Genomic DNA, 55,184 nt, shown 5'->3' with positions numbered 1-55,184 from the left:
CGCTCGATGAGGGTGACCTCCAGGGTGTAGAGGGTGGCGCGGTAGACGTGGGAGCCGTGCTCGACGGCGCGGCCCTGGTCGTCGTAGGTGGTGCGGACCATGGTGAGCAGGGGCGCCCCGCGGCGTTCGCCGAGGAGACGGGCCTCGGCGGCGGTGGCGGCACGGGCGCCGATCCGCTGGTTGGCGACGCGCATCTGCACCCCGGCGCCGCGCAGGAGTTCGTACAGGCCGCGCTCGGCGAGGTTGTCGGCGGTGAGCGGGGCCAGGCCGAGAGGGAGCCAGTTGTGCAGCAGCGCCAGCGGCTCGGCGTCGGCGAAGCGCAGGCGCTCCAGGCGGAGCACGTCCTCGCCGGGGGTGACGCCGAGGACGCGGGCGATCTCCTCGTCGGCGGGGACGGACGCCAGGGACAGCACGCGCGTCGTGGGCTCCTGCCCGGCGCGGCGCAGGTCGTCGTGCAGGCTGGTGAGCTCGACGGAGCGCTTGACCTGCCCGTGCACGACCTGGGTGCCGACGCCGCGCTTGCGCACGAGCAGTCCCTTGTCCACGAGATACTGGATCGCCTGGCGGATCGTGGGCCGGGACAGGCCGAGCTGGTCGGCCAGCAGTATCTCGTTGTCCAGGCGCGCCCCGGGCGCCAGCGCCCCGGTGCGGATGGCCTCGGCGATCTGCTCGGCGACCTGGAAGTACAGCGGCACCGGGCTCGACCGGTCGAGCTCGATCCCCAGCTTCGTGCTCACGTGATCAGCGTAGCGGACATCAAGATGTCCTGACAAACGCGCGGATATGCGAGCCCGGCCCGGCGGCGCGGCGCGACACGTCGCCGCGGTCTCGGCGGTCTCAGCGCCGGCGGCGGATCTTGACGGTGCTCAGGTCGGTGACGGCCACGTCGAGGATCCGGTGCGGGTGGCCGTGGGCGGCCAGGGCCGAGAGGGCCAGCTTCGCCGCGGACTCCTCGTCGTCGTCCGGGCCGGTCGCGGGGGAGCAGCGGAAGGTGAAGGCCGACACGGCCGGGTCGGTGGTGAAGGTCCCCGCCCCGGTGTAGGCGGCCTGGAACGGGTCGGAGCCCTCGCGCAGGGCGGCGCGGGCCTGCGGGGAGAGCTCCCCGAAGACGCCCCGGACGGTCACTCTGAACATGCGGTCTCCTCGCGGGTGGCGTAGGCCAGGACGTGGTCGCCGAGCAGGTCCTCGACGGCGTCGAGCAGGGTGAGGACGTCGGCGGCGATCGCGGCGGGCGGGTCCCCGGCGGTGACGCGCTCGCCGATCTCGGCGTAGACCAGCGTGTGGAACCAGCCGATCTGGGACGCCACCAGGCGCGGCAGCGGGTCGCCCGGGGCCGCCCCGGTCTCCTCGGCCAGGACGGCGGCCAGCTCGGCGGTCATCTGGACGCCCAGGTCGCTGAGGCGGGCGGTGAGCGTGGGGGCGGCCCGCATCATGGCCAGCACGCGGGCGAAGCCGTCGCCCAGGCCGACGGCGCGGTCGTGGCGGCGCGTCTCCTCGCGCAGGCGGGCCAGCACCGCGCGGGCGGCGGACTGGCCGGGGGCGCGCTCGCGCACGATGTCGGCCAGGCGGTGCGGGGACGCCTGGTCCGGTGGGAGGACCAGGTCCTCCTTGGCGTCGAAGTAGTTGTAGACGGTGTTGACGGACACGTCGGCGGCGTCGGCGACCTCGGCGATCGTGACCTGGTCGAAGCCGCGCTCGACGAACAGCCCCATCGCCACGTCGCGGATGTGCTGCCGAGTGCGCCGCTTCTTGCGCTCCCGCAGGCTCTCGTTCACGCCGCGAAGTCTAAGCGTCTGAAATTTTGGAGGCAAATCCAAAATTGCATCTCGCTTCAACGAGGTGCCCCCTCGTCGTGACCGGCCCCGTCCCATGATCGCGCCGGTACGGCCGGCGCGGAGCAGGGCCGGGCCGCGGGCCGTACGGCGGTCGCGGGGCGCGCGGGCGCGGGCCGTACGGGAAAAGGAGGGGGCGGGGTGCGGGGCGCGGGGCCCGGGGGTGAAGAGTGAGGGGAGGGAGACGACACGGGACGGAGGGGTGAGCGTGGCCGGGGACGGGGAGCGGGAGGAACTGGCGCGGACGGCGGCGGACGCGGCGACGGCGGTGGGGGACCTGCTGCGGGAGGCGTTCCGGTCGCGGGGGATGGGGGTGGAGTTCAAGGAGGACCACCACGATCCGGTGACGGAGCACGACCGGGAGGCCGAGCGGGTGATCCGCGCGCTGATCCTGGAGCGGCACCCCGGCAGCCGGATCGTGGGCGAGGAGCAGGGGCCGTCCGGCGACGGGCCGGCGGTCTGGTACGTCGACCCGATCGACGGGACGGCCAACTTCACCCACGGGATGGCGATGTTCTGCACCTCGGTGGGCGTGGAGCTGGACGGCGAACTGGTCGCGGGGGCGATCTACGACCCGGTGCGCGACGAGCTGTTCACCGCCGGGCCGGAGGGCGCGTTCCTGAACGGGACGCCGATCCGCGCGGCGGGGGCGGGCTCGGACGAGCGGGCGCTGCTCCTGACCGGGTACCCCAGCCCGGGGGAGGCGCGCGAGCCGGGGGCGCTGGAGCGGTTCGGCGACCTGGTGACGGGGTTCGGGACGCTGCGGCGGCCGGGGAGCGCGGCGCTGGCGCTGGCGCACGTGGCGTGCGGCTGGGCGGACGTGGCGCTGAGCAACTCGATCAAGCCGTGGGACGTGGCGGCCGGGTACGCCCTGGTGACGCGGGCCGGAGGGCGCTATGTCCCGCTCCGGGCGCGGCCGGGCGAGCCGCCGTGGCTGGCGCCGGGCTACCTGGCGGCGGTGGGGGAGTACCCGCTGGAGACCTCGGCGGCGTGGGCGGCGACCCGGCCGTGGCGGGCCGCGGGGTGAGGCGATCCCGGGCCGGACGGGGCGATCCGGGGCCCGGATGATCTCACCGTCCGCAGCGGCGGGAATACCGGGACGGGAACCGGACGTTGGCGGGGTGTCGCTGGTCACAGCGTCGCTGACGCTGCGCACCGGTGCGGTCACTCAGGCGGACGACGGGAGCAGACTGCACGTGGACAGGCAAGACCCCAACCGTCGAGCGGCGGAGACCGAGGAGGAGCTCGTGCTGACCGCGGTGGAGGACGACGAGGACGGCGCGGACGGCGCGGTCCTCGCCGAGGACGACGACGGCGACGGCGAGCCCGAGGCGGTGATCACCGCGGCCGGGGCGACGGCGGACCCGGTCAAGGACTACCTCAAGCAGATCGGCAAGGTCCCCCTGCTCAACGCCGCGCAGGAGGTCGAACTCGCCAAGCGCATCGAGGCCGGCCTGTTCGCGCAGGAGCGGCTGGACTCCGAGGGCGACTCCCTGTCCCCGGACCTGCGCGCCGAGCTGGAGTGGGTGGCCGAGGACGGCCGCCGGGCCAAGGACCACCTGCTGGCCGCCAACCTGCGCCTGGTCGTCTCGCTGGCCAAGCGGTACACCGGCCGCGGCATGCAGCTCCTGGACCTGATCCAGGAGGGCAACCTGGGCCTGATCAGGACGGTCGAGAAGTTCGACTACACCAAGGGCTTCAAGTTCTCCACCTACGCCACCTGGTGGATCAAGCAGGCGATCACCCGGGCCATGGCGGACCAGGCGCGCACGATCCGCATCCCGGTCCACATGGTCGAGGTGATCAACAAGCTGGCCCGGCTCCAGCGGCAGATGCTCCAGGACCTGGGCCGCGACCCGACGCCGGAGGAACTGGCCGCCGAACTGGACATGACCCCCGAGAAGGTCATGGAGGTGCAGCGGTACGGCCGCGAGCCCATCTCGCTGCAGACCCCGCTGGGCGAGGAGGGCGACAGCGTGTTCGGCGACCTCATCGAGGACTCCGAGGCGATCACCCCCTCCGAGGCGGTGTCGTTCACCCTGCTGCAGGAGCAGCTCCACGGCGTGCTGGACACGCTGAGCGAGCGCGAGGCCGGCGTGGTCTCGATGCGGTTCGGCCTGACCGACGGGCAGCCGAGGACCCTGGACGAGATCGGCAAGGTCTACGGCGTGACGCGCGAGCGCATCCGCCAGATCGAGTCCAAGACGATGTCCAAGCTCCGCCACCCCTCGCGCTCCCTCGTGCTGCGCGACTACCTGGAGTAGGGGGACGCGGCGCTCGGCCGCTGGTCGGCGCCGCGCGTCGCGCGAGACCGGCTTCCTCGCCGCGCTCCTGCCCGGCGCGGCCCTCCGCCAGGCCCGGCGGCGGCGCGAGCGCGTCCTGCGACCCCGCCCCGCCCCGGCCGTACGGCTCGCGAGCCGTACGGCCGGGGGCGGGGACGAGGCGGGGCGGGCGAGGCCGTACAGTACGGGCGGCGGTGCGCCGAGCGGGAGAAGGGGGAGGCCGTGGTCGGGGCGGTGGTGTTCGACGTCGGCGAGACGTTGATCGACGAGACGCGGATCTGGTCGCGATGGGCGGACCGGCTGGGCGTGCCCCGGCTGACCATGCTCGGGGTGCTCGGCGGGATGGCCGCCCTCGACCGGTCCTTCCCCGAGGCGTTCGAGCTGATCAGGCCCGGCATCGACCTGGCGGCCGAGCAGGCGGCCTGGGAGCGCGACGACCCGGGCGGGCTGCGGGAGAACTTCGACGCCGACGACCTGTACCCCGACGTGCGGCCCGCGCTGGCGGCGCTGCGCGAGGCCGGATACCGCGTCATCGTGGCGGGCAACCAGCCGCCGCAGGCCGAGGCGGCGCTGCTGGCGATGGACCTGCCCGTGGACGGGGTCCACACCTCGGCCGCCTGGGGCGTGGAGAAGCCCGCGCCCGGGTTCTTCGCCAAGGTCGCCGCCGTCGCCGGCCGCGAGCCCGCCGAGATCCTGTACGTCGGCGACCGGCTCGACAACGACGTCCTGCCCGCGGCCCGCGCCGGGATGCGCACCGCCCTGCTCCGCCGCGGCCCCTGGGGCTACCTGCACGCCGCCCGCCCCGAGGCCGCCCGCGCCGACCTCGTGCTCGACGACCTGCGCCACCTCGTCACCGCCCTGGCCGGGTCCCGCCTCTGACCCGCCCGCTCCCGGGCCCCCTCCCACCCCCGCGGATCGTCACCCTCCCTGCCCCGGAGCGGGATGGCGGCGCCGTACGGCGTCCCGCCCGCTCAGCGGGGCAGACGGATGACGGCGGCGCCGCCCGGCGGGATGGTGGGGGCGGCGGGGAGGCCGGTGAGCAGGTCCAGGCCCCGGGCCGGGGCGGGGGCGGGGTGGGCGGTGTGGTTGAGCACGAAGAGGTGGCGGCCCCGGCGGACCGCCTCGACGCCGCGCGGGAGGGCCGGGGGCGGGGTGACGCCGGCGGCGGCGCGGACGGTGCGCAGCAGGGCGGCCAGGGGCTCCTCGTCCAGGACGGTGGCGACGTACCAGGCGGTGCCGTGACGGGTGACGGCGGGCAGGCCCGGCAGGGGCCCGTCGGCGTAGCGGGCCACGGCCTCGGCCCCGCGCAGGTGGACGTGCTCGGTCCAGACGCTCGCCCCGCCCAGGCCCTCCACGGTGACGCGCTCGCCCTCCTGCAGCGGGAAGAACTCCTCGGTCCACACGCCGAGCAGGTCGCGGAAGGCGCCGGGGTAGCCACCCAGCCGGACGTGGTCGTTCTCGTCGGCGACGCCGCTGAAGGGGCCGATGACCACGTGCCCGCCGGAGGCAGCGTGCCGGGCGATCCCGGCGGCGGCCTCGTCGGTCACCAGGTACAGGCTCGGCGCCAGGACCAGCCTGCGGCCGGACAGGTCCCCGGCGGGGGAGGCGAAGTCCACCGGCACGCCGTCGCGGTGCAGGGCGGTGTACCAGGCCCGGACGGTCTCGTAGTAGCGCAGGTCCACGGTGGGCCGGGAGTCGAGCTCCAGGGCCCACCAGGCGTCCTGGTCCCACAGGATCGCGACCTCGGCGGGCTCGGCCCGGGCGCCCGCGACCTCGGCCAGGGCGCGCAGGTCCCGGCCGATCCGGCAGACCTCGCGGAAGACCTTGGTGCCGGGCCCGGCGTGGGGGACCATCCCGGAGTGGAACTTCTCCGAGCCGAACGCCGAGGCGCGCCACTGGAAGAAGGAGACGCCGTCCGCGCCCCTGGCGACGTGCCCCAGGACGGCGCGGCGCAGCTCGCCGGGGGCCTTGGCGCGGTTGCGGGGCTGCCAGTTGACGGCCGAGGGGGCGGTCTCCATGAGCATCCAGGGGGCGCCGCCGCGTGAGGAGCGGATCAGGTCGCCGCTCATGGCCAGCTCGACGTACCACTCGGGGTCGTCGGAGCGGATGTAGTGGTCGTTGGCGGCCACGTCCAGCTCCTGGGCCCAGCGCCAGGTGTCCAGGTGCCGGATCCAGGACATCGCCATGAGGTTGGTGGTGATCGGCGTCCCGGGCGCGACGGAGCGGATGAGGTCGCGCTCGGCGCGGAAGTTGGCCAGGTGCGCCTGGTCGGAGAAGCGCTGCCAGTCGAGGAGCTGCGTCGGGTTGGGCAGGGCGGGCACGAGCCGGGGCGGCAGCACCTCGGCCCAGTCGCCGTAGCGCTGGCTCCAGAAGGCGGTGCCCCAGGCGGCGTTGAGGCCGTCGAGGCCGCCGTACCGCTCGCGCAGCCAGGCGCGGAAGGCCTCGGCGCTGGTGTCGCAGTAGCACCAGGTGTTGTGGTTGCCGTACTCGTTGTGCACGTGCCACAGCTTCACGGCCGGGTGCCCGCCGTACCGCCGGGCGAGCTCCCCGGTGACGCGCAGGGCGGCGGCGCGGTAGTCGGGGGAGGAGGGGCAGAACGCCTGCCGCCCGCCGGGCCACAGCGTGTGGCCCTCGCGGGTGACCGGCAGCGCCCGGGGGTGGGCGCGGGCGAACCAGGGCGGCGGGGCGGCGGTGGGGGTGGCCAGGTCCACGCCGACGCCGTTCTCGTGCAGCAGCGCGATCACCCGGTCGAGCCAGCCGAAGTCGTAGCGCCCCTCCGCGGGCTCCAGGACGCCCCAGGCGAAGACGCCCACGTTGACCAGGTTCACCCCCGCCTGGCGCATCAGCCGGACGTCCTCGCGCCAGGTCTCCTCGGGCCACTGCTCGGGGTTGTAGTCGCCACCGTACGTGAGCACGTCCGTTCCCTCCGTCGAAGACCGCGGCGACTCCATGATCCGGCGGACGCCCGCCGGTTCGCCCGTCAGATCGGCCCATTCCATGCACAAACGTCATAATGTCCATACAAACTGTTGACACTTTCAGCGGCGGACGGTTAGAACGCAGACACGATTGATCGCTGCCCACCCGGCGGAGGTAACGATGAGGCGATCCACGTGGCGGCTCCTGGCCGGGGCCGCGCTCGCGTCGCTGGCCCTGACCGCCTGCTCCGGCGGGAGCGGGCCGAAGGAGACCGGCTCCACCGGGGGAGCGGCGGCCCCGCCCGCCCAGGGAGGGACCTTCGCGGTCGTCACCCACGGCGCCCCCGGCGACACCTTCTGGGACGTCGTCAAGAACGGCGCCGAGGCCGCCGGCAAGCGCTACGGCGTGAAGGTCTCCTACCAGGGCAACGGCGATCCGGCCCAGCAGTCCCAGCTCATCGACCAGGCGGTCAGCCAGAAGGCCGACGGCATCGTGGTCTCGATGGCCAACCCCGACGCGCTCAGGGAGTCGATCGGCAAGGCCGTCGCCGCCGGCATCCCGGTGATCACGATCAACTCCGGCGGCGACAAGTCCAAGGAGTTCGGCGCGATCACCCACGTCGGCCAGTCCGAGGACGTGGCCGGGCGCGGCGCGGGCGAGCAGCTCAAGGCCGCCGGGGTCACCAAGCTGCTGTGCGTGATCCACGAGGCCGGCAACGTCGGCCTGGACCAGCGCTGCAACGGCGCCACCCAGGGTCTGGGCGGCGGCGTCGAACGGCTCCAGGTGGACGTCAGCAACGTCGCCGACGCCACCGCCAAGATCAAGGCCAAGGTGCAGACCGACAAGTCGATCAACGGGGTCCTCACCCTCAACCCGGTCATGGCCATCGCCGCGCGCGACGCCGCCAAGGACGCCGGCTCGACCGCCAAGCTGGCCACCTTCGACCTGTCCGGCGAGGTCGTCACCGCGATCCAGGGCGGCGAGCTGCTGTTCGCCGTGGACCAGCAGCAGTACCTCCAGGGGTGGCTGCCGATCTCCTTCCTCTACCTGTACAAGCAGAACCTCAACACCATCGGCGGCGGCCAGCCCGTCCTGACCGGGCCCGGCTTCGTCACCAAGGACAACGCCGCCCAGGTCGCCAAGCTCGCCGCGAGCGGCACCCGATGACCCCGTACGGCCCGCGCCCGGCGGCCCGGCCGTCGCCGGCCGCCCCTCAGGACCCGGGGAGCCGGGGGAACCGCGCGTCCCCGGCGCGGCCGGCGCTCATGCCGTACCCGGCGATGTCGTACCCGGCGTCGCCGTACCCGGCGTCGCCGTACGGCGTGGGCCGGCGGAGGGGCGGGGGCCGATGACGACGGCGGAGGCGGCCCGGCGGGACGAGCGGGTGGCGCGGGTGTCGCCCGTGCGGCGCGTGCTCGTGCGGCCGGAGCTGGGCTCGGTGGTGGGCGCGATCGTGGTGTTCGCGTTCTTCGCGGCGCAGTCGCCGGTGTTCTGGTCGGTGAGCGGCGTCTCGAACTGGCTCGACCCGGCCTCGACCCTGGGCATCATGGCCGTGGCGATCGCGCTGCTGATGATCGGCGGGGAGTTCGACCTGTCGGCGGGCGTGCTCACCGGGTCCACCGGGCTGATCCTGGTCACCCTGGCCACGCGGTACGGCCTGGACGTGTGGTCGGCGATGGCGGCGGGCCTGGTGTTCGCGCTGGCCGTCGGGTTCCTGAACGGGCTGCTCGTGGTCCGCACCCGGCTGCCCAGCTTCATCGTCACGCTCGGCACCTTCCTCATGCTCCAGGGGCTCAACCTGGGCGTGACCAAGCTGCTCACCGGCACCGTGCAGGTCGGCGGGCTGCGGCAGGCGCCCGGCTACGAGGGGGCGCGGCAGGTCTTCGCCGCCTCGGTGCCGCTGGCCGGCGGCGACTTCCGGGTGGCCATCGTGTGGTGGCTGGCCGTGACCGCGCTGGCCACCTGGGTGCTGATGCGCACCCGCGCCGGGAACTGGATCTTCGCCGTCGGCGGGAACGAGCAGGCGGCGCGCGCGGTCGGCGTGCCCGCCGCGCGGGTCAAGGTCGGCCTGTTCATGACGACGGCCGCGGCGGCCTGGCTGGTGGGCACCATCACCGCCCTGCGCTTCTCCTCCGTCCAGGCCAACGCCGGGATCGGGCAGGAGTTCACCTTCATCATCGCCGCCGTGATCGGCGGCTGCCTGCTGACCGGCGGGTACGGCTCGGCGATCGGCGCCTCCATCGGGGCGCTGATCTTCGGCATGGCCGACAAGGGCATCGTGTTCGCCGGATGGGACGCCGACTGGTTCACCTTCTTCCTGGGCGCGATGCTGCTGCTGGCCACCCTGACCAACAGCCTGGTCCGCCGCTACGCCGAGGAGGTGCGCCGATGAGCGGCGCCCCGTTGCTCGCGGTCCGCCAGGTGGAGAAGCGCTTCGGGAGCGTGCTCGCGCTGCGCGGGGTCTCCACCTCGGTCGCCGCCGGCGAGGTGACGTGCGTGCTCGGCGACAACGGCGCGGGCAAGTCCACGCTGATCAAGATCCTGGCCGGGGTGCACCGGCCCGACGCGGGGGAGTACCTCCTCGACGGGGAGCCGGTGCGCCTGTCGGGCCCGCGCGAGGCCCTGGACCGGGGCATCGCCACCGTCTACCAGGATCTGGCGATGATCCCGCTGATGTCGGTGTGGCGGAACTTCTTCCTGGGCTCCGAGCCCGTCCGCGGCCGGGGCCCGTTCCGCCGCTTCGACGTCGCGGCGGCCCGCCGTACGGCCCGGGCGGAGCTGGCGGCGATGGGGATCGACATCCGCGACCCCGACCAGCCGGTGGGCACCCTGTCGGGCGGGGAGCGCCAGTCGGTGGCGATCGCCCGGGCGGTGTACTTCGGGGCGCGGGTGCTCATCCTCGACGAGCCCACCTCGGCGCTCGGCGTCAAACAGGCCGGGGTGGTGCTGCGCTACATCGCCCGCGCCCGCGACCGGGGCCTGGGCGTGGTGTTCATCACGCACAACCCGCACCACGCCCATCCGGTCGGCGACCGCTTCCTGGTCCTGAACCGGGGCGCGGCCGTGGGTGAGTACGCCAAGGGCGAGGTCACCCGCGAGGAGCTGACCACCCTGATGGCCGGCGGCGCCGAACTCGACGCCCTGGCCCGCGAGCTCGCCCGCGGCGAGTGAGCCCTACCCGCGCCGGTCCCGCGCCCACCGCGCCACCGTCCGCATCGCCCCCTCCAGCAGCGGCGGCGCGCCGTACGGCATCGCCTGGCCGCCCTTGCCGTACGGCCCGCCGCCCGCGGGTCCCGCCGGGCCCGGCGGGGGGCCGGCGGCAGCCGTACCGGAGCGGTGCGGGGCGGGGCCCGATCGGGTCTCGGGGGCGAAGGGGACGCCGGTGGCCAGGGCGCGCAGGCCCAGGACGATCGCCTCGCCGAGCAGGCTCACGCCGATCGACAGCGTGAGCGGGCGGGCCTGCTCGGGCGTGCCCGAGGCGGTGGCCAGGGCGCCCACGCCGAAGTTCGCGGCGGCGGAGACGGCCCAGACCAGCAGGGTCCAGGCGGTGTAGCGCTGCCAGAGATGGCCGCGCCGGGCGAACAGGCGGGGCGTCAGGCCGCGCAGCGCGCCGAAGACGAGGCCGACCACGCACCCGATGACGACCCAGAGCAGGTCCACGCCGGACGGGCGCACGTCGGTGACCAGGCCGTGGACACCGATCCCCACGAGCACGACGGGGGGAACGCCAAGGTCGCGGGCGTTGAGGGGTTCGCCCACAAAGCGTTTGACGATCACGCCGATCACGACGACGGCCACGACGACGGCGAGCAGGGGACCGTCCACGACTCCTCCTTTTTTAGCACGACCATGCTGGAAAGAATGTAGCACGGCCGTGCTATAAAGGTGGGGTGCCGAAGATCGTGGATCCGGGGGAGCGGCGGCAGGCCGTGGTCGAGGCCGTGTTCCGGGTGGTGGAGCGCGAGGGCCTGGAGCAGGCGTCGCTGCGCAACGTGGCCGCCGAGGCGGGGCTGGCGATCGGCTCGGTGCGGCACTACTTCGACACGCACGCCGAGCTGATGGTGTTCGCGATGACGGAGATGCGCGACCGGATGGTCTCCCGGCTGATGGTCCACGTCGAGCGGCTGCTCGACCCCGCCGCTGCCTGGACGCCCGGGGGACGCCGCGAGGCCGTCGCGGACCTGCTCGCCGAGGTCCTGCCGCTGGACGAGGCCCGCCGCCGCGAGGCCGTGGTGTGGCTGGCGTTCGTGACCGCCGCCCGCACCCGCCCGGAGCTGCGCCCCCAGGCCGACTCCCTCTACGACGGCCTGCTCACGCTCGCCACCCGGCTGCTGGAGGGCGCCCGGCGCGACGGCCGCCTGCGCCCCGGCGCGGACGTGGCCCTGGAGGCCCGCCGCCTCTGTGCCCTCCTCGACGGCCTCACCCTGGAGGCGGTCCTCCACCCCGCCCGCCTGGACGCGCCCACCCTGCTCGCCACCCTGCGAGCCCACCTGGCCACCCTGACCACCCCCGGCGGGTCTCCCTGACCCGGCCACGCCTCCGGCCGGCGACGGTCCCACCACGAGCGGCGGGCGCCGGCCACGCCGACGCGTCGCACCGCCCCCGCGCGTAGTACGTGGCTCTCCTCACCGAAGCCGCATGGCTCACCCACGCCCTGACCTGGACCGTCGCCGTCCCGGGTTCGGGAGGCCCGGCCCCGCCGGATCCGTCGCGCCGCCCAGTGCTTGCGCCGCGCTTCGCGGGGGGATGCCGTGGGAGAGGGCGGAGGTGTCTGGCATGGAGGGCTGGCCGGGGTTCGCGGGGGCTTTGCATGTGAGCAATGGGGATTGCACCGACCTGGTGGGGACGGGGGTGGTCCGGCGGGTTCTGTACTGGCGGGACGTGTTGCACGAGGGGCCCGTTCCCGCGGTGGGCCGGGAGGAGTTGCGGCGGGTCCGGGGGGAGTTCCTGGGCGGGGCGGAGACGGTGCGGCAGCTCCGGGAGCGGGACGCCGTGCTGGAGGGGAACCGCGACGGGGAGTACGTTCTGTGGTTCGAGGCGGACCTGTACGACCAGTTGCAGATCGTGGAGATCCTCTCCTGTCTGGGAGAGCTGGGGGTGGCGGCGGAGCGCGTCCGGTTGATCTGCGTCGGGGAGCACCCCGGGATCGCCGGCTTCGGCGGCTTGGGGGAGCTGCGGGCGGAGGAGCTGCGTGAGCTGGCCGCGACCCGCGCGTGCGCCGTGCTCACTCCGGACGCGTTCGAGCTGGCCGCGCGGGCGTGGGCGGCCTTCCGGGCGCCGGTGCCGGACGGGCTGGGCGCCGTCGCCGCCGCCCGGCCGGGTGAGCTGCGCTTCCTCGGGGAGGCGTTCGACCGGCTCGGCCGCGAGTACCCCTCCACGCGCGACGGGCTCTCCCTCACCGAGCGGCGCATCCTCGCGGCCACCGAGCGGGAGGCCGCCCGGCGGGAGGCCACCGGGCGGGAGGGGGGCGGGTGGGGCGCGGTCGCCCGGGACGTCTTCGTGCGCGCCTCCGCCCGCGAGGCCCGCCGCTTCCTCGGGGACACCTGGGCCTTCGCCGCGATGGAGCGCCTGGCCCGGGGCGCGCGCCCGCTGCTGGAGCTCCGGCCCGCCGGCGCCCCGGTCGGGCCCGCCACCCGCCTCCGCCTGACCCCCGCCGGGACGCGCGTGCTGGCGGGGGAGGAGGACCACGTGCGGCTCAACGGGATCGACCGCTGGATCGGCGGCGTCCATCTCACCGGCCACGACGTCCCGTGGCGGTGGGACGAGGGCAGAGAGGCCCTGACGCCGGCCCCCTGACCCCGCCCCGCCCGGGCTCCTCGCTACGCCGCGCGGGGACGGCGCTGGGCGGCGATCAGGTCGCGGTACCAGGTGAAGGAGGCCCGCGGCGTGCGCTTCTGGGTCTCGTGGTCCACGTGGACCAGGCCGAACCGCTGGTGGTAGCCCTCGGCCCACTCGAAGTTGTCCGTCAGGGTCCACACCAGGTAGCCGCGCACGTCCGCGCCGCGCTCGATCGCCGCGTGGACCGCGCGCACGTGGGCGTCCAGGTAGGCCACGCGGTCGCCGTCCTCGACGTACGCGTCGCAGGAGCAGCCGTTCTCGGTGATCCACAGGGGCGGCAGGGCCTCGCCGTACAGCTCGGTCAGCTCGACGAGGGTCTGGGTGAGGCCGTCGGGGACCACCGGCCAGCCGAAGGCCGTGCGCGGCACGCCGGGCGGGAACTCGGCGAAGTCGAACGGCAGCGGGCTCCCGGCGGGCGGGGCGGCCAGCAGCGTCGGGTTGTAGTAGTTGACGCCGAGCCCGTCCAGCGGCGCGGAGATCACCGCCAGGTCCCCGTCGCGGACGTACGGCAGGGCGCCGGCGGCCAGGCCGTACGCCGACAGGTCCGGATACCGGCCGAGCAGCACCGGGTCGGTGAACAGGCGGCGGTGCAGGGCGTCGTAGGCGTCGGCGGCGCCGCGGTCGGCGGGGGTGTCGCGGGCCGGCCTGGCGGGGGAGTAGCTGTTGGTGAGCAGCACCTTCGCGCCGTGCTCCTCGCGCAGGAGGCGGGCGGCCAGGCCGTGGCCGAGGAGCTGGTGATGGGCGGCCGGCAGCGCGTCGAGCAGCAGCGTGCGTCCCGGCGCGTGCTCGCCCAGCGCGTAGCCCAGGCTCATGTGCTCGAACGGCTCGTTCAGCGTGATCCAGGCGCCCACCCGGTCGCCCAGCCGTACGGCGACCGCGGAGACGTACTCGGCGAACCGGTGCGCCGTGTCCCGCTCCAGCCAGCCCCCGGCGTCCTCCAGCGCCTGCGGCAGGTCCCAGTGGAACAGCGTGGGCAGCGGCGTGATCCCGCGCTCCAGCAGCCCGTCCACCAGCCGTTCGTAGAAGTCCAGGCCGCGCGGGTTGACGGCCCCGGCCCCGGCGGGCACGACGCGCGGCCAGGCGATGGAGAAACGGTAGACGTCCACCCCCAGCTCGGCCAGCAGCGCGATGTCCTCGCCGTACCGGTGGTAGTGGTCGCACGCCACGTCGGCCGTGTGCCCGTCCCGGATCACCCCCGGCCGGCGCGTGAAGGCGTCCCACACCGACACCCCGCGCCCGTCCTCCTCCAGCGCCCCCTCGACCTGAAACGCCGAGGAGGCCACCCCCCACACGAACCCATCCGGAAACCGCGGCTCATCCATGCCCCAGAGCCTAACGTGAGCCAGCCTCATGTTCCACTGCCCGGCGGGGCGGCGGGTCTCCGCCGCCGGCCGGGGTGGGGTGGGTCAGGAGACCGCCAGGTGGGTGTGGTGGTGGCGGGGGGTCTCGGCCTCGTCCAGGAGGGCTATGGCGAAGTCGGCGTAGGAGACGCGGTCGGCCAGGTCGCCGTGGTGGCGGATCTCGTAGCGGCCGGTGCGCTCCCCCTCGTGGTCGAAGTCGCCGGACGGGCTGACGTACACCCAGTCCAGGGGGCCGCCCTCGGCGCGCAGGACCTCAAGGCCCTCGGCGTGCCGGTGGCAGAAGGGGCGGAACTGGGCGGGGAAGCCGGCGGCGTCCACCAGCCGGATCCCGTCGGGGCCCGGCAGCAGCGCGGAGAGCCCGACCGCGACGAGCCGGTTCACCCCGGCCCGGCCCAGGCCCTTGACCAGCGCCCGGGCGGCGCCGGTGAAGAACTCCGGCGAGTCGATCACGGCCGCCGCGTTGATCGCGGCGTCGTGCCCGGCCGCGAGGGCGGCGACGTCCGCCGCGTCGGTGACGTCCCCGGCGGCGACCCGCACGCCCTCGCCGGCGGGGCCGTCGTAGCGGGACGGGTCGCGGACCACCGCGGTGACCCGGTGTCCGCGCCGGGTCGCCTCGGCGACCGCCTGCCGCCCGGCGCGGCCGCCGGCTCCGAAGACCACGAAGTTGCCCATCGTCGGAATACCTCCCGTTGAGTCGATACGGGGAAAGGTATCCACGGGGGCGGTTACCTCCTGGATACCGCGACTGGAGACCGGGATCCGCCGGCGGGCAGGATGGGGGCATGACGCTTCACCGGCCGCTGCCCCCGGACATGTTCGACGAACTGTGCCCGTCCTCGCTGTTGCCGTTCCGGTTCGGCGACAAGTGGGCGGCGCTGGTCATGCGCTGCCTGGAGGACGGCCCCCGCCGGTTCTCCGAGCTGCGGGTGCCGCTGGCCCGCGTCACCCCGAAGGTGCTCACGCAGTCGCTCCGGGGCCTGGAGCGCGGCGGGCTCGTCTCCCGGACCGTGCACGCCGACCCGAAGGCGGGGGTGGAGTACGCCCTGACGCCGCTGGGCCGCAGCATGCTGGAGCCGATGAACGCCGCGTGCGAGTGGGCCGCCGAGCACTGGGACGAGCTGCTGGACGCGCGGGAGCGGCACATCGCCACCTGACCGCGTGCGGCCGGCGTTCAGGTTGGGAAGATCCTCTGAGCGCCGCCGCTATGAGGCGTCACGCTCGGGTCTCAGAGGGCTCGAAAATTCGGCACGGATGGGGTGATGCGTGCTGGTATGCGGGACACCCCAGCAGTGCGAGGAGAGTCCCATGAGACGAGTGTTCCCCCTCGTCATGATCACTTTGGCCGTCGCGGCGGCGGGTTGCGGCGGGGGTGAGGAGAGCCCCGCCGGCGGTGGCGGCGCGGCGCCGAAGGTGGCCTGCGAGCAGGTCGGCCCGGACCTGATGAACGCCATCGCCGAGGGCCGCGAGAACGGCGTGGCGCTCAAGCCCGCCAAGGCCGGCGCCTACCGCGCGCCCGGCGGCCAGGAGGTCTACCTGGTGGCCATGAGCTTCACCGGCGGCTCCGGCGAGCAGTCCGGCGTCTGGGCCACCAGCTCCCTCACCGGCGACGGCGGCGCGATCATCGCCGTGGACGACATCGCCCAGAAGGCCACCGGCTGGCCCGACATCAAGCCCGGCGCCAAGATCCCCACCGGCCCCGCCGAGATCTCCGCCGCCAAGTCCTGCCTCAAGTGACCGCCCCGGCGCCCCGCCGCACGCCGCCACCCCGGCGCACGCCCCGGACCCGCGCCGCCGTACGCCCCGGACCCGCACCGCCGTACGGCATGCCGGGCCGTACGGCGGTGCGGGTCAGACGGTGACGCAGAGCTTGCCCACCGTGCCGACGGGGAAGGTGGCCAGGGCCTCCAGGGCCTCGGAAAGGGGGTAGGTGCGGGAGATGGGCGTGCGGAGGCGCCCGGCGGCGGCCTCGGCCGCGAGGTGGGCGAGGGTGTCGGGACGCGGGTCGGCCATGATCGTCGTGGTGGTCACGCCCCGCTCCGAGGGCAGCTCCGGCGTGTGGTGGATCGTGGACGCGAAGCGCCCGCCGTCGGCCAGGAGGGCGGCGATCGCGTCGCCGTCGCCCGCCAGGTGCAGGGCCGCGTGGAGGCCGCCGGGGGCCAGGGCGCGGACCTGGGCGGCCAGGTCGCCCGTGTGGTCCACCGTGTGCGCCGCGCCCAGGCCGGTGACGAACGCGGCCTCGGGGCCGGGCTTGGCGGTGGCCAGGACGACGGCCCCGCGCGCCGCGGCGAGCTGGACGGCGTAGCCGCCGACCCCGCCGGTCGCGCCCGACACGAGCACGACCTCCCCGGGGCCGGGGGAGACCGCGTCCACCGCGTTCAGGGCCGTGGTGGCCGCCAGTCCCAGGGCGGCGGCCCGGGGCAGGGACAGCCCGGCCGGGACCGGCGCGACCCCGTGGGCCGCGGGCACCACCACGTACTCGGCGAACGCCCCCTGGCCGAGCGTGGGCCGCATCACCACGCCGAACACCTCCTGGCCCACCGCCGGGGATTCCACGCCCTCGCCGACCGCGGCGACCACCCCGGCGAAGTCCTTGCCGAGCACCACCGGGAACTCGTGCTCCTGGGCCCCCTTCAGGTATCCGCCCAGCACGGCCAGGTCGAACCCGTTCACCGTGGAGGCCCGGACCTCGACCAGCACCTCGCCCGGCCCGGGCTCCGGCACCGGCAGGTCCGTCAGCTCCGGCCGCTCCCCGAACCCGCCGAAGGCCACAGCGCGCATGTCTCTCAACTCCTCTTCGAGGCGCACCGCACCCCGTGTGTGTTACGTACTTTTTGTGCGCGACCAGAGTCTGGAGCAGAATGACCGCATGGCGGAAGAAGGCACTTTGCCCAGCGTTGCGAACATGGATGTGCGTGGCCCGATCGGCCGCGACAGCGAGACCTGCCAGTTGCGCGACGTCCTCGACCGGGTCGGCGACAAGTGGAGCGCCCTGGTGATGGCCCTGCTCGGCCAGGGCCCGCGCCGCTACTCCGAACTGCACCGCGCGATCGAGGGCATCTCCCAGCGCATGCTCACCCTGACCCTGCGCGGCCTCGAACGCGACGGCCTGGTCATCCGCACGGTGACCCCCACCACGCCGCCCCGCGTCGACTACGCCCTCACCCCGGCGGGCCGCACCCTGTCCATCGAGCTGGCCTCGCTCATCCGGTGGGCCGAGCTGCACCGGGAGTACGTCACGGAGTCCCGCCGGCGGTACGACGAACGCGAGGCCCTGCTCAAGACGGGCGCCTGACCCGGGGCGCCCGTGCCGTCGGCGCGCCCGGCCCGGGCCGTACGGCGGTTGCCGGGGGTGGGATGGGCTGTCAGGATCTCCCGCATGCCTACCTTCACCGCCCAGGACGGGACGAAGCTCGCCTATCACGTGGCCGGGACGGGGGAACCCCTCGTCTGCCTGCCGGGCGGGCCGATGCAGGACTCGGAGTACCTGGGCGACCTGGGCGGGCTCGCGGAACGCCGGCGGCTGATCCGGGCCGATCCGCGCGGGACCGGGGAGTCGGGCGTTCCCGCCGACCCCGCCTCCTACCGGTGCGACCGGCTCGTCGCCGACGTCGAGGCGCTGCGCGAGCACCTGGGACTGGACCGGATGGACCTGCTCGCCCACAGCGGAGGCGCCAACCTGGCCGTCTCGTACGCCGCCCGCCACCCGGGGCGCGTCCGCGCGCTCGTGCTGGTCACGCCCGGCCCCGCCGCCCTCGGCGTCGCCGTGACCGGTGAGGACCGGATGGCGGCGGCGCGGCTGCGGGAGGGCGAGCCGTGGTACGGCGAGGCCCGCGCCGCGCTGGAGCGGATCGTCGCCGGGCGGGCCGGGGACGGGGACTGGGCGGCCGTCGAGCCCTTCAGGTACGGCCGCTGGGACGACGCCGCGCGCGCCCACCTGGCCGCGCAGGAGGGCCGCCGCAACGACGAGGCGGCGGCGGTCTTCGCCTCCGAGGGGGCCTTCGACCCGCCCGCCCTGCGCGCCGCGCTGACCGCCTTGGACGCGCCCGTGCTCGTGCTGGCCGGGGAGGCGGACCTCAACACGCCGCCGCGCGCCGCCGCCGAGATCGCCGCGCTGTTCCCCCGGGGGGAACTCGTCGTCCAGGCCGGCGCGGGCCACTTCCCCTGGCTCCACGACCCGGCCGCGTTCACCGCCGCCGTGGCCGCCTTCCTCCGCTGACGAGCCCCAGCGCCCCGCCGTACGGCCCGGCGGGGCGCGGCGGCCCCATGCGCGGGCCGTACGGCGGCGCGGGGCGCTCGGCGGGGACGGGCGGTGCCGCCTCGCGGGTGCGCGGGCGAGGCGGCGTCAGGACTCGGCGAGGGCCAGCAGCCGGGTCACGGTGTTCCAGTTGCGGGCCGTCAGCGGGAGGTTCCAGCGCTTCTCCACCAGCACCGGCAGGCGCGTGCGGCGCATGCCCTCGGGGAAGTTGACGTACAGCTCGCGGCGGCCAGGCCGCATCTCCTCCGGGGCGTACTCCTCCGGAGGGATCGCCAGGATCCCCGGGTCCGGCTCCCGCGCCAGGAACAGCACCGCGAACTTCGCCGGGTCGGGCACCTCCAGCGGGTTGCCCTCCACCACCTCGCGCAGCTCGGCCGCCGTGCGCACCATCACGCGCACCCGCACTCCCAGCTCCGCCGCGAGCCGGTCTTCGACCGCCGCCGCCACCGCGTCGCCGTCCCCCGCGCCGCCGTCCGGGACGGTGAACACCGCGTTCCCGCTCTGGAGCAGCGTGCGCACCTCGCCGTACCCCATCCCCTCCAGCATCGCCCGCAGCTCACCCATCGCCACCCGGGGCCCCGATCCCGCGTTGACCCCGCGCAACAACGCCACACACCTCATCCCAACCCCCTTCCCCGCGCACCCTACCCACCCCCCGACCACGACCCCGCACCGACCACGACGCGAGGGTACGGCGACGCGGCGGGTAAGGCGACGCGACGCGGCGGGTAAGGCGACGCGACGCGGCGGGTACGGCGGCGCGACGCGGCGGGTACGGCGGCGCGACGCGGCGGGTACGGCGGCGCGACGCGGCGGGTACGGCGGCGCGGCAGGCGCGGCGGACGCGAGGTGTGCCGGGACGGCGAGTACCGGAGGGATCGGCGCGACCAGAGCGGGAAACGTTCGCCGGCCATCTCGCTGCGGCGCCGGAGGGCGGTACTCCCCCCGGAAGGTCCCTCCCCAGCGAACGTGAGCAGGCACCCACATCTCCCCGTGATCATGCAGTTTTGCGCACACCGTGTGCTTAAACTGCATGATCACGGCGAAGAAAGGACCCGAGGAGTTCCTCCCTCAGGGAAATCACCTCCCCGGGAAACCACTTCGCGGGAATCACCTCCCGGAGGAAGCCTCCACAGGAGCCACCTCCCGGGGAAACCGCCCTCGGGGAGTCACGGTGCGGGGAGACGTCGCGTGGGGGTCACGGTGCGGGGAGACCTCGGGTGGGAGTCACCTCGTGGGAACCTCTTCGCGGGAATCCTCGCGAGGAGGGGTGGGGGCGCGAGCGGCGCGGGAAACCCTGTGATGCGGGGCTGGGGCGGCGGGAGGGACGGCGGGGGCCGCACCGGTCCCGGGGTTTTCGTCCCCGCGCCGGAACCGGGGAGCCCGGCGAGCCGGGGCCGCTCCCCGTCGCGGCGGACTGCCCGAAGGGGTCCACGCGGACACCAGAGACTCCCCGGCCGGGCCCGCGCCAGCCGTACGGCCACAGCCCTCGATCAACGGGGCGCCTTCCTCGCCGTGATCATGCGGTTTTGCGCACACCCCGTGCTTGAAGCCACATGATCACGGTGGGGGAGCGGTGGCGGGGTCAGGGGGTGGGGAGGCGGTAGGTGGGAAGGGCGGTCAGGATGGCGGCGGCGGTCTCGGCGGGGGTCTGGGTGGTGGAGTCCAGGACGTGGGGCTCCAGGGGGCCCAGGTCGGCTAGTTCGTCGTACATGTGGAGGACGGGCCCGGGGTCGGTGAGGGCGTCGCCGGTGCGGGCGGTGGCGCGGGCGAGGGCCGTGTCGCGCTCGGGGCGCAGGACGACGTAGTACGTCGAGATGCCGTGCTCGGCGGCGGCCTGCTGGAACGGGGGCAGGAACCACGGGCCCACGATGCCGTCGAGCGCGACGTGGTAGCCGCCGGCGGCGTAGCCGTACGCGCAGGCCGTCATGACCCCGATGACCACCTCGTTCTGGCGGCGGGACTCGGGGAGGTGGGGCGGGACGAAGCCGCGGCGGATGCAGGTGTAGAAGTCGTCGGTGTGCAGGTGGACGCTGGGGGACAGGTCCTCGGCCAGCCGCCGTGCGACGGTCGACTTCCCCGCCCCGGGCGGGCCGCTCACGATGATCACCGAGGCCGTCTCCATGTGATCATCCTGTCACAGCGGCGGGGGCGGGCCCGGGCGCGCGCCGGGGCGGCCCGGCCGGCGGCTCTCCCCGGGCGGGTCAGCGGGACTTGCGGCGGCGGTAGGCGCGCTGGCGGCAGGCCCGGGAGCAGTATTCGCGGGGACGGCCCGAGGAGGGCTGGGTGACGGCGGTCCCGCACTCCCGGCATGGAGCTGTTTCGTCACGGGTTACGTCACGCGAGGGGTCGGGGGCGGCGCGGCGGCGGATCAGCACTTCGATGCCGTCGAGGACGCGGGCGAGGCCGAACTCGAAGGGGTCGGCGGGGTCGTCGTAGGCGCCGGACTCCCACAGCCAGGTGAGGGTGGGGTAGCGGTCGAGGCGCGCGAACAGGGAATCCCGCGCGCCCCACCACTCCTCGTCGCTGACGCCGGTGTCGCGCTCGGCCTCGGCCGCCTCGTTCAGGGTCTGCGCCTCGGCGTCCAGGAAACGCCCGACCAGCCCGACCGCGGCGACGATCTCGCCGGGCGGCAGGCCGGTGCCCCGCAGCGTGTCCAGCATGCGGTCGTAGAGGGCGACGGCGTTCGGGCCGGGCACGTGCCGCCCGCCCCGCACCTCCGCCAGCCAGGGGTGGCGCCGTCGCAGCTCCCAGCCCTGCCGGGCGCACGCCTCCAGGCGTTCCCGCCAGCTTCCGGCGGGCGGCGGCCCCGGCTCCTCGGCCAGCACGGCGTCGCGCATGAGGTCCACGAGGTGGTCGCGGCCGGGCACGTGGCGGTAGAGCGACATGGTGGTGAAGCCCAGCCGCTCGGCGACCTTGCGCATGGACAGGCCCGCCAGCCCCTCGGCGTCGGCCACCTCGACCGCCGCCCGCACGATCCGGTCCAGGCTCAGCCCCGGGCGGGCCCCCGCGCCGCCGTCACCGGAGCCGGGGCCGCCACCCGACCCGTCGCCGCCAACGGAGCCGCCGCCGGAGCCGTCGCCGGAGCCGTCGCCGGTCCACAGCAGCTCGACCGTGCCGTCGGGGTCGCCCCCGCTGGTCCGCGCCATCTCCGCCTCCTTCGTTGTTTATGGTATACACCCTGTGTACGCCATAAACATCCCAGAAGGGTTCTTCCATGCCCGGCCTTTACGTCTCCCCCCACGGCGACGACTCCTCCTCCGGCTCCCTCGACCACCCCTTCGCGACCCTGGACCGCGCTCTCCGCGCCGCCCGCGAGATCCCCGGCGACGTCGTCGTGCACCTGCGCGAGGGCGTCCACACGCTGACCGCGCCCCTCCACCTGACCGGCGACGACGACCGCCTGACCGTCCAGGCCCACGGGTACGGCGGCGGCGCCCCCGAGCGCGCCGTGGTCAGCGGCGGCCGGGCGATCACCGGCTGGCGGGAACGCGACGGGGTGTGGCTGGCCGACGTCGGCGACCTCGACGTCCGCCGGCTCCAGGTGGACGGCCGCCCCGCCGTACGCGCCGGGATCGACCTGATCCCCGGCGAGGCGCGCAGAACCGACACGGGTTACGTCACGGACAGCGAAGCGCCGCTGGCCTGGCGCACGCCCGGTGTGGAGTTCGTCTACCGCGGCCTCTACCCCTGGACGGAGGCCCGCGTCGCCGTCGCCGCCGTGGCCCCCGGCGACGGCGGCACGGAGATCACCATGGTCCAGCCCGCCTTCGGCTGGGCCCGCGACCTGTACAACTCGGCCTGGGGCGGCGAGGTCATGGCGGGGCCGGGCCTGCCGACACGGGTGGAGAACGACCCGTCCTTCCTCACCGAGCCCGGCACCTTCGCCCTGGACCGCTCCCGCCCCGGCCACCACGTCCTGCACTACCGCCCCCGCCCCGGCGAGGACCCCGCCCGCACCCGCGTGGTCGCCCCCGCGCTGGAGGAGCTGGTACGGCTGAGCGGGGCGCGCGAGGTCGTCTTCCGGGGCCTGGTCTTCACCGGCTCCACCTGGTCGCGCCCCGGGAGTGAGCGGGGCTTCCTGCACTACCACGGCGCCGGCTACTACGACGGCGGCCCGATCGAGAAGGTCGACGTGGCCGAGGGCGCCTGGGTCACCGTGCCCGCCCGCTCCGAGACGATCCCCGCCGCGATCACCGTCGAGGACTGCTCCGGCGTCCGCTTCGAGGGCTGCCGCTTCACCGGCCTGGGGGCGACGGCCCTGGCCGTCTCCGGCGGGACGGCGCCGGTCGTCCGCGGCTGCGACTTCGACGAACTCGCCGCCTCGGCCGTCAGCGTCACCGGGGCCCGCGACGCCCTCATCGAGGACAACCTCATCCGGCGCACCGGCCTCGACCACTCCGGCTCCCCGGGGATCTCGGTGCAGTCCACCGTGGACTGCGTGATCGCCCACAACCACGTCTCCGACGTCCCGCACTGCGGCATCGTCGCCGGACCGGCGCGGGGGACCCGGATCCTGCGCAACCTCGCCACCGGCACGATGTCCGTCCTGGCCGACGGCGGCGGGATCTACCTGTCCGGCCCGCAGGGCGACTCCCCCGAGAGCGGCGCGGTGGTCGCCGGGAACGTCATCACGGACACGCGCACGCCGTACAACTTCGCCCTGTACACCGACTACGGCGCCGCCTGGGTCACCGTCGAGGGCAACGTCGTCTCCCGCGCCGACAACACCGCCGTCCTCCACGTGCACCCGCCCCTGGAGCACGTCGTCTACCGGGGCAATTTCTGGGACGCCGACCCGGTGGGCGGCGACGCCGTCCCCGAGGGCGTCACCTACGAGTCCAACCGGACCATCGCCGACGAGGAGGCCCTGACCGCCGCCACCGCCGAGATCCGCGCCCGGGCGGGCGTCCTCACGCCGCGCCACCCCGCCTGACCGCCCCGCGGCCCTGACACGGGAGGCGGCCGCCCCGGCGCGCCGCCTCCCGCCCGCGACGCGCCCCCTCTCGCCGCGCGTACCGCTCAGGTGGGCGCGGCGGGGGGCTCCGCCGCGTAACATGCGTGCATTCGCGTATGTAAATGAGGGGGCGGGATGGACGGGGCACGGCGCAGTCAGGCCGACCGGCGGGCGCGGAGCAGGAGCGCGATCCTCGCGGCGGCCGCGCGCGGCCTGTCGCGGTACGGCTACGCCAACCTGGTGCTGGACCGGGTGGCGGCCGAGGCCGGGTACACGCGCGGGGCGCTGTACCACCAGTTCTCCGGGAAGGAGGATCTGGCGCTGGCCGTGGTCGCCTGGATCGAGGAGACCTGGACCGCCGAGGTCGGGCGGCTGACCCGCGAGGTGGCCGACCCGGTCGAGGCGCTGCTCGCGGTCGCGCGGGCCCACGCCGTCTACTGCCGGCGCGACGTGGCCGGCGCGCTGATGACGCTGCGCACGGAGTTCGCCGGGCAGGACCACCCGGTCGGCCGGGCGATCATGAAGATCTTCGACCGGCTCGTCGCCGAGTACACCCCCCTCATCGCCGCCGGGCGGGAACGCGGCACGCTCCCGCCCGGCCCGCCGCCCGAGGAGACCGCGCGCGCCTACCTCGCGACGGTCGAGGCGGTGGTGATCGCCCTGGCCGGGCGCGAGCCGTACGACGCCGAGCTCGCCGATCGCGCCGCGCGCGGCCTGCTCGGGCTGCCGCCCGCGCCCGCCGGCCCTGCGGGCTGAGCCGGGGGGACGACTACTCCCCGCGTCGTAGTCCGGCGGGCGGCTCCTCCCGGCGTGGTAGCGGCGGGTGTCTCCGCGGGCGGGACGCCCCTGACCAGCGGCCGGACCACGATTGCGGTCATGAGAGACCTTTCCGGCACGTCCACGCCGCGGCGCCCAGGGAGCGGCGTCACGGCGACGAGCACTCGACCGGCGGGCGGCGGCGCGGCGGCCGAGCCCGTCGCGCGCCCCGGGCGCACCCTCGCCGCGGTGGCGGTCGTGCAGTTCATGGTGTCGCTGGACCTGTCCGTGGTGAACGTCGGGCTGCCGGAGATCGCCGCGGGGCTCGGCTTCGGCGAGGTGGGCCTGACCTGGGTGATCCACGCCTACGCGCTCACCTTCGGCGGGCTGCTCCTGCTGGGCGGCAAGGCCGCCGACCGGTTCGGCCGCCGCCGGGTCCTGCTGCTCGGGCTCGCCGTGTTCGGCCTGGCCTCGCTGGCCGGCGGATTCGCGCAGGAGCCCGGTCACCTGGTGGCCGCCCGCGCCGCGCAGGGCGCCGGGGCCGCCGTGCTCGCTCCGGCGGCGCTGGCCATGCTGGCCACCGCCTTCCCCGGCGGCAGGGCCCGGGTCAGGGCCTTCGGGATCTGGAGCGCGGTGAACGCCGGCGGCGGCGCCCTCGGCGTCCTCATCGGCGGCCTGCTCACCGAGTACGCCGGCTGGCGCTGGGTGATGTTCGTGAACGTGCCCATGGCCGCGGGCGCGCTGGCCCTGGCCTGGCGGCTCCCCGCCGGGCGGCCCGCCGTGCGCGCGGGCCGCCCGGACGTGCTCGGCGCCGTCCTGGCCACCGCGGGGATGACCCTGCTGGTGTTCGGCATCGTCCGCACCGGGGAGCACCCGTGGGCCTCGCCGGTCACCGTGGGGACCCTGGCCGTCGCCGCCGCGCTGCTGGGCGCGTTCGTCCTGGTCGAGCGGACCACCACGCGGGAACCGCTGGTCCGGCTCGGCCTGTTCGCCAACCGCTCGGTGACCGGCGCGAACGCCTACAACCTCCTGGCCGGCGCGGCGGTGGCCGCCGCCTTCTACTTCGTGTCCCTCTACATGCAGCGCGTGCTCGGCATCGGGCCCGCGCTGACCGGGATCGGGTTCCTGCCGCTGGCCCTCGGCGTGGTCGCCGGGTCCGTGCTCGCCGTCAAGCTGGGCCACCGCTTCGCGCCCCGGACCCTCCTGATCACCGGCGGCCTGCTGACCTCGGCGGGCTTCGCCTGGTTCAGCCTGATCAGCCCGGACGGCGCGTACGTCACCGACGTGCTCGGGCCCTCGATCGTCACCAGCGCCGGCTTCGGGCTCTGCCTCGCGCCGGTCGTGTCCATCGCCACCACCGGCGTCGCGCCCGGCGAGGCCGGGACCGCCTCGGGCCTGCTCAACAGCTCGCGGCAGCTCGGCGCGTCACTCGGGCTGGCCGTCCTCGGCACCGCCGCGCACGCCCGCGCGGGCACGGACGCCACGCCCGAGGCCCTCGGCGACGGGTACGCGTTCGGCCTCGCCCTGTGCGCCGTGTTCCTGCTCGCCGCCGTCCTCGCGGCCGTCACCGTGCTGCCCCGGACCGCCCGGCCGCCGCGCGCGGGCGAGGACGATCACGCCGCGACCGGCTCCGCGGCCTGACCGGCGGATGCCCGCGCCACCCACCACCGTCGCCCGTGATCTCGGTGCGACCCCGATCGATGAGGACAGGAGAACGATGACCGCCACCGACCTCGCGCCCGCGAGGGAACAGCCGCCGCCCCCGGAGCCGGGCTTCGCGACGGGGCCGGGCATGGCCGCCCTGCTGCGCCCCCACGCGTGGAGCTTCGCCGCCGTCGTGGTCCTGCGGGTGATCGGCGCCGTCGCGGGTCTGGCGCCGCTGCTGGCCGTCGTCGAGCTGGGCCGGATCCTGCTGGCGCCCGGCCCGGCCGACCCCGCCAGGGTCTGGGCCGCCGTGATCGTGGGGGCGGCCGGGCTGCTGGTCCGGCTCGTGTTCACGGCCGCGTCGTCCGCGATCGGGCACGTCCTCGACGACCGGGTGCAACTGGCGTTCCGCCGGCGGCTCGCCGAGCGGCTGGGACTGGTGCCGATCGGCTGGTTCTCGCGGCGGCGCACCGGCGAGCTGGCCAAGGTGGTGGGCGAGGACGTGAGCGCGGTCCACCCGTTCATCGCGCACACCCCCGGCGAGCTGGTCTCGGCGTTCGTGGTGCCGCTGGTGTCGCTGGTCTACCTGTTCACGGTGGACTGGCGGCTCACGCTGATCACGCTGATCCCGGTCGTGCTGGCGGTGGCGCTGGTCCCGCTCATGATGACCCCGGCCCGCCTGCGCGAGCAGGAGGAGTTCGACGCGGGCATGGGGCGGATCGCGAGCTCGGTGGTCGAGTTCGTCCAGGGGATCGCCGTGGTCAAGACGTACGGCGGGGCCGACCGCGCCCACCGGCGGTTCCTCACGGCCGTGAACGGCTTCGCCGACGACTTCCTGCGGATGGTGCGCGGCCTGTCCCGGCCCGCCGCCGGGATGCAGGTGGCGTTGTCGCCGCCGTTCGTGCTGGTGGTCGTGCTCGCCGGCGGCGCGATCCTGATCACGGACGGGTCGCTGGCCCCGGCGGACCTGCTGCCGTTCGCGCTGCTGGGGCTGGGCCTGACCGCCCCGGTCGCGGCGCTCGGCCACGGTTTCGACGACATGCGGGCCGCCCGGCGCGCCGTCGGCCGCATCCGCGACGTCCTCGCGGTGCCGGCGCTGCCCGAGCCCGCCTCCCCGCTCCTGCCGCGGGGGCACCGGGTGGAGCTGCGCGACGTCCGCTTCGGCTACGAGGAGGGCCGCGAGGTGCTGCGGGGGATCGACCTGACCCTCGAACCGGGGTCGGTGACCGCGCTGGTCGGCCCCTCGGGGAGCGGGAAGTCCACGCTGGTGCGGCTGCTGCCGCGGTTCTTCGACCCGGCGCGCGGCTCGGTGATGCTCGGCGGCGTCGACCTGCGCCGGATGGACGGCCGCGAGCTCTACCGCCATGTCTCCTTCGTCTTCCAGGACGTCCGGCTGCTGCGCGCCTCGGTCGCCGACAACATCGCGCTCGCGGTGCCGCACGCCCACCGGGAGGAGGTGGAGCGGGCGGCCCGGCTGGCGAACGTCCACGACCGGATCCTCGAACTGCCGCGCGGGTACGACACGGTGCTCGGCGCCGAGGCCCGCCTGTCCGGCGGGGAGGCGCAGCGGGTCGCGCTCGCCCGGGCCCTGCTGGCCGACACGCCCGTGCTGGTGCTGGACGAGGCGACCGCGTTCGCCGACCCGCTGACCGAGCGGGCCGTACGGCGGGCGCTGGCGACGCTGGGAGGCGACCGGACGATCCTGGTCATCGCCCACCGGCTGGAGACGATCGCCGACGCCGACACCGTCGTGATGCTGGACGACGGGCTGATCGTCGAGCGCGGCAGGCCCGCCGACCTGCTGGCGCGCGACGGGAGGTTCGCCGCGTTCTGGCGGGCCCAGCGATCCGCCATCGCGGACGAGACCCCTGCCGCCGGGACCGCCGTTGTAGAGACCGCCGCCACGGCCGGTGCCGCCGGGACCGCTGGTGAAGAGACCGCCGCCGAAGAGACCGCCGCCGAAGAGGCCGCTGCGGGCGAGACCGCCGGCGGCCGGGCATCGCGAGGAGGGACGCCCCGATGATCCGAACGCTGCTCCGGGTACTCGGCGACGAGCACGCCCGGCCGCTGCGCCGCACCGTGGCCCTGATGACGGCGGCCGCCGTGGCGGAGGGCCTGTCCTACGCGCTGCTGGTCCCCGTGCTGCGGGCGCTCTTCGGGGACGCTCCCGCCGACGCCTGGCCGTGGCTGGCCGGGTTCGGCGCGGCGGTCGCGGGGTACGCCGCGCTGCGCTACGCCGCCGACCTGTCGGGGTTCCTCGTCGGGACCACGCTGCTGCGCGGCACCTACCGCCGGCTCGGCGAGCACCTGACCCGGCTGCCCATCGGCTGGTACGACGCCGGACGGGTCGGCGAGGTGTCCGTCCTGGCCAGCCGGGGGGTCCTGCAGGCGCTGAGCGTCATGGCGCACCTGCTCGCGCCGTTCGTCGGCGCCCTCGTGACGCCGCTGACGATCGTGGCCGTGATGCTGGCCTTCGACTGGCGGCTCGGACTGGCCGCGCTGGCCGGCGTCCCGGTCGTCGCGGCGATCCAGGCGTGGGCGGGGCGCGCGCTGGCCGCCACCGACGCCGAGCGGCACCGGCGCGACAAGGAGGCCACCGGACGGGTCATCGAGTTCCTCCAGGCCCAGCCCGTGCTGCGCGCGGGCGGCCGGACCGGGGAGCGCTTCGGCCTGCTGGACGACGCGCTGCGGGAGGTCCAGCGGGCGTCCCGCCGTACCGTGCTGGCGGCGCTGCCGGGCGTGGTGGGGCTGACGCTGGCGGTGCAGGCGATGTTCACGGCCCTGCTGGTCCTGGGCGCCTACCTCGCCATCGGCGGAGGCGTCGGCGCGGCCGAGCTGCCGGCGATCCTGGTGCTGGCCGCTCGCTGCGCCGATCCGCTGCTGTCGCTGGCGGACATGGGCGGGCAGGTGCGCGGCGCGCGCGCCGAGCTGGACCGGCTCGACCGGCTTCTCCGCACCGAGCCGCTGCCGCTGCCGCGCGTGCCGGTGGAGCCCGCCGGGCACGGCCTGGTGTTCGACTCGGTGACCTTCCGGCATGGCGACCGCGTGATCCTGGACGGGCTGTCGCTGGAGGTGCCCGAGGGGGAGCGGCTGGCCGTGGTCGGCCCGTCGGGCGCGGGCAAGAGCACGCTGCTGCAGTTGATCGCCCGGTTCTACGACGTGGAATCCGGCGCGGTGCGCGTGGGCGGCGTGGACGTGCGCGAGATCGGTGCCGACGTGCTCATGAGCAAGATCGCCATCGTCTTCCAGGACGTCTACCTCTTCGACGGCACGATCGAGGACAACATCCGCCTCGGCCGCCCGGACGCCACCGAGGCCGAGGTGCGGGCGGCCGCCTCCGCGGCGCGCCTGGACGAGGTGATCGCCCGGCTGCCCGGGGGATGGGCGGCCGGCGTCGGCGAGGGCGGCGCGCTGCTGTCCGGCGGGGAGCGCCAGCGCGTGTCCATCGCCCGCGCGCTGCTGAAGGACGCCCCCATCGTCCTGCTGGACGAGGTGACCTCCGCCCTGGACCCGGTCAACGAGGCCGCCGTCCACGAGGGCATCGAGCGCCTGATGGCCGGCCGTACCGTCGTCATGGTCGCCCACCGCATGCGCACCGTCCGGCGCGCCGACCGCATCGCCTTCCTGGACGGCGGCCGCGTCGTGGAGGAGGGCTCCCACGACGAACTCCTCCGCCGCCAGGGCCGCTACGCCGCCTTCTGGGCCACCGCCCTGACCCCCGCCCCGGGTGACTGATCCCGCGCGGGTCAGGTCACGAGGGCGGCGAACTCGGCGGCGGCCGGGGAGAGGGCGGACCACCGGCGCACGGCCCAGCCGACGGGGAGCGGGGTCAGGGCGGGGATGGGGACGGCGACCGGCGCGCTCGCGGCGGAGAGGTCCAGCCGGGGGAGGGCCGGGAGGACGGCGTGGCCCGCCCCCAGCTCCGCCAGGAGCACGGCGGTGTCCCAGTCCGCGACGCCGACGGGCTCGGGCGGGCGCACCCCGAGGCGGATGAAGTCCTCCTCCAGCCGCCGCCGCGAGGCGGAGTTCTCCGGGTGGGCGATGTAGCGGATCTCCGCCAGCGTCTCCGGGCCGATCGACGTACGGCGGGCCAGCGGATCGTCCGCGCGCACGACCAGGACCCACGGCAGGTCGAAGACCGGCCGCTGCTCGACGCCGGGCACCTCCTCGCCGAGGGTGATCCAGGCGAGGTCGGCGCGGCCGTCGAGGAGCTGCTCGACGCAGCGGCGGGCCGAGTGCGCCGACCGGAACTCCAGCGAGACGTCCGGGTGGCGGCGGCGGAACTCCGGGATCGCCTCGGCCATGAAGTGGCGTACGGTCACGCCGCCCGTGGTGATCCGCACCGTTCCGCCCCGGCCCTCGCGCAGGTCCCCGAGGCGTCGCAGCGCCGTGTCGAGCGCGGCGATGCCGCCCAGCGCCGCCTCGTACAGGACCCGCCCCGCCGCCGTCGGCGACACCCCGCGCGCGTGCCGCTCCACCAGCGCCAGGCCGGTCTCCCGCTCCAGCCGCTTGACGTGCTGGCTCACCGCCGACTGGGTGCAGGAGAGGGTCCGCGCCACCGCGCTCAGGCTGCCCGCCTCGCACACCGCGACGAACACCCGCAGGTCGTCCAAGGTCACCCAGTCAAGCTACTCCTTAGAGATCTCCAAGAGAACCCAAGGATTGACTGGCATCCCGGCCCGGGACGACGATGGCGTTCGAAAGGGGACGGCCGCCCCTTCGCACGGCGGCAACCCGCACCCGCCCGGCCCGCGCGCGCCCGGAGCGGGACGGGTGCCGACCACCGGCCCTCGCCCTGCCCGCGCCCGCTCCCGGGACCGGCGGGGCGGCGGCCGGGCGTGAGCCGTACGGGACGGGAGGAGCCCCCGATGGGCGAGGCACGCGTGGCGGCCCTGCTGGCGGCGCGCGGGGCGGAGGAGACGCCGCACCCCGGCGGCACGCTGCTGGGCCACCTGCGCCGCGTCGCGGCACTGCTCGGCCGGTGGGGCGCCCCTCCGGCCGTACGGCTGGCCGGGCTGGCGCACGCGTGGTACGGCACCGACGGTTTCCCGGTCGCCCTGGGCGACCCGGCCCGGCGCGGCGAGCTCGCGGAGGCGGCGGGGGAGGAGGCCGAGTCGCTCGTCTACCTGTACGGCGCCTGCGACCGCGCCTTCACCTACCCGCGCCTGACCGGTGACGGCGCGGTCCGCGATCGCTTCACCGGCGGCGTCCTGCGCCCCGGGCCGCGGGACCTGCGCGCCCTGGCCGAGATCACCGTCGCCAACGAACTCGACCTGGCCGCCGCGGACCCCGCCTTCCGGGCCGAGCACGGGCCCGCCCTGCGCGCCCTGTTCACCTCCTGGGCCCGCCTCCTGACTCCCCAGGCCCGCCGGGCCGCCCGCGACGCGCTCCCCGAAGCCCCCGTCCCCTGAGCCCGTCCCCGTGTGCCCGTTCCCGTGAGCCCGGCCCGGCTCCCGGCCGTACCGGGCCCGGGGGGATGGCGGTCAGCCGGGGAGGCCGCCGAGCCGGCCGGTCAGCAGGTCGTTGATCTCATCGGGGCGTTCCTGCTGGATCCAGTGCCCGCAGCCGTTCAGGACGTGGGAGGAGGTCAGGGCGGGGAGGGTCTTGGGGTAGGCGTCGGGGGCTCCGGCGGGCGGCATCGTGTCCGCCGACAGGGCCGCGTAGAAGCCCGCGAGCCAGCCGCGCACGTCCGGCTCGATCTCGGCCTCGGCCCGGCCGGGCCGCTGGAAGTAGCTCACGTAGAACTCCTGGTCCCCGCCCATCCGGGCGAACGCCTCGGTCGGGCGAGGCCCGCCGCGCGGGGCGTACGGCACGCTCAGCAGCCCGACCGCGCGGAACACCTCGGGATGGACCAGGGCGGAGGCCGCTGCGATGTTCGAGCCCCAGTCGTGGCCGACGATCACCGCTTCCCGCTCGCCCAGCGCCCGCACGACGGCCACGTTGTCCTCGACCAGCTCCGGCATCCGGTACGCGGCCACGTCCGCGGGCTTGGACGACCGGCCGTACCCGCGCACGTCGATCGCCACCGCCCGGTAGCCCGCCGCCGCCAGCGCGGTGAGCTGGCGGCGCCAGGAGTACCAGGACTCGGGGAAGCCGTGCACCAGCAGCACCAGCGGCCCGGTCCCCCGCTCCACCAGATGGATCCGCCCGGCGGGGCCGGCCACCAGCCGGTGGGTCAGAGCGTCGTGCGTCATCAGAGCCCCCACGTCTCGCGCGCCGCCCCCGTTCGCGGGCGGCGCCTTTCCGTCCCGTCCTCGGCCGTACGGCCCCGCCGCCGTGAGCCGCTTTGCCGCTTCGGCAAAAACACCCCAGATGGGCCGGTTGGGGTGGTGAATACCGCATCGAGGCGCTTACTGCTACAAAAGTCGGGTGCCGGGAGGAGACATGCGGTTCACGGTGCTGGGGCCGGTGGAGGTGTCCGCCGGCGGCGTGAGCCTGCCGGGCCTGGCCCCGCGCCACCGCGCCCTGCTGGGGTACCTGCTGCTGCACGCCGGGACCACGCTGAGCCACGAGCGCCTGGCCGACGCCATGTGGGGAGCGGCCCCGCCCGACACCGCGCGCGCCCAGATCCACGCCGCCGTCACCGCGATCCGGCGGGTGCTCCGCGCGGCCGGGGCGGAGGAGACCCTGCGCACCCGCCCCGCCGGATACGTGATCGAGCCCGGGCGCCTCGACCTGGCCGAGTTCACCGCGCTCGTCTCGGCGGCGCGGTCCGAGACGGCCCCGGCCCAGGCCGTACGGCGGCTGCGGGAGGCCCTGGCGCTGTGGCGCGGCCCGGCCTTCAGCGGCGTGAACGCCGACTACGTCGAGAGCGCCCGCGCGCGGCTGGAGGACCGGCGGCTGGCCGCGCTGGAGCACCTGGCCGAGCTGGAGCTGGCCGCGGGACGGCACGAGGACCTGATCGCCGAGCTGTCGGCGGAACTGGCCGCCCACCCGCTGCGGGAACGCCTGGCCCGGCACCTGATGACCGCCCTGCACCACGCCGGCCGCCAGGCCGACGCCCTGGCCGTGGCCCGGGAGTACCGTGCCCGCCTCGCCGAGGAGCAGGGCCTGGACCCCACCCCGGCCTTCGACGCGCTGGCGAAGGCCATCCTGACCGGCCCCGTGCCCGTGCCCCCGGCCCCCGCGCCCGCCGGACCCGCGCCGGTCGGACCCGCGCCGGTCGGACCCGCGCCGGTCGGACCCGCGCCGGTCGGACCCGCGCCGGTCGGACCCGCGTCCGCGGGGCCGCTCCCGGCGGGGGAGGCCGCGCCGGAGCCCCCGCCCGCGCCAGGTACGGCGGGGGCCGCGTTCCTGCCGTACGACATCGCCGACTTCTCCGGCCGCGACGACGAGCTGGACCTGCTCGAACGGCTGCTGCCGGAGCGGGACGACGCGGTGCGGGTGGTGGCGATCGACGGCATGGCCGGGATCGGCAAGACCGCGCTGGCCGTGCACGCCGCGCACCGGCTGGCCCCGCGCTTCCCCGGCGGGGCGCTCTTCGTCGACCTGCGCGCGCACACCGCCGGGCACGCCCCGCTGGAGCCGGGCGAGGCGCTGGAGGTCCTGCTGCGCCAGCTCGGCGTGCCGGCCGAGGCCATCCCGGCCCAGGCCGCGGCCAGGGAGGAGCTGTGGCGGGGCACGCTCGCGGGACGCCGCGTGCTGATCGTGCTGGACAACGCCGCCGACGCCGCCCAGGTGCGCCCGCTGCTGCCCGGCGCGTCCGGCGGCCTGGTGCTGGTCACCAGCCGGCGGCGGCTGGCCGACCTGGACGCCGCGCACGCCCTGTCGATGGAGGTGCTGCCCCGCCGCCACGCCACCGCCCTGTTCACCGGCATCGTGGGGGAGCGCGCCGAGGCCGAGCCCGCCGCGGTGGCCGAGGTGCTGCTGCTGTGCGGGTTCCTGCCGCTGGCCGTGCGCATCGCCGCCGCCCGGCTGCGGCACCGCCCCCGCTGGACGGTGGCCTACCTCGCCGGCCGCCTGCGCGACGAGCGCCGCAGGCTGCCCGAGCTGGCCACCGCCGAGCGGGGCGTCGCGGCCGCGTTCACCCTGTCGTACCACCAGCTCGACCCCGGCCACCGGCGCCTGTTCCGGCTCCTCGGCCTGCACCCGGGCCGCGACGTCGAGCCCGGCGCCGCCGCCGCGCTCGCCGGCCTGGACGCCGCCGAGGCCGAGGACCTGCTGGAGGACCTGCTCGACGTGCACATGCTCCAGCAGCACGAGCCGGGCCGGTACCGCTTCCACGACCTGCTGCGCCGGTACGCCCAGGAGACGGCCGCCGCCGAGGAGCCGGCCGAGGCCAGGCGCGGGGCGCTGGACCGCCTCCTCGGCCACCACCTGGCCGCCGCCTCGGCCGCGATGGACGTGCTCTACCCCGACAGCGCCCACCGCCGCCCCCGTGTCGCGCCCCCGGCGGTCCCCGGCCCGGCCTTCGCCACCCCCGCCGGCGCGCTGGCCTGGCTGGACGCCGAACGCGGGAACCTCGTCGCCGCCGCCCTGCACGCCGCCGGCGACCCCCGGGCCCCCGCCCACATCGGCCCCCTGGCCACCACCCTCTACCGGTACCTGTACGACCACGCCCACCACGACGACGCCCTGCTCCTGTACGGCGGCGCCCTGGCCGACGCGGAGCGCCGCGAGGACCCGGCGGGCGCGGGCCGGGCGCTGACCGACCTGGGCTGGGTGCACCAGGTGCGCGGCGACCACGACCTGGCCCGCGACCACTTCGGGCGGGCGCTGACGGCCTGCCGTACGGCGGGCGACCGGGGCGGCGAGGCCCGCGCGCTGGTCGGCCTGGGCCGGACGGGCACGGGTGAGGAGGCCCTGGCCGCGAACCGGCGCGCGCTGGAGCTGTTCCGGGACCTGGGCGACCGGTTCGGCGAGGCGGTGACCCTGGATTACCTCGGCGTGGTGCGCCTCCGGCTGGGCCGTCCCGGCGAGGCCGCCGCCCTGCACCGCGACGCCCTGGAGCTGTTCCGGGCGATCGGCAGCCGGGGCGGGGAGGCCGACGCGCTGGACAACCTGGGCGTGGCGCTGCTGCGCCAGGGCTCTCCGGAGGAGGCCCGCCGGAGCCACCGCGCGGCCTTGGAGCTCTACCGCCGCTTCGGCTACCGGCGCGGCGAGGCCCGCGCGCTCAACGGCCTGGCCGAGGCCGCGCGCGCCCTGGGCGAGACCGGCGAGGCCGCGCGCCTGCACACCGCCGCCCTCGGCCTGGCCGCCGAGCTGGGCTACCGCGACGAGCGCGCCCGCGCCGAGGAGGGCCTGGCCGCGACCCGCTGACCAGGGCGGAAGCGTCGCCCGGCGCGGCGGGGCGGAAGGTCGCCCGCCGGGGCGGATGGGCGGCGCATCGCGGACGCATCGCGGTCCTATCAACACCGCCCCCGACGATGAACTCATCCGCCGGGGCCGCGGGCGACCCCCGCCCCCGGCCGAGCGATGAGGAGTTCGCGTTGAGCTACGCCGATCTGGGCCGCGCCGTCACCGGCCGCGTGCTGTTCCCCGGCGACGCCGGGTTCGCGGAGGCCGCCGCCCCCTGGGCGGTGGGCGTGCGGCAGCCGGTCGCCGCCGTGGTGGACGCCGAGGACGAGGCCGACGTCGCCGCCCTGGTGCGCTACGCCCGCGCCGCCGGGCTGACCGTCACCGCCCAGCCGTCCGGGCACGGCGCCTCCGGCGACGCCGAGGGCGTGATCCTGCTGCGGACGGCCCGCCTGGACCGGGTCGAGGTCGATCCCGCGCGGCGGATCGCCCGCGTGGGGGCCGGGGCCCGGTGGGGCCCGGTGCTGGCCGAGGCCGGGCGGCACGGCCTGACCGGACTGGCCGGGAGCTCCCCGGCGGTCAGCGTGACCGGGTTCGTCCTGGGCGGCGGGGTGCCGTGGTTCGGCCGGCGGTACGGCCTGGCCGCCGGCTCCGTGCGCGCCTTCGACGTGGTGGACGCCTCCGGCGAGCCGGTCCGGGTGACCGCCGGGTCCGACCCCGACCTGTTCTGGGCGCTGCGCGGCGGCGGCGGGGACTTCGCCGTGGTCACCTCCGTCGAGCTGGACCTGCACCCGATCGCCGGGCTGTACGGCGGGCGCGTCGTGTGGCCGGGGGACCGCGCCCCGGCGGTCTTCGAGGCGTTCCGCGAGGTCACGGCGGTCGCCCCGCGCTCGTTGTCGGTGTGGGTGAACCGGCTGCGGCCGCCGGCGCCCGCCCCGCCGCTCGTCGCCGTGGACGTGACCCACCTCGGCGACGCCGGGCGGGCCCGCGCGCTGCTGGCCCCCTTCGACCGGATCGGCGGCGTCCTGTCCGACAGCCGCCGGCCGATCGGCGTCGCCGGCCTGGGGGCCATCGCGGGCGAGCCGGTGGAACCCAGCCCGATGCTGGCCCGGGCGGAGCTGCTGACCGGCCTGGACGACCGGGCGCTGGCCGCGCTCGGCGGCGGGGAGACCGCGCCGCTGCTGAACGTCCAGGTCCGCCACCTGGGCGGGGCCCTGGCCGAGCCGGACCCCGTGGGCGGCGCGGGCGGCCCGCTGGCCGAGCCGTACCTGCTCTACCTGCTCGGGCTGCGGCTGCCGCGCCAGGCCGGCGAGGCGCGCGCCCGCCAGGCCGCGCTGGTCGCGGCGCTGGGCGGGGCGGTCGCCGGGCGCAAGCCGTACACGTTCCTGGCGCCGGGCGAGGACGCCGCGCAGGCGTTCCCCGCCGAGACGCTGGCCCGGCTGCGCGAGATCAAGAAGGCCCGCGACCCCCAGCGCGTCTTCCGCGCCAACTTCCCGGTCCTCGGCTGAGGCCGGCGCACCCATTCGACTTCCAGAGAACGATCCGAACAGGAGAAGGACATGACCACGATCCTGGTCACCGGCGGCACCGGCACCCTCGGCACGAAGGTGGTGCCGCTCCTGCGCGACGCGGGCCACACCGTGCGCGTGCTCACCCGGAGCGCCCGCGAGCCGGAGAACGGCGTCGAGTACGTCACCGGCGACGTCTCCACCGGGGAGGGCCTCGACGCGGCCGTGGCGGGGGCCGCGACGATCGTGCACTGCGCCGGCAGCGCCAAGGGCGACGAGGACAAGGCCCGGCACCTGGTCGGGGCCGCCGTCCGGGGCGGCGAGCGCCCGCACCTCGTCTACATCTCGGTCGTGGGCGCCGACCGCGTGCCCGTCGTCAGCGGCGTCGACCGCGCGATGTTCGGCTACTTCGCCGCCAAGCTCGCCGCCGAGAGGATCGTCGAGGGCTCCGGGCTGCCGTGGACGACGCTGCGCGCCAGCCAGTTCCACGAGTGGGTCTGGGCCCTCATGGAGCCGATGGCCAAGATGCCGGTCATGCCGCTCTGGGCCGGCGTCAGGTTCCAGCCGATCGACTCCCGCGAGGTCGCCACCCGGCTCGCGGAGCTGGCCCTCGGCGAGCCGGCCGGGCTCGTGCCCGACATCGCCGGGCCCCGCGTCTACCCGATGGAGCGGCTCGCCCGCGACTACCTGCGGGCGGTGGGCAAGCGCCGGCTGCTCGTGAACATGCGGACCCCGGGCCGGGCCGCGGCCGCCTTCCGGGAGGGCGCCAACCTCGCCCCCGAGCACGCCGTCGGCCGCCTCACCTGGGAGGACTTCCTCGCCGAGCGGACCGCCGGGGCGCGCTGAGCACGCCGAGCCCGGCTGACGTCCCGCGCCGCACGCCCCGCCGTACCGGGCAGGACCGGGTACGGCGGGGCGTGGCGGCTCACCCGGCGGGCGGGAAGGTGATCTCCGACAGGGCCGGGAGCAGCGACCGCTCCTCGTACTCCAGGTGGGCGATCAGCTCCTCCGACAGCCGGTCCAGCTCCGCGTGGAACCGGGCGGGCTCGGCCCCGGGCAGGTCCGCGATGAGGGCGGTCAGCTCGCCCTGGACGCGCGCGATCGCCTCGTGCTCGGCGCGCAGCCGCTCCAGCGGCCCGGCCAGGTGCGGGTATCGCTCCCCGAGCGCGGGGAACACGAACCCGTCCTCGGCCGTGTGGTGGAAGTGGAGGAACTGGCAGAACGCCAGGCAGTGCTGCCGGAGCTGCATCCCGAGCGGCGGGGGAGCGGCGGGCCCTGGGTCGGCGGCGCGGGCGGCGAAGTACGCCTCGGCCTCGGTCCGCACGTTCGCGAGCTGGGCGCGCAGCCACGCGTGGACCTCGACGAGCTTGGCGGCCAGGCCGGTGAACCCCTCCGGGACCTCGACGGGCCCGGGCCGTTCCAGGACGACCACCGGCAGCGGCCGATCGACCTTGGCCTGGTAGTCGGCGTACCCCGGCGCGGCGGCCACGACCCGCGCGAACAGCCGCTCGCGCAGCTCCCCCTCGGCGGGCACGGCGACCGTGTCGAACTCCTCGATCCCCGCGTCGCCGGGCACCTCGACGTGGACGGAGGGAGCGGCGAGCAGGTTGTGGTACCAGGCGGGGTGGCGCGGGGAACCCCCGGCGGACCCGACGACCAGCAGGCGGCCGCCGTCGCGGACGTACCCCAGGGGGACGGTGTGCGGCCGGCCCGAGCGGGCCCCGGTGGTGGTCAGCAGCAGCAGGTCACCCCCCTCGAAGGGGCCCCCGACCCGGCCGGCGTTGGCGCGGAACTCCTCGATGACGGACTGGTTGAAGGACATGCGGTTTCGAAACTCCAAGGCGTGTGGCGGCGATGACATGGCCGCGGCTCCCTGGCGTACGGCGGTGCACGGCGGTACGGCACGCGCGGCGCGGGCCGCGGCGCGACGGACGGCGCGTGGTGGACGGCGTCGCGGGGTACGGCGGGGCGCCGGGGCCGGACGGGAGTCCCGCAGGACGGGGGAGCCGCGTGACGGTGAGCGGTGAGCGACGGGCGGCGCGGAAGGCGCGGCGGGCTCAGGCGAGGATCAGGCGAGACCGATCATGGCTGGCTCCTTAGGGTCCGCGTGCTCACCCGGTCGCCGGCCGGCCCACTGCTCTCTGGCCGGCGCCACGTGGCACGCCCGGACATTGAAGCCCGCCGGTGATCGCCTGTCAAGGCGGGCCGGCCCCGGTCCGTCGCGCCGCTCAGCGCGAGGCGCGGCGCAGCGGATCAGCGTGGTCTTGCCCGCGCCGTTGGGCCCGAGCAGCCCCGTGACGGTCCCCCCGGCCGCCTCCAGGTCGAGCCCGTCGAGCGCCACGGCCCTGCCGTACGCCTTGCGGAGCCCCTCGACGACGATCACGGCGCGCCTCCCTCGCGGAGGGCGTCCAGGGCGGCCGCCTCGCCGGGGGAGAGGCGCAGCGGCGGCGGCTCCGGGCGGGCGTCGATCGTGTGGCCGCCGCCGGGACCCCGCCGCGTGATCACCGGCACGCCCGCCTCCTGCAGGTCGCCGAGGTCGCGCTCGACGGTGCGGACGCTGACGCCGAGCCGTTCGGCCAGCGAGGCGGCGCTCAGGAGGCGGGGGGCGGTGGCGCGGAGTTCCTCGATCAGCCGATGCTGCCGCTCGACACGCGGCACGAGCGCGTGGACGCTGAGAAGCATGCCTCCACGCTAGGGAGGAAACCCCGACAAGCCCATGTCGGTCTTTTCGGGAAATATGGTGATCTACAAAGTAAAGGGCCTCAATTAGAACATCTTTTTAATCGGAAGACTCAAGACATATCTGGAAGAGGCCCACCCTCGGACAGGCGCGCGACAAGGTCCCGCACGGCCCGCTCCCCGCCGTTGGCCTCCGCCCAGCGGCTCACCCGGCAGGCGGCCTCGCCGTACAGCCGGGGGTCGGCCGACGCCACGCGCAGCCAGTCCCCGAGCGTGGCCGGCAGGGGCCGGCCGGAGCCGGGCGGGCAGCGGCCGCCGGCGGGGGAGAGGTAGCGGGGGTCCCCGCTGACCAGGACGGCCAGGCCCTCGTCGAACCACTGCGGGACGTCCGCGCCGCCGAGACGGGCGTGGAGTTCCACGTGGGTCAGCTCGTGTGAGGCGATCACGGGATCGACGCCGCGCGGGGACAGCATCACCGACCGGTTGAGGACGGCGACGCCGCGTTCGCGGCCGCCGCCGATCCGGCGGTAGCAGTCCTCCGACAGGCACACGAGGACGTCGGGGGAGCTCTTGCGCCCGCCGAAGAAGTCGCGCACCCGCCGGTTCGCCCGCTCGACGACCTCGGGCACCCGTCTTCGCTGGTACGGCGGCAGGCCGGGCTCGGCGTACACGCCGGGCCGGAGCCGTTCCAGGCCGTAACAGCCGGGGCAGGCGGCCGCCGCGACGGACGGGAAGGCGATCGCCGCGCCCGCCACGAGGGCGAGGAGGAGCGCGGCGGCGGCCGCGCCCGCGATCCAGCGGCGTCTTGCGCGCCGGCTCATGGGCACGTGGTCCCCCGGGGCGGGAGGCGGCGTTCGGTGACGTAGGCGCTGACGTGGGCGATGACGCAGGGATTCGCCATGGCGCCGAAGAGGTTGTGGCCGGGGCCGTCGTGCCGGATCGTGCGGCTGCCGGGGATCTGCTCGGCGACCCGGCGGGTGGACTCGTAGTCCTGCCAGGTGCCGGCGCCCAGCAGCGGCGGCAGGGTGCGGGGCATCGGCGCGGGCGGGTTGGTCACCGGGACCGGCCAGCCGGCGCAGGTGAGCGGAAGGTGCCAGGCGAGGGCGAAGGAGGCGCCGGTGTTGGGGGCGATGGCGCGCAGCCGCCTGGTCGTGCGGGCCAGGCGCCGCTGGTCGTGGGGGCGGGGGAAGTCCAGGCACTCCTTGTAGCCGCCGCCGGGGGCGCCGGGGTACGGCTGGCGGGCGGACACCGCGAAGGCCGAGGCGTCGCCGGCCTCGGCGGCCGAGATCGCCGCCAGGAACTCGCCCCACGCGGCGGGGCCCGGCCGGAGTTTGAGGAACGCGATCGCTCGCAACTGCGTGCCGTCGAAGCGGGCGCCGGCCGCCGGGGCGGGGATCGGCTCGCGGTCGGCGGCGGCGATCAGGGCCCGCCAGCGCTTCCCGGTCCCGGCGGGGGCCCAGGCGAAGAAGCGGTCCATGAAGCGCTCGGTCTCGCGGGCCACGGCGTCGAGCTCGCGTTCCCAGTCGCGGAGGCTGTGGTTCCTGGTTCCGTCGATGTACATCGTGCGCACGCGGTGGGGGAACAGGCGGGCGTAGGACTGGGCGATCGTCCCACCGTACGACAGGCCCAGGAAGTTCATCCTCTCATCGCCGAGCGCGGCGCGGATGGCGTCGGCGTCGCGGGCGTCGGAGGCCGAGTCCATGTGGTCGAAGAGCTCGGGGTCGGTGGCGCGGCAGCGGTCGGCCCTGGCCCTGTTGCCGGCTGCGAGGCGGTCGAGGGCGGCCTGGCCGTCCGGGAAGGGCGGGGTTCGCACGAAGCCCCAGTCGCATCGCAGCACCGCGTCGCTGAGCCCGGGGTAGCCGCGCGGGTCCCAGGTGACGACGTCCAGGGAGGTCCGGATGCGGTCGAAGATCCGGGTGCGGGAGGCCAGTGAGGCGATCTGGTGTCCCTGGGGGCCGCCGAAGTTGACGAGGACGGATCCCTTCCGCGCGCCGGTGGCGGGCAGGCGGGCGACCTTCAGGGTGATCTTCCGGTCGCCGCCGGCGGCCAGGGGGACGGGCAGGTCCGCGCACTGGAGTTCGGGGGCGGCGGCGATGGGGCAGGGGCTCCATCGCGGGGGCGGTTGTGGCGGTGGGGCGGTGAGGGGCGTGGTGAGGGGCGTGGTGAGGAGGGTCAGCCCCAGGAGCGTCTTGATCATGGATGGGACGGTAGGGGGCGGGGGTGGGCGGCGTCTGTCCGCGAAGGTCGCCGGTGGTTGTTCACCAAAGTGGACTGTGAGCGGGGTGGGGTGCGCTCAGTAGGGTGAGGCTTATGTCCAGGTATGCCGTCATCGTCGCGGTCATGGTCGCGGACACGGCGCTGTCGTGGTTGGACGGGTCGCGGGGGTGGGCGGCGGTCACGTACGCCGTGGCGGTGGCGCTCGTCATGGCGGCGATGAGGCGCCTGCCGTTCGCGGCGTTCCTCGCGGCGGTGGGGCTGGCGCTGTTCACCGGCGGTTCGCTGGCCCTGCTGGTCTTCACCGGCTTCCAGGCCGGGCGCCGGATCCCGGCGCGCGGGGAGGCGGTGGCGGCGGCGGGGGTGCTGGGGGCGTACGCGGGCTTCCTGCTGCTGGCCATGGAACGGTCCTCCGGGGTGGAGGACCCGCGGGTCAGGCTGGCCCGGGTGGTCGTGCTGACCGCGCTGCCGCTGCTCGCCGGGCGGTACGTGGCCCGGCAGCGCGAGCACATGCGCCGGGAGAGGGCCCTGGTCGCCGAGCGGGAGCGGCTGCGGGAGCGGCTGCGCATCGCCCGCGACATGCACGACTCGCTCGGCCACCTGCTCAGCCTGGTGTCCGTGCAGGCGGCCGCGCTCCAGGTGGCGCCGCTGCCCGGCGAGCAGCGGAGGGCGGTGGACGGTCTGGCCGAGGCCGCCCGCGCCGCCGCCGCCGAGCTCCACGAGGTGGTCGGCGCGCTCCGCGACCACGACGCCCCGGATCTGGACGACGTGGGCGACCTGGTCGAGCGGTCGCGGGCGGCGGGCGCGAGGGTGACGGTCGAGACGTCCGGCGAGGCCGTGCCGCTCATCGACCGGGGGGTGTCCCGCGCCGCCTACCGGGTCGTCCAGGAGGGGCTGACCAACGCGGTCAAGCACGCGTCCGGCACGCCGGTCACCGTGTCGCTCGACTGGCAGCCCGACGCCCTGCTGATCTCGGTCGCCAATCCGCTGCCCCGCCGGGCCCCCGCGCCCGAGGGTGGCGGCAGCGGCCTGCGCGGGCTGGCCGAGCGCGTCGCCGGCGCGGGCGGGTTGCTGCGCGTGCACCGGGGGCCGCGGGAGTTCCGGGTCGTCGCGATGCTCCCCCTGGCGCCGGCGTTCGCGGGGGCCGCCTCGTGATCAGGACGCTGGTCGCCGACGACGAGCCCCTCATCGCCGCGGGCATCCGGACCGTCCTGGCCTCGGCCGGGGACATCGAGGTGGTGGCCACGGCGCGGGACGGGCGTGAGGCGGTGCGCGCGGCGCGGCGGCACGGGGTCGACGTCGCGCTCCTGGACATCGCGATGCCGGTGCTGGACGGCCTGGCGGCCGCCGCGGAGCTGGCCGGGACGCGCGTCGTCCTGCTCACCGCGTTCGGCGAGGAGGACAACGTGCGGCGGGCGGTGCGGCAGGGCGTGTCCGGGTTCGTGCTGAAGACCTGTACGCCCGACGAGCTGATCCGCGCCGTGCGGGCCGCCCACGCCGGGCAGGCGTACCTGTCGCCGGCGGTGGCCCGCCAGGTGCTGGACCTGGCGGCGCCGGGCGTCCACGAGCGGGGGCGCGACGCCGCGCGGCGGCTGGCCGCCCTCACCGCGCGGGAGGCCGACGTCCTCGCGCTGGTGGCCGAGGGGTTGTCCAACGCGCAGGTCGCGCGGCGCGTGCACATGACCGAGGCGAGCGTCAAGACGTACGTCAGCCGCGTCCTCGCCAAGCTGAACTGCGCGAACCGGGTGCAGGCGGCGCTGCTGCTGCGCGACGCGGAGTCTTCGGGGCGGCCGGGCGGGGCGGTCTCCGGCGCGCCGCCCGGCCTGCCGTACGGCTAGTGCGGGGGGATGTTGTGGTTGGCGGCGAACAGGTTGCGGGGGTCGTGCTCGCGCTTGATCTCGGCCAGGCGCTTGCGGGTCTCGGCGGGGTAGACGGCGGCGACGTCCTCCTCGGTGGCCGAGGCGAGGAAGTTGGCGTAGGCGCCGTCGGTGTGGGGGGCGAGCCGTTCCCAGAGCGCGTCCAGGGCCGGGCGGGCGGCCTGGAGGGCCGGCTCGGGGCCGATGGTGGTGGTCACGATCATGAACTCGGCGCGGCGGTGGGCGAAGGCGGTGGCGTCGGCGGGGACGCGGGAGAGGGCTCCGCCGAGGGCGCGGACGGAGATGAACGGGGTGCCCTCCGACGCCGCGGCCTCGGCCAGGACGCGCAGGGCCCCGGCCGCCGACTCGGGGGTGACGAACGCGTTGCGGGTGAGGAGCCGGATGCCGGGCGGCGGGGTCAGGGCGTCCACGAGCGTGCCGGCGTACGGCGTGAGCGCGACGTCGTCGGCGATCACGGTGCCGAGGCGCCGGATCGGGTCCAGGGCGCGGGCGGCGGCCGCGGGGTCGTCGCCGTCGAAGGCGACCTGGATCTCGACCGGGGCGTCGGGCCCGCCGGCGAAGGGGTGGGCGAAGTTGGCGATGGAGGTCAGCTCCGCGGGGGCGGCGCGCAGGTGGTCGGCCCAGCCGGTGAGCACGGCGGGCAGCTCCGCGGCGGGGAAGACGATCTTGCCGAAGTGGACGTCCGTCGTGGGGTGGGCGGTGAACTCGAAGGCGGTCACGATGCCGAGGTTGCCGCCGCCGCCGCGGAGTGCCCAGAACAGTCCGGGGTGTTCCTCCGCGCTCGCGCGCACGACCTGCCCGGCGGCGGTGACCACCTCGGCGGCGGCCAGGTTGTCCAGGGCCAGGCCGTGCTTCCTGACCTTCCAGCCGATGCCGCCGGACAGGGTCAGGCCGCCGACGCCGACGTCCTTGGTGTCGCCGGAGGAGATGGCCAGGCCGTGCGGGGCCAGCGCGGCCGCGACCTGGCCCCAGGTGGCGCCGCCGCCGATCCGCACGCGGTGCCGCGCCTCGTCGATGATCTCCACGTGCGCCAGCGCGCCGAGGTCGATGACGACGCCGCCGTCGTTGGTGGCGAATCCGGCGAAGGAGTGCCCGCCGCCGCGCACGGACAACGCGAGGCCGGTGGCGGCGGCGAAGGAGACCGCCGCCCGGACGTCCTCGACGCTGGTGGGGCGCAGGACGTAGGCGGGGCTCCCGGTGGCCAGGATCGTGCCGGCGGCCGAGGCGTAGGCGGGGTGGCCCGGCTCGATGACGTCGCCGCCGAAGTCGCGGCGGAGGGCTTCCAAGGGTGCGCTCATGGTGTTCCTTCCCTGTGCGGGGACCGCGCCGCCGGGGCGGGTCCTCGCCGTGGACCGGCGCCGCGGCGGTGGCGCGCGGCGTCCTGACGTCCATGGAGATGCCGGCCGCCCGGGTGCTGTGACAGGGCGGGGGTGTGACCTGTGTCACCGGGATCGGGTGTCACAAAGGGGAGGGGAGCGGCATCTTGTGCGCGTGGAAGGATCGGGAGCGCACAGGCGGGAGCGGCGGATGGGTGAGCGCGCCGGGGACGGCGGGCGGGCGGCGGGCACGGCGGGGCCGCCCGCCGGCGGTGAGCGAATGGACACGGGCGGGGAGCGGGTGGACACGGGCGGGGAGCGGGTGGACGCCGCGACGGAGGCGTTCGTCGCGCACCGGAACCTGTTGTTCACCGTGGCCTACGAGATGCTGGGCTCGGCGGCCGACGCCGAGGACGTTCTGCAGGAGACCTGGCTGCGCTGGGCGGGGGTGGACCTGGCCACCGTGCGGGAGGAGCGCGCGTACCTGGTGCGGATCGTCACGCGCCAGGCGCTGATGCGGCTCCGCGCGCTGGGGCGGCGTAAGGAGTCCTATGTCGGGCCGTGGCTGCCCGAGCCGCTGCTGACCGCGCCGGACGTGGCCGAGGACGTCGAGCTGGCCGAGAGCGTGTCGATGGCGATGCTGCTGGTGCTGGAGACGCTCTCCCCCACCGAGCGGGCGGTCTTCGTGCTGCGCGAGGTGTTCGACCTGGACTACGGCGAGATCGCCGAGGCCGTCGGCAAGACCCAGGCCGCCGTGCGCCAGATCGCCCACCGCGCCCGCTCCCACGTCGCCGCCCGGCGCCCGCGCGGCACCGTCTCCCCCGCCGAGGCCCAGGCCGCGCTCCGGGCCTTCCAGCGCGCCGTCGAGACCGGCGACATGAGCCGCCTGCTCGACATCCTCGCGCCGGACGTGGTGCTCCTGGCGGACGGCGGCGGCATCCGGCGGGCGGCGCTGGAGCCCCTCGTGGGCGCCGATGCGGTGGCCGGGCTGCTGGGCCGGGTGGACCGGGTGACGGCCGTGATCGAGACGGCGCAGATCAACGGCCACCCGGCGCTGATCTTCCGGCGGGACGGCGAGGTCGACACGGTCATGGCGGTGCGCGTGGAGGACGGCCTCATCGCCGGGCTCTACGTGGTGCGCAATCCGGAGAAGCTGGGGCGGGTCGAGCGGGAGACCGAGGTGAGCCGCTGACCCCGTCTGCCCGCAATTCGGGACTTAACTTGATATTCGTTCAAAGATTGCGAGTGATCGTTCAGGTCAGGGCGATTGACACTATTTCGTAAAGTGACGGATGCTCACCCGTACGCAGGCCTGCGGCAGTGCTCTCACTCCTCCACCCCAAGGAGCAGACATGGCACGAATCCGCCTTGTCCGGGTGGCGACGGCCGTCGCCTCCGCCCTGGCCCTGGTCACCATCGCCCTCCCCGCCGGGGCCGCGGTGGCCGAGGGCCGGTCCGCCCCCGTCCCCGCGGCGCCCGAGCCCGACCCGGCCATCCTCGAAGGCGTCAAGCGGGACCTCGGCCTCACCGACGCGCAGGCGCGCGCCCGGCTCGCCAAGGAGCACCAGGCGTCGGTCGTGGAGCCGCGGCTGCGCGCGGCCCTCGGCCAGGCGTTCGGCGGCCTGTGGCTGTCGCCCGACGCCTCGGTCATCCACGTCGGCCTCACCGACCCGGCCAAGGCCGCCCTCGTGCGCGCCGAGGGCGCCGAGCCGGTGGCCGTACGGCACAGCGAGCGCAAGCTGAACGCGGCGGTGGCCCGGCTCGACGCGCGCAAGGCGTCCGCCCCGGCCTCGATCGCCGGCTGGTACGCCGACGTCACCACCAACAGCGTCGTCGTGCTGGCGCGCGACGCCGCCTCGGCCCAGGGGTTCGTGGGCGACAGCGTCGCCGAGGACGACGCCGTGCGCGTGGTGCCCACCGCCGAGCAGCCGCAGCTCTACTACGACGTGCGCGGCGGCGACGCGTACTACACCAGCTCGGGTTCGCGCTGCTCGGTCGGGTTCTCGGTGACCCGCGGCACGCAGGGCGGATTCGTCACCGCCGGGCACTGCGGCCGGGTCGGCACCACGACCACCGGCTACAACCGCGTGGCCCAGGGCACCTTCCAGGGCTCGTCGTTCCCCGGCAACGACTACGCCTGGGTCGCGGTCAACTCGCAGTGGATCCCCCGGCCGTGGGTGAACAACTACAGCGGCGGCAACATCATCGTGCGCGGCTCGGCCGAGGCCGCCGTCGGCGCGTCCGTCTGCCGCTCCGGCTCCACCACCGGCTACCACTGCGGCACCATCCAGGCCAAGAACCAGACCGTGCGGTACGCCCAGGGCACCGTGACCGGCCTGACCCGCACCACGGTCTGCGCCGAGCCCGGTGACTCCGGCGGCTCCTACATCTCCAACGGCCAGGCGCAGGGCGTCACCTCCGGCGGCTCCGGCAACTGCCGGACCGGCGGCACGACGTTCTTCCAGCCGGTCAACGAGATCCTGGGGGCGTACGGCCTGCGCCTGGTGACGGGCTGACCCACCCGCGGGACCTCCGCCCACCGGGGCGGCGGGCCGCATGAGGACGAGCGGGGCGCGACAGGGGGTTACGCGCTCCGCTCCCCATGCGCCCGCCCCCGCCCGCCCCCCGGGGCTACCAGGCGATGCCGGAGAGGTGATAGGGGGACCTGCCGATCTGGCGCCGGGGCGGGCGGAGGTCGGGGGCGGCCTCCGGCGCGGGCGACGGGGGAGGGGCCACGGCGGAGACGCGGCCGAGGTCGAGCCGGATCAGGGGGAACGCCGGACCGCAGCCGGACTCGGCGTCCAGCGCCGCGAGCAGATGGCGGCCCGCGGGGTCGAGGGCGAACGCCGACACGGTCGCGCAGTCCTCGCGCAGCAGGCGGCCCAGGCGCCGGCCCGAGGCGCGGTCGAGGAGCCGGAGCTCCTGGTCGCCGGGCAGTTCCACGCCACCGGCGGCGACGACCAGGGACCCGCCCGCCAGGGGCAGGGCGCCGGTCTCGCCGGCCTCCCCCGCAGGGGCCACGACGCGGAGCCGGGCGGCGGGGTCGTCCACGTCCAGCTCGGCGATCCGCGGTTCGCCGCCCTCCGGGCGCAGGCCCACCGTGCGGGCGTCGGCCCAGTACAGGCCGGGCGTCCGGTGGAGGTCGTGCCCCTGCCGCGCGGCCGCGCGGTGCGCGATCCGGCCGTGGCCCGCCGGGCCGAGCACGCCCAGACGCCCGGTCGTGGTGGGCGAGGCGTCCGTGCCCGTCATGACGTCCGACCAGTAGGCGACCCGCCCGGCGGGGGAGACCGCCACGCCCGTGACCACGCCCTCGATGGGGCCGCCGACCTGCCCGCCCACCCGCGCGCCGCCGTCCCCGTCCACCTCGATCCGGTAGAGGCGGGAGCGGCCCCGCGCGCCGCGGCCGCCCCATCCGTCCGGATCGGTCGCCGCCGCGTAGTAGACGCCGGGCTCGGGAGTCCGGGCGACGGCGGTGTACACCGTGAAGTACGGGTCGGGGACGGGGACGTCGCCGGCCCGCTCGCCGCGCTCCACGTCGAGCACGAGCAGCCCAGGGCCGGCCAGGGCCAGCGCGTGCCGCGACGTCCCGTCCGCCGCCGTGGCCGGCGCGGGCCGCGCGGCGGGCGCCAGCCGTACGGCGCCGGCGGCGAGCAGGAGCGCGGCCACCGCGATCCCGACCGGGCGCCAGGGGAGCCGGGGGAGCGGGAGGTCCCGGACGCCGGCGGCGGCCGCGAGCAGGACGAGGACGAGCGGGAGCGCGGGCGTGAGCAGCGCGGACCAGTCCGCCGCGGGAAGGAGCTCGGGGTCGAAGCCGCAGGACCCGAGGTCGGCGGTGAACGGATCGCTCAGGCGCGTCAGCGCGGGAGGGAGCGCGAGCAGGGCGAACGCGGCTCCCGCGGCCCGCGGATGGACCCCCGGGCGGCCCGGGGCGCTCCGCGCGACCCAGAACGCGAGCATCGCCAGCAGCGCGGGCGTGCCCGCGCGCAGCGTGTCCTCGGCCTGGTAGAGCCCGGACCGCAGCGCCCACATCCAGTCCGGCCCCGCGCTGTACGTCCCCGCGCACATGAAGGAGGGACTCACGCGCCCGAGCGCGAACGCCGCGAGACGTCCGAAGGCGGTCTCGGCGAGCGCGCCGTGGTCGATCTCGTCCAGCAGCAGTTCCCAGAGCGTCCAGCCGACGAGAAGACACCACCAGAAGAGGGCGTACGGCGGGCGCCGATCAGTGATCACAGGGGCTACTCCAGGCGAGGGGGCCGGTGAAACCTACCAGCCCTCCGCGAACCAGGGCATCCCGCCGATCCCCTCGATCCCCCGATCTCTCCAATCTCCCGGGGCCGCCTCCCCGGGGCGGGAGGCGGCGGGGTCAGGCGGCGGGGTCAGGCGGCCTGGGCCGCGGCGGCGCGCGCGGCCATGCGGCGCTCGAACCACAGCGAGGTGAAGGGCGGCACGGCGCACGCCAGCCCCAGCGCCACCGTGCCCCTGCTCCAGCCGGCCTCCCGCGCCGAGAGCACCACCCCGAGGGCGTACAGCACGAACAGCGCGCCGTGGATCGGCCCGAAGATCTTCACGCCCAGCTCGCCCACCGCCACGACGTACTTGAAGAACATCCCGATCAGCAGCCCCGCCCACGAGCACGCCTCGGCCACCGCCACGACCCGGAACCAGCGCGACATCCCCGCACACTCCCTCACCTGGACACCGGCGCACACTCTACAGCCTGTAGAGCGTGCCCGGGCCCAGCGCGGGAGCGGCCCCGTGCCACCGGGCCACGGGAAAGGGGGCCGGGCGGGGGCACGGCGACCACGCGACCGCCGGCGGCCCTCCGTCAGGCGGCCGCGACGAGGAGGCGGCGGGGACGGTGCGCGAAGGCGTCGTCGTTCCACCGTACGGAGGCCAGGTCCTCGCGGGGGCGGAGGCCGGGGAGGCGGGTCACCAGCGCCCGGAACGCCTCCTGCAGCTCCATCCGGGCCAGGTTCGCCCCGACGCAGTAGTGGGGGCCGTGCCCGAAGGCCAGGTGGGCCTGGGGGCGCCCGGCGGCGAAGCGGCGGATGTCGAAGCGCGCCGGGTCCTCGAACACCGAGGGGTCGTGGTTGGCGGCCGAGAGGTTGGGCAGCACGACCGTCCCGGCCGGGATGACGCCGCCGGAGGTCTCCGCCCGCTCGGTCATCCGGCGCAGCATGCCCGGGCCCCCGGGGCCCTCGTGCCGCAGGATCTCCTCCACGGCCGGCCCGACCAGCTCCGGGTCCGCCGCCAGGGCGGCGTACTGGCCGGGGTGGCACAGCAGCCGGAACGTCCCCCGGATGATCATCATCGCGGTCGTCTCGTACCCGGCGAAGATCAGCGTGAAGACCATGTTGGTCAGCTCGTCCTCGCTGAGCCGGTCACCCTCGTCGCGCGCCTCGATGAGCAGGTCGATCAGGTCGTGGCCCGGCTCGGCCCGGTGCCGCGCGATCAGCTCCGAGGCGTACGCCGCGAACTCGCCGTACGCCTCGGCCCTGGCCTCGGCGCTCGCGTCCGAGGTGGACAGGAACATGTCGGTCCAGCGGCGGACCTGGTGGAAGCGGTCCGTCGGGACGCCCAGCAGCTCGCAGATCACCCGTGCGGGCAGCGGCAGCGCGAACGCGGCGGCCAGGTCGAACTCCTCGCCGGCCGCGTCCAGCAGCTCGGCGGCGATGGCGGCGACGCGGGGCCGCAGGCGTTCGGCCTGCCGGGGCGTGAACGCGCCGTGGGTGATGCGGCGGTAGCGGGTGTGCTCCGGCGGGTCCTGGTTGTTCAGCGCCGCGGGATCGTCGTCCAGGGCCCGGCCGCTGACCATCCGGGGCAGGCCGGGCTCGCGCAGGTTCCGGCTGGCGGCGGGGTGGGCCAGCAGCCCGCGCACGTCGTCGTACCGCACGATCATGGGCACCCGGTCGCCGCTGGGCATCGTGACCGCCTCCATCGGCGCCTCCGCCAGCCGCCGGGCCAGCTCGGGGGAGGGGGTCCCGTACGGCCCCGCCGGAAGGTCCGGCCAGGCCCCGGGATCACCCGACTGCTCGGTCATGGCCGCCTCCTCGCCGCGACCGTACGTACCGGATCCCTCGCGGTCAAGGGCGGCCTCCGGCGGAAGGGCGGCCGCGGCCGCGATCCGGGTCCGGTCCCGGGGCCGGATCGAGGTCCCGGGGAGGGGTTGCGGGGCGGGGGAGGCGGGCGTAGAACCGAGGATGCGTGACGGGATCGCCACTCAACGTGATAAGTCCTGGTTTAGGGAGATTCCTGTGGAACCTACCGCGTTCTCCGCCGCCAACTACGAGGGGACCGGGATGGTGCTCTCGCCGGGACGCTATCCGCCCGGCCGGCTCCAGCCGTACGCCGGGAAGGACGTCCGGTCCATCCGTATCCCCGCGGGTTATGAGGTGACCTTCTGCGAGAGCGCGGACTTCGGGGGGCGGCGGCGCACCCTCGTCGCCGACACGCCCGACCTCGGGGACTTCGCGGGCGTCGCGTCCTCGCTGGTCGTCGAGGCCGCGCGGCCGCCGTCGCTCGCCCAGGACGCGCGGGGCGACCACGTCATCCGGGACGTCAGGGACGTCGAGGACATGAAGTTCCGCGTCGCGTCCGACCCCGGGCTGATCCACGCGCTCGCCGACCTGGCCGACCTCCTCGGGTACGGCTGGTGCGGCGGCACCCACTACGGGAAGGTCGGGCGGGGCTTCGACGTCACCCGCGTCACGCCCACCCTGGTCACCCCCGCGCCCGAGGGCGTCGGCGCCGAGCCGTACTACCTGGTGCAGGCCCGTTACAACAAGGACGACCCGTACGTCCAGGGCCCGATGGAGGAGGACCGGCTCAAGATCTACCTGTACGGCTTCCGCGTGCTCATCGATCCGTCGTCCCTGACGTACGGCAAGGCGCTGCTGCAGGACATGGAGCCCACCGCGATCTCCTCCTACGTCCCGGAGAACCATCACGGCAAGGACGACTCGGCGACGATCGCCTTCGAGTACCAGCTCGCCACCACGGTCACCCACACCACCTCGCTCACGCTCACCGAGGGGGCCAAGGTCACCGTCGGCGCCACGTGGGGGGCGGGCGCGCTGTTCACCAAGGCCGAGTTCAGCGTGGGCTTCGAGGTGAGCTTCGCCGCCGAGGAGGGGTGGTCGGACTCCACCGCGACCACGCACACCGACTGGCTGAAGCACCAGTACACGACGGTGCTGCCCGCCAAGAGCAAGCGGCTGGTCACGCTCGTCGCCTCCCGCACGCGGGCGGAGGTGCCCTACACGGCGCAGGCGGTCGTCGGCTTCGACGTGATGTTCGAGGGCTTCCTGCGCTGGGGCGGGAACGCCCGCTCCGACCATCCCAAGGACCGGCCGCGGCACCGGGCCGCGTTCGGGACCCGGCGGTTCACCGGGTTCCAGCACATCGTGGACCTGTACGAGCACCGGCACATCGCGGGCTACTCCGAGTGGGACTGGGCCTGGGCCGAGAACGCCGGCAAGGACCGGCTCGACCGGATCCTGAAGTTCCTGCGCGGGAACGTGCTGATGCCGGTCAGCGGGAAGTTCGCCGGGGTCAGGGGCACGTCCGTGTCGATCGTCTCCGCCGAGCCCGTCCCCCTGTCCACCCCCCTCACGCCCCCGCCGCCGGACAAGACGGTCGGCACGGGCAAGCCCGCGGGCCAGCCGGCCGGACAGCCCACAGGTCAGCCGACAGGTCAGCCGGTGACGGACCCGCGGGTCTGGGAGGCGCTGCCGCTGGGCACGCCCGCGGCCGACATCGCCGTCGCCGGGAACGGCGCGGCCTGGGCGGTCGCCCGGGACGGCGGCCTGTACCGGCGCGAGCCGGGTGGCGGTGCGTGGGCGAGGATCCCGGAGGTGCGGGCGAACAGGGTGGCCGCCGACGCCGCCGGGAACGCCTGGATCGTCAACCAGGGCGGCGGCGTGAACCGCGTCGTGCGCCAGGAGCACGCCGGCGCCGTGTCGTACGGCGTGCTGCCCCCCGGCGACGGCCCCACGCCCCCGCTGAGCGACGCCGTCGACATCGCGGCCGGGCCGGACGGCGCCGTCTGGATCATCGCGGGTGCGGAGACGGGCGGCAATCGTCCCGTGAAACGCTGGGCCCAGAGCGCCTGGGAGGACGCGGGCGGCGCGGCCGTCGCGATCTCGGTGGCCCCTGACGGCGTCCCCTGGATCACCGACGCCCAGGGGACCCTCTCGGCCCTGCTCGGCGGTACGTGGGCCACCAAGGGCGCCGGCGCGTCGGACCTGGCCTGGTCGCCGGCTCAGCCCCCGACCTTGTGGGCCGTCGGCTCCGACTCCGGCGCCCCGGCCGTACGCCGCTGGACCGACAGCGGCTGGGACCCCGCCCCCGCCGGCCCGGCCATCCGCGTCGCCACGTCTCACGACGGCCTCCCTTGGCGCATCGACCCCACGGGGGAGATTCACCGCCTCCTACGCCCCTGAGCCCCATGCGCCCGCCCCGGGGACCCGCTTCATGGACGCTGTGGCCGGATCGCCGGTGTCCCCATACCGCCGGTGGGCGGGCGGCCGGCCGTCATGGTGCTCAGGGGACGGGCCGCGAACGGGAGCGGACCGTGTACGGCGCGGCGGCCGGGGCGTGGCCGTGCGCCTGCGAGCGCGGCGGGGGAGCGGGGGTCGCCCCGGCCGTCGCGGGGTCGGCGGTGGGGGAGGGCGCGTGCGGCGGGCCGGTCAGGCGGGGGCGGCGGGCCGGTGCGTGCCGGTCCACGGGGCGGGTAAAACGGACATTAGGGATCTACTTTGTAAAGGGGGGCGGTTGTTGCGAAATAAATGACATCCGGCAAACCCCTGGCGACTGGGACATCAGCGACGGTCACCTGGGCGAAGGTGTCCCTCAGGCGCTTCTCGAAGTCGGGGGAGGGGGCGGCGCTCCAGATGGCCAGGACTCCGCCGGGGGTCAGGCGGGCGGTGAGGAGGGCCAGGCCCTCGGGGGAGTAGAGGGCGCCGTTGCCGGGGGTGACGGTCCAGTCGGGGCCGTTGTCGATGTCCAGGCAGATGCCGTCGAAGCGCTCGTCGGTGGAGCGCAGCCAGGAGACCAGGTCGGCGGGGACGACACGGACGCGCGGGTCGTCGAGGGCGCCCTCGGAGAAGCGGCGCAGGGGGCCAGCGTGCCAGCCGATCACCGCCGGTTCGCACTCCACGACGGTGGCGCGGCCGAGGGCGGGTGAGCGTACGGCCTCGGCCAGGCTGAAGCCGACGCCGAGGCCGCCGATGAGCAGGTGGGCGCCGGCGGGGAGCCGGTCCAGGGCGCCGCTGACGAGGAGGCGCTCGGAGGCGCCGTCGCGGGTGTCCATGAGGAAGACGCCGTTGCTGATGATCTCGTAGTCGTCTCCGGCGCGGCGCAGGACCAGCTCACCCTGGACGCCGGAGGCACGCTCGAGCACGGCCGGTTCGTCGTTGGTCCGCATGTCGCCAGGGTAGTGGAGGGTGGTGCGGGAGAGACTGGCGGAGTGTCAGCCCTCGAGCGCGTCCTGCATCGCCCGCAGCTTGGCCTGGGCCTCGGCGAGTTCGGCGGCGGGGCTGGAGTCGGCCATGATCCCGCAGCCGGCGAACAGCCGCGCGTCGTGTCCGTCGATCTCGGCCGACCGCAGCGCGATGCCCCATTCGCCGTCGCCGCGCGCGTCGATCCAGCCGACCGGCCCGGCGTAGCGGCCGCGGTCCATGCCCTCGAGGCCCCGGATGGCCTCCATGGCCACGTCGGAGGGGGTGCCGCAGACGGCGGCGGTCGGGTGGAGGGCGGCCACGAGGTCGAGCACGGAGGAGCCGTCGGCCAGCTCGCCGCTGACCGGGGAGGCCAGGTGCTGGACGTTGGGCAGCACGAGCAGTTCGGGCTCCTCGGGCACGTCCAGGCGGCGGGTGAGCGGGGTGAGCGCGGCGCGCACCGACTCCACGGCGTAGACGTGCTCGGAGCGGTCCTTGGCGGAGTTCATCAGGGCGGCGCCGAGCGCGGCGTCCTCCTCGGGGGTCGCGCCGCGCCGGGTGGTGCCGGCGAGCACGAGGGATTCGACGGCCTGGCCGGTGTGGCGGACGAGGAGTTCGGGGGTGGCTCCGACGAGCCCGGCGCAGGAGAAGGTGTAGCACTCGGGGTAGCGCGTGGAGAGCCGGTTGAGCAGGATGCGCGCGTCGATGGGGTGTTCGGCGCGGGCGCGCAGGTCGCGGGCCAGGACGACCTTGCCGAGTTTGTCGGCGCGGATCTCCTGGACGGCCTGGGCGACGGCCTGCTCGTAGTGGCGGGCGCAGTCGGCGTCGTCGTCCCACCGTACGGCGCCGGGGTCGAGGAGGGGGTGGACCAGGCGGGCGGCGTCCTGGGCGTCGCCGACGGTGGTGCACCAGGTGCGGCCGTCGCGGCGGGCGAGGATGACGCGGGGGACGACGAGGACGGAACCGGCCGAGCGCGGGTCGAAGGTGAAGCTGCCGAAGGCGACGGGGCCGCTGCCGGGCAGGCCGACGCGGTCGTCGATGTCGGCGCCGCCGAGGACGCGGTCGAGCCAGCGCC

General features: G+C 75.6%; 51 protein-coding genes (2 of these 51 only partly in view). 26 read left to right on the top strand and 25 right to left on the bottom strand.

Going from position 1 to position 55,184, the window contains the following annotated elements; translation table 11 throughout:
* The 3 genes from D5H75_RS25700 to D5H75_RS25690 form a co-directional block, all read right to left on the bottom strand.
* Positions 1 to 737, bottom strand: the 5' portion of a protein-coding gene (locus D5H75_RS25700; protein ID WP_119929090.1) for a GntR family transcriptional regulator. Its footprint begins 4 nt before the window's first position; only the first 737 of its 741 coding nucleotides appear in the window; its start codon is at positions 735 to 737; its stop codon lies beyond the left edge, outside the window.
* 100 nt (positions 738 to 837) lie between these two features.
* On the bottom strand, positions 838 to 1,134 hold the full coding sequence (locus D5H75_RS25695) for a DUF6204 family protein (protein WP_147425278.1): 297 nt from the start codon (positions 1,132 to 1,134) through the stop codon (positions 838 to 840).
* Positions 1,122 to 1,775, bottom strand: coding sequence for a TetR/AcrR family transcriptional regulator (locus tag D5H75_RS25690; protein WP_119929088.1), 654 nt, complete (start codon positions 1,773 to 1,775; stop codon positions 1,122 to 1,124). The genes D5H75_RS25695 and D5H75_RS25690 overlap by 13 nt, the downstream gene beginning before the upstream one ends.
* A gap of 265 nt (positions 1,776 to 2,040) precedes the next feature.
* Here D5H75_RS25690 and D5H75_RS25685 point away from each other — a divergent pair, with 265 nt between their 5' ends.
* From D5H75_RS25685 to D5H75_RS25675, 3 genes are all read left to right on the top strand, one after another.
* Entirely contained in the window at positions 2,041 to 2,859 is an 819-nt protein-coding gene (locus tag D5H75_RS25685) for an inositol monophosphatase family protein (protein WP_202638497.1), read from the top strand.
* Positions 2,860 to 2,896: 37 nt separating this feature from the next.
* Entirely contained in the window at positions 2,897 to 4,096 is a 1,200-nt protein-coding gene (locus tag D5H75_RS25680; RefSeq protein ID WP_202638496.1) for an RNA polymerase sigma factor, read from the top strand.
* Between the two features lie 240 nt (positions 4,097 to 4,336).
* A complete protein-coding gene (locus D5H75_RS25675) occupies positions 4,337 to 4,993 on the top strand; it encodes an HAD family hydrolase (protein ID WP_242454509.1) in 657 nt (218 codons plus the stop codon).
* 92 nt (positions 4,994 to 5,085) lie between these two features.
* Here D5H75_RS25675 and D5H75_RS25670 read toward each other — a convergent pair whose 3' ends face one another.
* The gene (locus D5H75_RS25670; protein WP_242454508.1) at positions 5,086 to 7,029 is read right to left on the bottom strand and encodes a beta-galactosidase; all 1,944 of its coding nucleotides are present in this window, start codon (positions 7,027 to 7,029) and stop codon (positions 5,086 to 5,088) included.
* A gap of 184 nt (positions 7,030 to 7,213) precedes the next feature.
* Between D5H75_RS25670 and D5H75_RS25665 the strand changes: the two genes are divergently transcribed.
* The 3 genes from D5H75_RS25665 to D5H75_RS25655 all read left to right on the top strand — a co-directional run bounded on the left by D5H75_RS25665 (position 7,214) and on the right by D5H75_RS25655 (position 10,204).
* On the top strand, positions 7,214 to 8,200 hold the full coding sequence (locus tag D5H75_RS25665) for a sugar ABC transporter substrate-binding protein (protein WP_119929086.1): 987 nt from the start codon (positions 7,214 to 7,216) through the stop codon (positions 8,198 to 8,200).
* 181 nt (positions 8,201 to 8,381) lie between these two features.
* Positions 8,382 to 9,425 (top strand): ABC transporter permease, encoded by a 1,044-nt coding sequence (locus tag D5H75_RS25660; protein WP_119929085.1) that lies wholly within the window; start codon positions 8,382 to 8,384, stop codon positions 9,423 to 9,425.
* Positions 9,422 to 10,204, top strand: coding sequence for an ATP-binding cassette domain-containing protein (locus D5H75_RS25655; protein ID WP_202638495.1), 783 nt, complete (start codon positions 9,422 to 9,424; stop codon positions 10,202 to 10,204). The genes D5H75_RS25660 and D5H75_RS25655 overlap by 4 nt, the downstream gene beginning before the upstream one ends.
* A gap of 3 nt (positions 10,205 to 10,207) precedes the next feature.
* Here the strand turns inward: D5H75_RS25655 and D5H75_RS25650 are convergent, their stop codons facing one another.
* The gene (locus D5H75_RS25650) at positions 10,208 to 10,858 is read right to left on the bottom strand and encodes a hypothetical protein (RefSeq protein ID WP_202638494.1); all 651 of its coding nucleotides are present in this window, start codon (positions 10,856 to 10,858) and stop codon (positions 10,208 to 10,210) included.
* A gap of 65 nt (positions 10,859 to 10,923) precedes the next feature.
* Here D5H75_RS25650 and D5H75_RS25645 point away from each other — a divergent pair, with 65 nt between their 5' ends.
* Together D5H75_RS25645 and D5H75_RS25640 are read left to right on the top strand one after the other, a co-directional pair.
* Positions 10,924 to 11,559: a TetR/AcrR family transcriptional regulator gene (locus tag D5H75_RS25645; RefSeq protein ID WP_119929083.1), complete on the top strand. Its 636-nt coding sequence runs from the start codon at positions 10,924 to 10,926 to the stop codon at positions 11,557 to 11,559.
* 286 nt (positions 11,560 to 11,845) lie between these two features.
* The gene (locus D5H75_RS25640) at positions 11,846 to 12,829 is read left to right on the top strand and encodes a hypothetical protein (protein WP_242454507.1); all 984 of its coding nucleotides are present in this window, start codon (positions 11,846 to 11,848) and stop codon (positions 12,827 to 12,829) included.
* Between the two features lie 23 nt (positions 12,830 to 12,852).
* Here D5H75_RS25640 and D5H75_RS25635 read toward each other — a convergent pair whose 3' ends face one another.
* Together D5H75_RS25635 and D5H75_RS25630 are read right to left on the bottom strand one after the other, a co-directional pair.
* A complete protein-coding gene (locus D5H75_RS25635) occupies positions 12,853 to 14,193 on the bottom strand; it encodes a GH1 family beta-glucosidase (protein WP_119929081.1) in 1,341 nt (446 codons plus the stop codon).
* Positions 14,194 to 14,277: 84 nt separating this feature from the next.
* Positions 14,278 to 14,904: an NAD(P)-dependent oxidoreductase gene (locus D5H75_RS25630; protein WP_119929080.1), complete on the bottom strand. Its 627-nt coding sequence runs from the start codon at positions 14,902 to 14,904 to the stop codon at positions 14,278 to 14,280.
* A gap of 110 nt (positions 14,905 to 15,014) precedes the next feature.
* On the opposite strand from D5H75_RS25630, the gene D5H75_RS25625 reads away from it, so the two are divergent.
* Entirely contained in the window at positions 15,015 to 15,386 is a 372-nt protein-coding gene (locus D5H75_RS25625; RefSeq protein ID WP_119929079.1) for a winged helix-turn-helix transcriptional regulator, read from the top strand.
* A 151-nt stretch (positions 15,387 to 15,537) separates the two neighbouring features.
* Positions 15,538 to 15,966, top strand: coding sequence for a hypothetical protein (locus D5H75_RS25620; protein ID WP_147425277.1), 429 nt, complete (start codon positions 15,538 to 15,540; stop codon positions 15,964 to 15,966).
* A 114-nt stretch (positions 15,967 to 16,080) separates the two neighbouring features.
* On the opposite strand, the gene D5H75_RS25615 is transcribed toward D5H75_RS25620, so the two are convergent.
* Entirely contained in the window at positions 16,081 to 17,010 is a 930-nt protein-coding gene (locus D5H75_RS25615) for an NADP-dependent oxidoreductase (RefSeq protein ID WP_119929077.1), read from the bottom strand.
* Between the two features lie 124 nt (positions 17,011 to 17,134).
* On the opposite strand from D5H75_RS25615, the gene D5H75_RS25610 reads away from it, so the two are divergent.
* Positions 17,135 to 17,524, top strand: a complete 390-nt coding sequence (locus tag D5H75_RS25610) for a winged helix-turn-helix transcriptional regulator (RefSeq protein ID WP_119929076.1) — start codon at positions 17,135 to 17,137, stop codon at positions 17,522 to 17,524.
* An 84-nt stretch (positions 17,525 to 17,608) separates the two neighbouring features.
* Positions 17,609 to 18,448, top strand: coding sequence for an alpha/beta fold hydrolase (locus D5H75_RS25605; protein WP_119929075.1), 840 nt, complete (start codon positions 17,609 to 17,611; stop codon positions 18,446 to 18,448).
* 126 nt (positions 18,449 to 18,574) lie between these two features.
* On the opposite strand, the gene D5H75_RS25600 is transcribed toward D5H75_RS25605, so the two are convergent.
* From D5H75_RS25600 to D5H75_RS25590, 3 genes are all read right to left on the bottom strand, one after another.
* Positions 18,575 to 19,108 carry a DUF1697 domain-containing protein gene (locus D5H75_RS25600; protein WP_119929074.1) on the bottom strand — a complete coding sequence of 178 codons (534 nt, stop codon included), beginning with the start codon at positions 19,106 to 19,108 and terminating at the stop codon, positions 18,575 to 18,577.
* A 964-nt stretch (positions 19,109 to 20,072) separates the two neighbouring features.
* Complete coding sequence (locus D5H75_RS25595; RefSeq protein ID WP_119929073.1) at positions 20,073 to 20,612, bottom strand: AAA family ATPase; 540 nt, start codon at positions 20,610 to 20,612, stop codon at positions 20,073 to 20,075.
* Positions 20,613 to 20,691: 79 nt separating this feature from the next.
* Positions 20,692 to 21,636 carry a TetR/AcrR family transcriptional regulator gene (locus D5H75_RS25590; protein ID WP_119929072.1) on the bottom strand — a complete coding sequence of 315 codons (945 nt, stop codon included), beginning with the start codon at positions 21,634 to 21,636 and terminating at the stop codon, positions 20,692 to 20,694.
* 68 nt (positions 21,637 to 21,704) lie between these two features.
* Here D5H75_RS25590 and D5H75_RS25585 point away from each other — a divergent pair, with 68 nt between their 5' ends.
* The 5 genes from D5H75_RS25585 (at position 21,705) to D5H75_RS25565 (ending at position 29,579) form a co-directional block, all read left to right on the top strand.
* Positions 21,705 to 23,423, top strand: coding sequence for a right-handed parallel beta-helix repeat-containing protein (locus D5H75_RS25585; protein ID WP_119929071.1), 1,719 nt, complete (start codon positions 21,705 to 21,707; stop codon positions 23,421 to 23,423).
* Positions 23,424 to 23,579: 156 nt separating this feature from the next.
* On the top strand, positions 23,580 to 24,200 hold the full coding sequence (locus D5H75_RS25580) for a TetR/AcrR family transcriptional regulator (protein ID WP_119929070.1): 621 nt from the start codon (positions 23,580 to 23,582) through the stop codon (positions 24,198 to 24,200).
* Positions 24,201 to 24,320: 120 nt separating this feature from the next.
* Complete coding sequence (locus D5H75_RS25575) at positions 24,321 to 25,841, top strand: MFS transporter (RefSeq protein ID WP_119929069.1); 1,521 nt, start codon at positions 24,321 to 24,323, stop codon at positions 25,839 to 25,841.
* Between the two features lie 76 nt (positions 25,842 to 25,917).
* On the top strand, positions 25,918 to 27,867 hold the full coding sequence (locus tag D5H75_RS25570; protein WP_119929068.1) for an ABC transporter ATP-binding protein: 1,950 nt from the start codon (positions 25,918 to 25,920) through the stop codon (positions 27,865 to 27,867).
* Entirely contained in the window at positions 27,864 to 29,579 is a 1,716-nt protein-coding gene (locus tag D5H75_RS25565) for an ABC transporter ATP-binding protein (protein ID WP_119929067.1), read from the top strand. Before D5H75_RS25570 ends, D5H75_RS25565 begins: the two co-directional genes overlap by 4 nt.
* 11 nt (positions 29,580 to 29,590) lie before the next feature.
* On the opposite strand, the gene D5H75_RS25560 is transcribed toward D5H75_RS25565, so the two are convergent.
* Positions 29,591 to 30,463: a LysR family transcriptional regulator gene (locus D5H75_RS25560; RefSeq protein ID WP_119929066.1), complete on the bottom strand. Its 873-nt coding sequence runs from the start codon at positions 30,461 to 30,463 to the stop codon at positions 29,591 to 29,593.
* Positions 30,464 to 30,712: 249 nt separating this feature from the next.
* Between D5H75_RS25560 and D5H75_RS25555 the strand changes: the two genes are divergently transcribed.
* Positions 30,713 to 31,255, top strand: a complete 543-nt coding sequence (locus D5H75_RS25555; protein ID WP_242454506.1) for a DUF6817 domain-containing protein — start codon at positions 30,713 to 30,715, stop codon at positions 31,253 to 31,255.
* Positions 31,256 to 31,327: 72 nt separating this feature from the next.
* On the opposite strand, the gene D5H75_RS25550 is transcribed toward D5H75_RS25555, so the two are convergent.
* Complete coding sequence (locus D5H75_RS25550; protein ID WP_119929065.1) at positions 31,328 to 32,038, bottom strand: alpha/beta fold hydrolase; 711 nt, start codon at positions 32,036 to 32,038, stop codon at positions 31,328 to 31,330.
* Positions 32,039 to 32,228: 190 nt separating this feature from the next.
* On the opposite strand from D5H75_RS25550, the gene D5H75_RS41915 reads away from it, so the two are divergent.
* The 3 genes from D5H75_RS41915 (at position 32,229) to D5H75_RS25520 (ending at position 37,432) form a co-directional block, all read left to right on the top strand.
* Positions 32,229 to 35,102 carry an AfsR/SARP family transcriptional regulator gene (locus D5H75_RS41915; protein WP_202638493.1) on the top strand — a complete coding sequence of 958 codons (2,874 nt, stop codon included), beginning with the start codon at positions 32,229 to 32,231 and terminating at the stop codon, positions 35,100 to 35,102.
* Between the two features lie 170 nt (positions 35,103 to 35,272).
* Complete coding sequence (locus D5H75_RS25525) at positions 35,273 to 36,586, top strand: FAD-binding oxidoreductase (protein ID WP_242454505.1); 1,314 nt, start codon at positions 35,273 to 35,275, stop codon at positions 36,584 to 36,586.
* 51 nt (positions 36,587 to 36,637) lie between these two features.
* A complete protein-coding gene (locus D5H75_RS25520; RefSeq protein WP_119929063.1) occupies positions 36,638 to 37,432 on the top strand; it encodes an SDR family oxidoreductase in 795 nt (264 codons plus the stop codon).
* A 79-nt stretch (positions 37,433 to 37,511) separates the two neighbouring features.
* On the opposite strand, the gene D5H75_RS25515 is transcribed toward D5H75_RS25520, so the two are convergent.
* From D5H75_RS25515 to D5H75_RS25495, 5 genes are all read right to left on the bottom strand, one after another.
* Positions 37,512 to 38,408: a nitroreductase/quinone reductase family protein gene (locus D5H75_RS25515; protein ID WP_119929062.1), complete on the bottom strand. Its 897-nt coding sequence runs from the start codon at positions 38,406 to 38,408 to the stop codon at positions 37,512 to 37,514.
* A gap of 246 nt (positions 38,409 to 38,654) precedes the next feature.
* The gene (locus D5H75_RS44640) at positions 38,655 to 38,969 is read right to left on the bottom strand and encodes an ATP-binding cassette domain-containing protein (protein WP_119929061.1); all 315 of its coding nucleotides are present in this window, start codon (positions 38,967 to 38,969) and stop codon (positions 38,655 to 38,657) included.
* The gene (locus D5H75_RS25505; RefSeq protein WP_119929060.1) at positions 38,966 to 39,268 is read right to left on the bottom strand and encodes a helix-turn-helix transcriptional regulator; all 303 of its coding nucleotides are present in this window, start codon (positions 39,266 to 39,268) and stop codon (positions 38,966 to 38,968) included. The genes D5H75_RS44640 and D5H75_RS25505 overlap by 4 nt, the downstream gene beginning before the upstream one ends.
* A 110-nt stretch (positions 39,269 to 39,378) precedes the next feature.
* Entirely contained in the window at positions 39,379 to 40,086 is a 708-nt protein-coding gene (locus tag D5H75_RS25500; RefSeq protein ID WP_119929059.1) for a hypothetical protein, read from the bottom strand.
* On the bottom strand, positions 40,083 to 41,462 hold the full coding sequence (locus tag D5H75_RS25495; RefSeq protein WP_119929058.1) for an alpha/beta fold hydrolase: 1,380 nt from the start codon (positions 41,460 to 41,462) through the stop codon (positions 40,083 to 40,085). The genes D5H75_RS25500 and D5H75_RS25495 overlap by 4 nt, the downstream gene beginning before the upstream one ends.
* A 113-nt stretch (positions 41,463 to 41,575) precedes the next feature.
* On the opposite strand from D5H75_RS25495, the gene D5H75_RS25490 reads away from it, so the two are divergent.
* Together D5H75_RS25490 and D5H75_RS25485 are read left to right on the top strand one after the other, a co-directional pair.
* Positions 41,576 to 42,634, top strand: a complete 1,059-nt coding sequence (locus D5H75_RS25490) for a sensor histidine kinase (RefSeq protein WP_119929057.1) — start codon at positions 41,576 to 41,578, stop codon at positions 42,632 to 42,634.
* Positions 42,631 to 43,317, top strand: a complete 687-nt coding sequence (locus D5H75_RS25485; protein ID WP_119929056.1) for a response regulator transcription factor — start codon at positions 42,631 to 42,633, stop codon at positions 43,315 to 43,317. Before D5H75_RS25490 ends, D5H75_RS25485 begins: the two co-directional genes overlap by 4 nt.
* Here the strand turns inward: D5H75_RS25485 and D5H75_RS44265 are convergent.
* A complete protein-coding gene (locus tag D5H75_RS44265) occupies positions 43,314 to 44,654 on the bottom strand; it encodes an FAD-binding oxidoreductase (protein ID WP_119929055.1) in 1,341 nt (446 codons plus the stop codon). The two genes, D5H75_RS25485 and D5H75_RS44265, sit on opposite strands and share 4 nt — an antisense overlap.
* A gap of 298 nt (positions 44,655 to 44,952) precedes the next feature.
* Between D5H75_RS44265 and D5H75_RS25475 the strand changes: the two genes are divergently transcribed.
* Positions 44,953 to 45,864: an RNA polymerase sigma-70 factor gene (locus D5H75_RS25475; RefSeq protein ID WP_119929171.1), complete on the top strand. Its 912-nt coding sequence runs from the start codon at positions 44,953 to 44,955 to the stop codon at positions 45,862 to 45,864.
* 160 nt (positions 45,865 to 46,024) lie between these two features.
* Positions 46,025 to 47,188, top strand: coding sequence for a S1 family peptidase (locus D5H75_RS25470; protein WP_119929054.1), 1,164 nt, complete (start codon positions 46,025 to 46,027; stop codon positions 47,186 to 47,188).
* Positions 47,189 to 47,303: 115 nt separating this feature from the next.
* On the opposite strand, the gene D5H75_RS25465 is transcribed toward D5H75_RS25470, so the two are convergent.
* From D5H75_RS25465 to D5H75_RS25455, 3 genes are all read right to left on the bottom strand, one after another.
* The gene (locus D5H75_RS25465) at positions 47,304 to 48,902 is read right to left on the bottom strand and encodes a hypothetical protein (protein ID WP_119929053.1); all 1,599 of its coding nucleotides are present in this window, start codon (positions 48,900 to 48,902) and stop codon (positions 47,304 to 47,306) included.
* Between the two features lie 146 nt (positions 48,903 to 49,048).
* Entirely contained in the window at positions 49,049 to 49,345 is a 297-nt protein-coding gene (locus D5H75_RS25460) for a DUF3817 domain-containing protein (RefSeq protein WP_119929052.1), read from the bottom strand.
* A gap of 152 nt (positions 49,346 to 49,497) precedes the next feature.
* Positions 49,498 to 50,712 carry a cytochrome P450 gene (locus D5H75_RS25455; protein ID WP_119929051.1) on the bottom strand — a complete coding sequence of 405 codons (1,215 nt, stop codon included), beginning with the start codon at positions 50,710 to 50,712 and terminating at the stop codon, positions 49,498 to 49,500.
* 214 nt (positions 50,713 to 50,926) lie between these two features.
* Between D5H75_RS25455 and D5H75_RS25450 the strand changes: the two genes are divergently transcribed.
* Entirely contained in the window at positions 50,927 to 53,113 is a 2,187-nt protein-coding gene (locus D5H75_RS25450; protein WP_202638492.1) for an aerolysin family beta-barrel pore-forming toxin, read from the top strand.
* Between the two features lie 100 nt (positions 53,114 to 53,213).
* Here D5H75_RS25450 and D5H75_RS40945 read toward each other — a convergent pair whose 3' ends face one another.
* The 3 genes in view from D5H75_RS40945 to D5H75_RS25440 are tightly spaced (at most 45 nt apart) and all read right to left on the bottom strand, a layout consistent with a single transcriptional unit that may run on beyond the window.
* Entirely contained in the window at positions 53,214 to 53,396 is a 183-nt protein-coding gene (locus tag D5H75_RS40945) for a hypothetical protein (protein ID WP_147425276.1), read from the bottom strand.
* A 19-nt stretch (positions 53,397 to 53,415) separates the two neighbouring features.
* Complete coding sequence (locus D5H75_RS25445; RefSeq protein WP_119929049.1) at positions 53,416 to 54,096, bottom strand: spermine/spermidine synthase domain-containing protein; 681 nt, start codon at positions 54,094 to 54,096, stop codon at positions 53,416 to 53,418.
* A 45-nt stretch (positions 54,097 to 54,141) separates the two neighbouring features.
* Positions 54,142 to 55,184, bottom strand: partial view of an isochorismate synthase gene (locus D5H75_RS25440; protein ID WP_202638491.1) — the 3' portion only. Its footprint extends 193 nt past the window's final position; the window shows 1,043 of its 1,236 coding nt (coding positions 194-1,236); the start codon falls outside the window, past its right edge — the gene reads right to left on this strand; its stop codon occupies positions 54,142 to 54,144.

The organism is Bailinhaonella thermotolerans (genome assembly GCF_003594875.1).
GTDB classification, from domain to species: Bacteria; Actinomycetota; Actinomycetes; order Streptosporangiales; family Streptosporangiaceae; genus Bailinhaonella; species Bailinhaonella thermotolerans.
Note: the sequence above shows the minus strand (reverse complement) of the source record. Positions and strands in the feature narration are given on the sequence as shown.

Excerpts from the sequence above, each read along its gene's own strand:
- D5H75_RS25580 (WP_119929070.1), top strand. The coding sequence starts at position 23,580 with ATGGACGGGGCACGGCGCAGTCAGGCCGACCGGCGGGCGCGGAGCAGG.
- D5H75_RS25635 (WP_119929081.1), bottom strand. The coding sequence starts at position 14,193 with ATGGATGAGCCGCGGTTTCCGGATGGGTTCGTGTGGGGGGTGGCCTCC.
- D5H75_RS25625 (WP_119929079.1), top strand. The coding sequence starts at position 15,015 with ATGACGCTTCACCGGCCGCTGCCCCCGGACATGTTCGACGAACTGTGC.
- D5H75_RS25470 (WP_119929054.1), top strand. The coding sequence starts at position 46,025 with ATGGCACGAATCCGCCTTGTCCGGGTGGCGACGGCCGTCGCCTCCGCC.
- D5H75_RS25620 (WP_147425277.1), top strand. The coding sequence starts at position 15,538 with ATGAGACGAGTGTTCCCCCTCGTCATGATCACTTTGGCCGTCGCGGCG.
- D5H75_RS25460 (WP_119929052.1), bottom strand. The coding sequence starts at position 49,345 with ATGTCGCGCTGGTTCCGGGTCGTGGCGGTGGCCGAGGCGTGCTCGTGG.
- D5H75_RS25555 (WP_242454506.1), top strand. The coding sequence starts at position 30,713 with ATGGGCGAGGCACGCGTGGCGGCCCTGCTGGCGGCGCGCGGGGCGGAG.
- D5H75_RS25595 (WP_119929073.1), bottom strand. The coding sequence starts at position 20,612 with ATGGAGACGGCCTCGGTGATCATCGTGAGCGGCCCGCCCGGGGCGGGG.
- D5H75_RS25500 (WP_119929059.1), bottom strand. The coding sequence starts at position 40,086 with ATGAGCCGGCGCGCAAGACGCCGCTGGATCGCGGGCGCGGCCGCCGCC.
- D5H75_RS25655 (WP_202638495.1), top strand. The coding sequence starts at position 9,422 with ATGAGCGGCGCCCCGTTGCTCGCGGTCCGCCAGGTGGAGAAGCGCTTC.
- D5H75_RS25575 (WP_119929069.1), top strand. The coding sequence starts at position 24,321 with ATGAGAGACCTTTCCGGCACGTCCACGCCGCGGCGCCCAGGGAGCGGC.
- D5H75_RS25600 (WP_119929074.1), bottom strand. The coding sequence starts at position 19,108 with ATGAGGTGTGTGGCGTTGTTGCGCGGGGTCAACGCGGGATCGGGGCCC.
- D5H75_RS25605 (WP_119929075.1), top strand. The coding sequence starts at position 17,609 with ATGCCTACCTTCACCGCCCAGGACGGGACGAAGCTCGCCTATCACGTG.
- D5H75_RS25610 (WP_119929076.1), top strand. The coding sequence starts at position 17,135 with ATGGATGTGCGTGGCCCGATCGGCCGCGACAGCGAGACCTGCCAGTTG.
- D5H75_RS25585 (WP_119929071.1), top strand. The coding sequence starts at position 21,705 with ATGCCCGGCCTTTACGTCTCCCCCCACGGCGACGACTCCTCCTCCGGC.
- D5H75_RS25445 (WP_119929049.1), bottom strand. The coding sequence starts at position 54,096 with ATGCGGACCAACGACGAACCGGCCGTGCTCGAGCGTGCCTCCGGCGTC.
- D5H75_RS25695 (WP_147425278.1), bottom strand. The coding sequence starts at position 1,134 with ATGTTCAGAGTGACCGTCCGGGGCGTCTTCGGGGAGCTCTCCCCGCAG.
- D5H75_RS25550 (WP_119929065.1), bottom strand. The coding sequence starts at position 32,038 with ATGACGCACGACGCTCTGACCCACCGGCTGGTGGCCGGCCCCGCCGGG.
- D5H75_RS25565 (WP_119929067.1), top strand. The coding sequence starts at position 27,864 with ATGATCCGAACGCTGCTCCGGGTACTCGGCGACGAGCACGCCCGGCCG.
- D5H75_RS25490 (WP_119929057.1), top strand. The coding sequence starts at position 41,576 with ATGTCCAGGTATGCCGTCATCGTCGCGGTCATGGTCGCGGACACGGCG.
- D5H75_RS25475 (WP_119929171.1), top strand. The coding sequence starts at position 44,953 with ATGGACACGGGCGGGGAGCGGGTGGACACGGGCGGGGAGCGGGTGGAC.
- D5H75_RS25455 (WP_119929051.1), bottom strand. The coding sequence starts at position 50,712 with ATGACCGAGCAGTCGGGTGATCCCGGGGCCTGGCCGGACCTTCCGGCG.
- D5H75_RS25590 (WP_119929072.1), bottom strand. The coding sequence starts at position 21,636 with ATGGCGCGGACCAGCGGGGGCGACCCCGACGGCACGGTCGAGCTGCTG.
- D5H75_RS25515 (WP_119929062.1), bottom strand. The coding sequence starts at position 38,408 with ATGTCCTTCAACCAGTCCGTCATCGAGGAGTTCCGCGCCAACGCCGGC.
- D5H75_RS25665 (WP_119929086.1), top strand. The coding sequence starts at position 7,214 with ATGAGGCGATCCACGTGGCGGCTCCTGGCCGGGGCCGCGCTCGCGTCG.
- D5H75_RS44265 (WP_119929055.1), bottom strand. The coding sequence starts at position 44,654 with ATGAGCGCACCCTTGGAAGCCCTCCGCCGCGACTTCGGCGGCGACGTC.
- D5H75_RS25660 (WP_119929085.1), top strand. The coding sequence starts at position 8,382 with ATGACGACGGCGGAGGCGGCCCGGCGGGACGAGCGGGTGGCGCGGGTG.
- D5H75_RS25630 (WP_119929080.1), bottom strand. The coding sequence starts at position 14,904 with ATGGGCAACTTCGTGGTCTTCGGAGCCGGCGGCCGCGCCGGGCGGCAG.
- D5H75_RS25520 (WP_119929063.1), top strand. The coding sequence starts at position 36,638 with ATGACCACGATCCTGGTCACCGGCGGCACCGGCACCCTCGGCACGAAG.
- D5H75_RS25680 (WP_202638496.1), top strand. The coding sequence starts at position 2,897 with ATGATCTCACCGTCCGCAGCGGCGGGAATACCGGGACGGGAACCGGAC.
- D5H75_RS25505 (WP_119929060.1), bottom strand. The coding sequence starts at position 39,268 with ATGCTTCTCAGCGTCCACGCGCTCGTGCCGCGTGTCGAGCGGCAGCAT.
- D5H75_RS25570 (WP_119929068.1), top strand. The coding sequence starts at position 25,918 with ATGACCGCCACCGACCTCGCGCCCGCGAGGGAACAGCCGCCGCCCCCG.
- D5H75_RS25615 (WP_119929077.1), bottom strand. The coding sequence starts at position 17,010 with ATGCGCGCTGTGGCCTTCGGCGGGTTCGGGGAGCGGCCGGAGCTGACG.
- D5H75_RS41915 (WP_202638493.1), top strand. The coding sequence starts at position 32,229 with ATGCGGTTCACGGTGCTGGGGCCGGTGGAGGTGTCCGCCGGCGGCGTG.
- D5H75_RS25495 (WP_119929058.1), bottom strand. The coding sequence starts at position 41,462 with ATGATCAAGACGCTCCTGGGGCTGACCCTCCTCACCACGCCCCTCACC.